Origin of the sequence: Gorillibacterium terrae (assembly GCF_051594785.1) — a bacterium.
Classification (GTDB): Bacteria; Bacillota; Bacilli; order Paenibacillales; family NBRC-103111; genus Gorillibacterium.
Genome location: NZ_JBPPGI010000002.1, coordinates 57,246 through 114,916, shown reverse-complemented (window position 1 = coordinate 114,916; position 57,671 = coordinate 57,246). Strand labels below are relative to the sequence as shown.

Annotated in this window: 45 protein-coding genes, 3 pseudogenes and 2 riboswitches (2 of these 50 cut by a window edge); of the genes and pseudogenes, 13 read left to right on the top strand and 35 right to left on the bottom strand. The window is 57.9% G+C overall.

Features of this window, described 5'->3' with window-relative positions:
* Window positions 1-494: the start of an extracellular solute-binding protein gene (locus ACSEXS_RS10690; protein WP_438433216.1), read on the bottom strand. The gene continues 1,066 nt to the left of window position 1, outside the view; 494 of the gene's 1,560 nt are visible here — the first part of the coding sequence; the start codon lies at window positions 492-494; its stop codon lies off the left edge, out of view.
* A gap of 326 nt (window positions 495-820) precedes the next feature.
* On the opposite strand from ACSEXS_RS10690, the gene ACSEXS_RS10685 reads away from it, so the two are divergent.
* Window positions 821-3,178 carry a helix-turn-helix domain-containing protein gene (locus tag ACSEXS_RS10685; RefSeq protein WP_438433215.1) on the top strand — a complete coding sequence of 786 codons (2,358 nt, stop codon included), beginning with the start codon at window positions 821-823 and terminating at the stop codon, window positions 3,176-3,178.
* A 35-nt stretch (window positions 3,179-3,213) separates the two neighbouring features.
* On the opposite strand, the gene ACSEXS_RS10680 is transcribed toward ACSEXS_RS10685, so the two are convergent.
* The 6 genes from ACSEXS_RS10680 to ACSEXS_RS10655 all read right to left on the bottom strand — a co-directional run bounded on the left by ACSEXS_RS10680 (window position 3,214) and on the right by ACSEXS_RS10655 (window position 11,337).
* Window positions 3,214-4,755 (bottom strand): response regulator transcription factor, encoded by a 1,542-nt coding sequence (locus ACSEXS_RS10680; protein ID WP_438433214.1) that lies wholly within the window; start codon window positions 4,753-4,755, stop codon window positions 3,214-3,216.
* The gene (locus ACSEXS_RS10675; RefSeq protein ID WP_438433213.1) at window positions 4,752-6,599 is read right to left on the bottom strand and encodes a cache domain-containing sensor histidine kinase; all 1,848 of its coding nucleotides are present in this window, start codon (window positions 6,597-6,599) and stop codon (window positions 4,752-4,754) included. Before ACSEXS_RS10675 ends, ACSEXS_RS10680 begins: the two co-directional genes overlap by 4 nt.
* 103 nt (window positions 6,600-6,702) lie before the next feature.
* The gene (locus ACSEXS_RS10670; RefSeq protein ID WP_438433212.1) at window positions 6,703-7,557 is read right to left on the bottom strand and encodes a carbohydrate ABC transporter permease; all 855 of its coding nucleotides are present in this window, start codon (window positions 7,555-7,557) and stop codon (window positions 6,703-6,705) included.
* A gap of 2 nt (window positions 7,558-7,559) precedes the next feature.
* On the bottom strand, window positions 7,560-8,447 hold the full coding sequence (locus ACSEXS_RS10665) for a carbohydrate ABC transporter permease (protein ID WP_438433211.1): 888 nt from the start codon (window positions 8,445-8,447) through the stop codon (window positions 7,560-7,562).
* A 108-nt stretch (window positions 8,448-8,555) separates the two neighbouring features.
* Entirely contained in the window at window positions 8,556-9,845 is a 1,290-nt protein-coding gene (locus ACSEXS_RS10660) for an ABC transporter substrate-binding protein (RefSeq protein WP_438433210.1), read from the bottom strand.
* Between the two features lie 226 nt (window positions 9,846-10,071).
* Window positions 10,072-11,337 (bottom strand): ABC transporter substrate-binding protein, encoded by a 1,266-nt coding sequence (locus tag ACSEXS_RS10655; RefSeq protein WP_438433209.1) that lies wholly within the window; start codon window positions 11,335-11,337, stop codon window positions 10,072-10,074.
* A 217-nt stretch (window positions 11,338-11,554) separates the two neighbouring features.
* Here ACSEXS_RS10655 and ACSEXS_RS10650 point away from each other — a divergent pair, with 217 nt between their 5' ends.
* Window positions 11,555-14,053, top strand: a complete 2,499-nt coding sequence (locus ACSEXS_RS10650) for an RICIN domain-containing protein (RefSeq protein WP_438433208.1) — start codon at window positions 11,555-11,557, stop codon at window positions 14,051-14,053.
* A gap of 142 nt (window positions 14,054-14,195) precedes the next feature.
* On the opposite strand, the gene sigK (ACSEXS_RS10645) is transcribed toward ACSEXS_RS10650, so the two are convergent.
* Entirely contained in the window at window positions 14,196-14,897 is a 702-nt protein-coding gene (sigK, locus tag ACSEXS_RS10645; RefSeq protein ID WP_438433207.1) for an RNA polymerase sporulation sigma factor SigK, read from the bottom strand.
* A gap of 277 nt (window positions 14,898-15,174) precedes the next feature.
* Here sigK (ACSEXS_RS10645) and ACSEXS_RS10640 point away from each other — a divergent pair.
* Window positions 15,175-16,407: pseudogene (locus tag ACSEXS_RS10640) on the top strand (IS256 family transposase).
* 26 nt (window positions 16,408-16,433) lie between these two features.
* On the opposite strand, the pseudogene ACSEXS_RS10635 reads toward ACSEXS_RS10640, so the two are convergent.
* Window positions 16,434-16,658, bottom strand: a pseudogene (locus tag ACSEXS_RS10635) (hypothetical protein); the annotation flags it as partial.
* Window positions 16,659-16,985: 327 nt separating this feature from the next.
* Window positions 16,986-17,519 (bottom strand): GNAT family N-acetyltransferase, encoded by a 534-nt coding sequence (locus ACSEXS_RS10630; protein ID WP_438433206.1) that lies wholly within the window; start codon window positions 17,517-17,519, stop codon window positions 16,986-16,988.
* 212 nt (window positions 17,520-17,731) lie between these two features.
* Between ACSEXS_RS10630 and ACSEXS_RS10625 the strand changes: the two are divergent.
* Window positions 17,732-18,429, top strand: a pseudogene (locus tag ACSEXS_RS10625) (IS256 family transposase); the annotation flags it as partial.
* A 451-nt stretch (window positions 18,430-18,880) separates the two neighbouring features.
* Here ACSEXS_RS10625 and sigK (ACSEXS_RS10620) read toward each other — a convergent pair.
* Window positions 18,881-19,582 (bottom strand): RNA polymerase sporulation sigma factor SigK, encoded by a 702-nt coding sequence (gene sigK, locus ACSEXS_RS10620; RefSeq protein ID WP_438433205.1) that lies wholly within the window; start codon window positions 19,580-19,582, stop codon window positions 18,881-18,883.
* 330 nt (window positions 19,583-19,912) lie between these two features.
* On the opposite strand from sigK (ACSEXS_RS10620), the gene ACSEXS_RS10615 reads away from it, so the two are divergent.
* From ACSEXS_RS10615 to ACSEXS_RS10605, 3 genes are all read left to right on the top strand, one after another.
* A complete protein-coding gene (locus ACSEXS_RS10615; RefSeq protein WP_438433204.1) occupies window positions 19,913-20,665 on the top strand; it encodes an ABC transporter ATP-binding protein in 753 nt (250 codons plus the stop codon).
* Window positions 20,649-21,593, top strand: coding sequence for a hypothetical protein (locus ACSEXS_RS10610; RefSeq protein ID WP_438433203.1), 945 nt, complete (start codon window positions 20,649-20,651; stop codon window positions 21,591-21,593). The genes ACSEXS_RS10615 and ACSEXS_RS10610 overlap by 17 nt, the downstream gene beginning before the upstream one ends.
* Before the next feature lie 76 nt (window positions 21,594-21,669).
* On the top strand, window positions 21,670-22,299 hold the full coding sequence (locus tag ACSEXS_RS10605) for a hypothetical protein (protein WP_438433202.1): 630 nt from the start codon (window positions 21,670-21,672) through the stop codon (window positions 22,297-22,299).
* Window positions 22,300-22,324: 25 nt separating this feature from the next.
* Here ACSEXS_RS10605 and ACSEXS_RS10600 read toward each other — a convergent pair whose 3' ends face one another.
* The gene (locus ACSEXS_RS10600; RefSeq protein WP_438433201.1) at window positions 22,325-23,080 is read right to left on the bottom strand and encodes a 4'-phosphopantetheinyl transferase family protein; all 756 of its coding nucleotides are present in this window, start codon (window positions 23,078-23,080) and stop codon (window positions 22,325-22,327) included.
* Window positions 23,081-23,225: 145 nt separating this feature from the next.
* Between ACSEXS_RS10600 and ACSEXS_RS10595 the strand changes: the two genes are divergently transcribed.
* Window positions 23,226-23,363, top strand: a complete 138-nt coding sequence (locus ACSEXS_RS10595) for a hypothetical protein (RefSeq protein WP_438433200.1) — start codon at window positions 23,226-23,228, stop codon at window positions 23,361-23,363.
* Window positions 23,364-23,519: 156 nt separating this feature from the next.
* Here the strand turns inward: ACSEXS_RS10595 and ACSEXS_RS10590 are convergent, their stop codons facing one another.
* Together ACSEXS_RS10590 and ACSEXS_RS10585 are read right to left on the bottom strand one after the other, a co-directional pair.
* A complete protein-coding gene (locus ACSEXS_RS10590) occupies window positions 23,520-23,954 on the bottom strand; it encodes a pyridoxamine 5'-phosphate oxidase family protein (RefSeq protein WP_438433199.1) in 435 nt (144 codons plus the stop codon).
* 19 nt (window positions 23,955-23,973) lie between these two features.
* Window positions 23,974-24,378, bottom strand: a complete 405-nt coding sequence (locus ACSEXS_RS10585; RefSeq protein ID WP_438433198.1) for a MarR family transcriptional regulator — start codon at window positions 24,376-24,378, stop codon at window positions 23,974-23,976.
* Between the two features lie 202 nt (window positions 24,379-24,580).
* Between ACSEXS_RS10585 and ACSEXS_RS10580 the strand changes: the two genes are divergently transcribed.
* Complete coding sequence (locus ACSEXS_RS10580) at window positions 24,581-26,680, top strand: glycoside hydrolase family 36 protein (protein ID WP_438433197.1); 2,100 nt, start codon at window positions 24,581-24,583, stop codon at window positions 26,678-26,680.
* Window positions 26,681-26,989: 309 nt separating this feature from the next.
* On the opposite strand, the gene ACSEXS_RS10575 is transcribed toward ACSEXS_RS10580, so the two are convergent.
* The 10 genes from ACSEXS_RS10575 to gcvH form a co-directional block, all read right to left on the bottom strand.
* Entirely contained in the window at window positions 26,990-28,348 is a 1,359-nt protein-coding gene (locus tag ACSEXS_RS10575) for an MATE family efflux transporter (RefSeq protein ID WP_438433196.1), read from the bottom strand.
* A gap of 235 nt (window positions 28,349-28,583) precedes the next feature.
* Window positions 28,584-31,205 (bottom strand): bifunctional acetaldehyde-CoA/alcohol dehydrogenase, encoded by a 2,622-nt coding sequence (adhE, locus tag ACSEXS_RS10570; RefSeq protein WP_438433195.1) that lies wholly within the window; start codon window positions 31,203-31,205, stop codon window positions 28,584-28,586.
* A gap of 488 nt (window positions 31,206-31,693) precedes the next feature.
* Window positions 31,694-33,295 (bottom strand): (2Fe-2S) ferredoxin domain-containing protein, encoded by a 1,602-nt coding sequence (locus ACSEXS_RS10565; RefSeq protein WP_438433194.1) that lies wholly within the window; start codon window positions 33,293-33,295, stop codon window positions 31,694-31,696.
* A complete protein-coding gene (locus ACSEXS_RS10560; protein WP_438433193.1) occupies window positions 33,292-34,692 on the bottom strand; it encodes a monomeric [FeFe] hydrogenase in 1,401 nt (466 codons plus the stop codon). Before ACSEXS_RS10560 ends, ACSEXS_RS10565 begins: the two co-directional genes overlap by 4 nt.
* Before the next feature lie 114 nt (window positions 34,693-34,806).
* Entirely contained in the window at window positions 34,807-35,979 is a 1,173-nt protein-coding gene (locus ACSEXS_RS10555; RefSeq protein ID WP_438433192.1) for a SpoIIE family protein phosphatase, read from the bottom strand.
* Window positions 35,980-36,014: 35 nt separating this feature from the next.
* A complete protein-coding gene (locus ACSEXS_RS10550) occupies window positions 36,015-37,769 on the bottom strand; it encodes a [Fe-Fe] hydrogenase large subunit C-terminal domain-containing protein (RefSeq protein WP_438433191.1) in 1,755 nt (584 codons plus the stop codon).
* On the bottom strand, window positions 37,766-38,014 hold the full coding sequence (locus tag ACSEXS_RS10545) for a (2Fe-2S) ferredoxin domain-containing protein (RefSeq protein ID WP_438433190.1): 249 nt from the start codon (window positions 38,012-38,014) through the stop codon (window positions 37,766-37,768). Before ACSEXS_RS10545 ends, ACSEXS_RS10550 begins: the two co-directional genes overlap by 4 nt.
* A 574-nt stretch (window positions 38,015-38,588) precedes the next feature.
* On the bottom strand, window positions 38,589-40,340 hold the full coding sequence (locus ACSEXS_RS10540) for a sensor histidine kinase (protein ID WP_438433189.1): 1,752 nt from the start codon (window positions 40,338-40,340) through the stop codon (window positions 38,589-38,591).
* Complete coding sequence (locus ACSEXS_RS10535) at window positions 40,337-41,023, bottom strand: response regulator transcription factor (RefSeq protein ID WP_438433188.1); 687 nt, start codon at window positions 41,021-41,023, stop codon at window positions 40,337-40,339. Before ACSEXS_RS10535 ends, ACSEXS_RS10540 begins: the two co-directional genes overlap by 4 nt.
* A gap of 190 nt (window positions 41,024-41,213) precedes the next feature.
* Window positions 41,214-41,612 (bottom strand): glycine cleavage system protein GcvH, encoded by a 399-nt coding sequence (gene gcvH, locus ACSEXS_RS10530; protein ID WP_438433187.1) that lies wholly within the window; start codon window positions 41,610-41,612, stop codon window positions 41,214-41,216.
* 235 nt (window positions 41,613-41,847) lie between these two features.
* Window positions 41,848-41,942, top strand: a riboswitch (glycine riboswitch).
* A 3-nt stretch (window positions 41,943-41,945) separates the two neighbouring features.
* Window positions 41,946-42,045: riboswitch (glycine riboswitch) on the top strand.
* A 152-nt stretch (window positions 42,046-42,197) separates the two neighbouring features.
* Here gcvH and gcvT point away from each other — a divergent pair.
* Genes gcvT through gcvPB form a run of 3 tightly spaced genes read left to right on the top strand, consistent with a single transcriptional unit; the run spans window position 42,198 to window position 46,287 of the window.
* Window positions 42,198-43,331 (top strand): glycine cleavage system aminomethyltransferase GcvT, encoded by a 1,134-nt coding sequence (gene gcvT / locus ACSEXS_RS10525; RefSeq protein WP_438433186.1) that lies wholly within the window; start codon window positions 42,198-42,200, stop codon window positions 43,329-43,331.
* Window positions 43,328-44,683: an aminomethyl-transferring glycine dehydrogenase subunit GcvPA gene (gene gcvPA / locus ACSEXS_RS10520; protein WP_438433185.1), complete on the top strand. Its 1,356-nt coding sequence runs from the start codon at window positions 43,328-43,330 to the stop codon at window positions 44,681-44,683. The genes gcvT and gcvPA overlap by 4 nt, the downstream gene beginning before the upstream one ends.
* A complete protein-coding gene (gene gcvPB / locus ACSEXS_RS10515) occupies window positions 44,680-46,287 on the top strand; it encodes an aminomethyl-transferring glycine dehydrogenase subunit GcvPB (protein WP_438433184.1) in 1,608 nt (535 codons plus the stop codon). Before gcvPA ends, gcvPB begins: the two co-directional genes overlap by 4 nt.
* Window positions 46,288-46,400: 113 nt before the next feature.
* On the opposite strand, the gene ACSEXS_RS10510 is transcribed toward gcvPB, so the two are convergent.
* The 7 genes from ACSEXS_RS10510 to ACSEXS_RS10480 all read right to left on the bottom strand — a co-directional run bounded on the left by ACSEXS_RS10510 (window position 46,401) and on the right by ACSEXS_RS10480 (window position 53,556).
* Window positions 46,401-46,886 carry a hypothetical protein gene (locus tag ACSEXS_RS10510; protein WP_438433183.1) on the bottom strand — a complete coding sequence of 162 codons (486 nt, stop codon included), beginning with the start codon at window positions 46,884-46,886 and terminating at the stop codon, window positions 46,401-46,403.
* 81 nt (window positions 46,887-46,967) lie between these two features.
* A complete protein-coding gene (locus ACSEXS_RS10505) occupies window positions 46,968-47,570 on the bottom strand; it encodes a hypothetical protein (RefSeq protein ID WP_438433182.1) in 603 nt (200 codons plus the stop codon).
* 217 nt (window positions 47,571-47,787) lie between these two features.
* Complete coding sequence (locus ACSEXS_RS10500) at window positions 47,788-48,438, bottom strand: hypothetical protein (RefSeq protein WP_438433181.1); 651 nt, start codon at window positions 48,436-48,438, stop codon at window positions 47,788-47,790.
* A gap of 91 nt (window positions 48,439-48,529) precedes the next feature.
* The gene (locus ACSEXS_RS10495; RefSeq protein WP_438433180.1) at window positions 48,530-49,867 is read right to left on the bottom strand and encodes a 5'-deoxyadenosine deaminase; all 1,338 of its coding nucleotides are present in this window, start codon (window positions 49,865-49,867) and stop codon (window positions 48,530-48,532) included.
* 502 nt (window positions 49,868-50,369) lie between these two features.
* The gene (locus ACSEXS_RS10490; protein WP_438433179.1) at window positions 50,370-51,233 is read right to left on the bottom strand and encodes a sugar phosphate isomerase/epimerase family protein; all 864 of its coding nucleotides are present in this window, start codon (window positions 51,231-51,233) and stop codon (window positions 50,370-50,372) included.
* Window positions 51,234-51,278: 45 nt separating this feature from the next.
* The gene (locus ACSEXS_RS10485) at window positions 51,279-52,355 is read right to left on the bottom strand and encodes a Gfo/Idh/MocA family protein (RefSeq protein WP_438433178.1); all 1,077 of its coding nucleotides are present in this window, start codon (window positions 52,353-52,355) and stop codon (window positions 51,279-51,281) included.
* 25 nt (window positions 52,356-52,380) lie between these two features.
* Window positions 52,381-53,556, bottom strand: coding sequence for a Gfo/Idh/MocA family protein (locus tag ACSEXS_RS10480; protein ID WP_438433177.1), 1,176 nt, complete (start codon window positions 53,554-53,556; stop codon window positions 52,381-52,383).
* Between the two features lie 185 nt (window positions 53,557-53,741).
* Between ACSEXS_RS10480 and ACSEXS_RS10475 the strand changes: the two genes are divergently transcribed.
* Window positions 53,742-54,617: an AraC family transcriptional regulator gene (locus ACSEXS_RS10475; RefSeq protein WP_438433176.1), complete on the top strand. Its 876-nt coding sequence runs from the start codon at window positions 53,742-53,744 to the stop codon at window positions 54,615-54,617.
* A gap of 174 nt (window positions 54,618-54,791) precedes the next feature.
* Here the strand turns inward: ACSEXS_RS10475 and clpP are convergent, their stop codons facing one another.
* The 4 genes from clpP to cydC all read right to left on the bottom strand — a co-directional run.
* Window positions 54,792-55,376, bottom strand: coding sequence for an ATP-dependent Clp endopeptidase proteolytic subunit ClpP (clpP, locus tag ACSEXS_RS10470; protein ID WP_438433175.1), 585 nt, complete (start codon window positions 55,374-55,376; stop codon window positions 54,792-54,794).
* A gap of 34 nt (window positions 55,377-55,410) precedes the next feature.
* The gene (locus ACSEXS_RS10465) at window positions 55,411-55,776 is read right to left on the bottom strand and encodes a hypothetical protein (protein ID WP_438433174.1); all 366 of its coding nucleotides are present in this window, start codon (window positions 55,774-55,776) and stop codon (window positions 55,411-55,413) included.
* Window positions 55,769-56,395, bottom strand: a complete 627-nt coding sequence (locus ACSEXS_RS10460; protein ID WP_438433173.1) for an ArsR/SmtB family transcription factor — start codon at window positions 56,393-56,395, stop codon at window positions 55,769-55,771. The genes ACSEXS_RS10465 and ACSEXS_RS10460 overlap by 8 nt, the downstream gene beginning before the upstream one ends.
* Window positions 56,396-56,604: 209 nt before the next feature.
* Window positions 56,605-57,671: the 3' portion of a thiol reductant ABC exporter subunit CydC gene (cydC, locus tag ACSEXS_RS10455; protein ID WP_438433172.1), read on the bottom strand. 754 nt of this gene lie beyond the right edge of the window; 1,067 of the gene's 1,821 nt are visible here — the last part of the coding sequence; the start codon falls outside the window, past its right edge — the gene reads right to left on this strand; its stop codon occupies window positions 56,605-56,607.

Genomic DNA, 57,671 nt, shown 5'->3' with positions numbered 1-57,671 from the left:
CCAAGATCGTACGGCTTCAGATCGATAAACATCGGGATGGCCCACAGCTTATCGTCGAAGGTAACCGTCTGGAACAGCTCGTTGTGCTTCTCGATGTCCTTCGAGTATTCGGGCATCTTCTCCTTGATCATGTTCGGATCAAGATCCATGAGCACGCCCTGATTTTGATAAGCCGATACATTGGACGGATCGCCCAGCATGAAGAGGTCCGGCACTTCGCCGGAGGCGATGCTGGCATCGGTCACCTTGACCGGTTTGATCTTAATATTGAACTTTTGCTCCAGCCATTTCTGGACTTGGGTATCGTTGACCACCCCGGAAGCCTGCATATGGACGCCCCAGGTCAGTTCGACCGGCTTGCTCGCCGCGGCGCCGCTGGCGCTCGGGCTGGATGCGTTCGAATCCTTGTCGCTCGATCCGCAGCCGGCCAACAGACCGGCCATCAGGCTGGCTGCCAATACGGCGCTGCCCATGGTCTTGAATCTTTTCTGCAAACGAATCTCCCCCTGCTTGATGGTTTGCCTTACGTATGTTGGTAGTGGATGATCCGCATCCTTCTGGACCCCGGCCGGGAGTTGGGAGCGGTTACATTCCTAACGATAACGGCCAACGGCCTGTCGCACAATCCCGACATCCGGTTCTTTTTTATGTTTTTGGCCAGGAGAGCCTTTGGAACCGCTTTATGTTATTCCGTTTTTCGTATGTTTTTCGGCTCTCCCCTGTTCGATCGCTACAACTATGTTATAATCCCCATGTCGCGGTTAAGGCCGACGACCGGATTTGTAAACGCTAACATCCAGAAAAAGATAGGGGGATTGCCATGCTGGGAACCCGGGCTATCCATAACAACACGATGTTCGTCAAGCTGCTTCTCTCCATGACCGCCATCGCCGTGATTACGGTCGTGCTGATCTCCGCCGTAACCTACACCATCTCGGCCAACAACAGCGTCGGCAACTCGATCGAGTACAATGAATCGATCCTGGCCCAGCAGCAGGAGCTGATTCAGAAGGAGCTTACCGCCATCCGCAATGCCACGAACGGCATGATCCTGACTCAATCGTACCTGTATCGGACCATCGGCGGCAAACTCAGCGTCGGCTCGCTGATCGATTTAACCGGTTTTGTGGAGGAACAAAAGAAGATCAGCCCTTATATCGATTCCGTCTATCTGTACTACGATCCGCTCCAGCTCGTCCTGACGTCCCGCCCCGAGGTAAAGACGTCTCCGATCTCAACCTTTGCCGACCGTTCCTGGCTGGAAACCTGGGCCCAAAATACCGGCAGCCGCACGGTCTGGATCACCGGCAGGCCCAACGGCTTCGATGCGGAGCGTCCCGCCGCCAGCCTGCTGCAGAAGATGCCGCTGATCGGCCAGGTGAGCGGCGCCATCGTCATTAACCTCAAGCTCGATCTGCTGTTCGGCGACTACCTGAGCCATTATCACAGCAAGAAGGGCACCACCGTAGTCCTCGGCCCGAGCGGCGATCTGCTCTATACGGACGCCGCCGACGGCGCCGCGGTCCTCGGTCAGTTAAACGCAGACCGGCTGACGTCGGGCAGCGGCTCCTATATCGACAAGTCCGATCGAATCGTGACCTATACCACCTCCGAGTGGACCGGCTGGCGGTTCGTCGACATCACCGAGCGCTCGGCCCTGCTGCAAGGGATGAACCATATCAAGTTCATCGTGCTGTTCGTTGCGGCGGCCTACCTGAGCGCCGCGTTCGCCATCTCCTTCTTCCTGTCCCGCCGGCTGTATCGGCCGCTGCAAAGCGTGATCACCTATATCGTCGGCTCCGAGGAAGGCGGAAGGAACGGAGCGACATCCGGAACGCAGCGGGGCGAGGACGAAGCCGGCTTCATCCGGCGTTCCTTCGAGCAGATGGCCCATAACCGGGAAACCCTGCTTCGGGAAAAACGGAAGGTGGAGGACCTCCTTGCCGAAAACCGGACGGCCATCAAGGAAAAGTATCTGACCGATTTGATCCAGGGCAGCGTTCCGGGCGGCAATGCCGAAGCAGGCGATCAAGCGGCGGAGCTCCTGAAGCTGAGCGTCGATTTCACCCGGTTCGCCGCGCTCACCCTGGAGCTGGAGGAGCCCTATCCCCTTAGGAGCCCGGATGGTCCCTTCCAGTTCCATCTGTTCCATTACGGCCTCATCGAAGAGCTCGGCGCGGGCATCGACGGCGAGGTCTTCGCCAAGGACGGCAAGCGCACCGTCATCCTGCTGTCCGTCCCCGCCGAGGCGGACGACGGCTTTCCGCTGGAGCAGGCGAAGCGGCTGAAGCAGCTGCTGCTGGACCGCTACGGCATGTCCGTCACGATAGCCGTTAGCCGCATCCATTCGGGCGAAGGCTCCGTTCATTCCGCATATGAGGATACGCTCGAAGCGCTGAATCTGAAGATCTACATCGGCAAGGGCGAAATTCTGCCCTACTCGATTCTGAGCTCGTGGAAAGCCGAGGAAGAAACGTATTATTATCCGTACGCCCTGGAAACCAAGCTGCTGCAGGCCCTGCTCCAGACCGACAAGCACGAGTGCTTCGCGGTCATTCGCCAGATCACCCAAGCCGTGATCGACCAGAAGCTGAGCAAGGCCAATATCCAGCAGCTGTTCTTCCAGCTGAGCGGGGAAGTCGTCAAGACGCTCGTCCAGACGGGCGGCGACATGGCCGCCGTCTTCGGCGGGAAGCCCTCTTACACCGACGCGCTCGCCCGCGCCGAGACCGTGCAGGACATGGAGGAATGCCTGCTGGATATGTGCGGGCGAATCACCGCGTACCACAAGGAGAAGCGCTCCAAGATGACGGACGTCACCCTCCAGCTCGCAACGGATTACATGGATGCCAACTTCAACAAGAACATATCCGTCGATACGGTGGCCGAGCACGTGCAGCGAAGCTCGTCCTACCTCAGCCGCATCTTCAAGGAAGCCACCGGCATGACCGTCAACGACTACCTGATTCAGCTTCGCATCAAGCGGGCGATGGAGCTGCTCCAGCAGCCGAGCGTCACGATGGAGGAAATTTGCCGGCAGATCGGTTATGCGAATGTCAGCTATTTCAACAAGGTCTTCAAGGCCCGAACCGGACTTACCCCCGGCCAATACCGGCAGCAGCAGGCGGCGGAGCAGCTCTTGTCCAAACCAAATAACCCCGAACAGGAACACTTGTGACGAGTGTCCTTCTTCGGGGGGGGGCAATCCGGATTTCACAAGTGCGCTTGCTGAAACTCCTTGGGGGTCAACCCCGTTGATTCCTTGAATATCTTGGCAAAATATTTAGGATCTTGGTACCCGACACGCTCAGCAATTTCATAGGATTTGAGGGTTGAATTTAACAGCAGATCCTTGGCCATATTCACTCTCATTTCCTTCATATACGCAGAAAAGGACTTCCCGGTCTCCTTTTGAAACAATGAACTCAAATACTCCGGGGTGATCCGGCAATATTCCGCAAGTTCATCCAATGTGACTCCCATCTGATACCGTTTATGAATTCGGTTTATCGCTTTGGTTACGAGAAGACCAAAACCTTCCTTCTTCTCCTCGAGCAATCCCAGAATATAGTCGGTTGCGTTCGTCAAGGCGTTCTTCAATTCTCTCTGAGTTCGTCCATGCATGAGACATCGAAAGATTTCATTCCTATCGTTGGTAACCGTTGTTTGTCCACTTAACGATTCCGCTAAATGCATCATACGGGAGATCAGCTTCACACACCCTTGAACCACTTGGTTTGGATGTCCTGCATGCTCGATTAGTTGGTGAAGAACGGAAAATACGAAGACCATCAACTTCTCCCGGTCGCGATTCGCCAAGTGCAGCTTGATAGGGGCATCCCAATCGAGAGAATCCAGCGTCCCATCCGACACTCGTCCATCATTGCATGCCGTCTCCTGGAACAAGGGATGTTCCGAACCACTTAGGATGGACCATTTATGAGTCTCGCTCAATGTCTGAAGGACTTCATTCCACAGGCGGAGATCATCCATAGCCGTCCAGGCTGCAACCCAAGATGCGGCGGCGTCGCTTCGCTGCATCGCTTTTTGGATGGATAACAAAAGCTTACCCGAATCTTCTTCATCCTGGGCTTGGAATACGATATAGGACTCCCGCTGTTCGACTTGATCCATAATCAAGAGAGGCTCGGGTGCATGTAAGGATCGAATAAATTCCTTCCAAGAAGTGCACGGAGTATCACAGCACTCACCGTAATAAATGGATACGACAATAAGCTCCCGTCCCGGCTGAAATCCGATAAGGCGATAGATCGAACTGCCTATTTGATCTTTCGTCTCTTTCGTCTGCTCCAGGTATTGTCTCAGGATTCTTTCCGGTTCGATCCGCTGCGTGTTCGTATATTGGCCGGTAAGCAGCTGAACCACATGCCGCTGTTCGGTCAATTGCAAGGCTCGCTTCAAGTCATCCGCTGTCACCGGCTTCAGCAGATACTCGCTGACATTCCCCAATGACAAGGCTCTCTGTGCCATATGAAAATCGGAGTAGCCGCTGAGAATGATGGATTGGAATAAGGGTCCCTTCTGTGGGATGGACTCCAGCATCTGTACTCCATCCATGCCCGGCATGCGAATATCCGTAATGACCACATCCGGCTTTATCTCCCCTATAAGGTCAATGGCGTCCATGCCATTGTCGCATTCCCCTACGACTTCATAGGGTTCGCCGAACTTCTCGATTAAATGGACAATTCCCTTTCGGGTTTTCGCTTCATCTTCGACTACCATGATTCTCATAGCATCCCTCGTTTCATCGAACTTTCCGGCTCTTCCTCAATCGGCAAGACTAGACGCACCTGCGTCCCCTGGTCAATGCCGCTTGTAATGATGACCTCTGCTTGGTCACCGTAATAATGCCCAATTCGTTCAACGGCATTGCGAACCCCTAGGCCGGAGCCTTTCGCGTTCGTTAAAGTGCCTTCCAATAGTCTCTGCCGCGTCGCTTCATCCATTCCACAACCATTATCCGCGATCGTGATCGCTAGACATTGATTTGCCGTTCGTTCTATCTCGATCACAATGAGCCCTCCGCTTCTTCGCGTGGTGAAGGCATGCAGGATGGAATTTTCAATGAACGGCTGCAATAACAATTTGTAAATTTTTACATGATGCAACCGTTCATCCGTTTGAATCGAATACTCAAATACTCCTTCAAAGCGATTATACTGCAACAGCAAGTACTGCTTAAGCCATTCCAACTCTTCATGAAGATCTACCTTCTCCTTGCTGCTGTTGATGCTGTATCGCAAGATATGGGCAAGTCCTTTCAACATCCGGCTGATATCGTGCTCGTCTTTCTCAATGGCCATCCAATTGATTGAATCCAACGTGTTATACAGAAAATGCGGATTTATTTGAGCCTCCAACGTGCGGATCTCCGACTCCTTCTGCTTTTGAATAGCCGTTTTGGTTTCTTCCATCAATTCGTTGACGGTGTTCATTAATTTATTGTATCCGGAAGCGATGACGAACAATTCGTCATTGGAAGGTTCGGTAATTTGAATATGCAGGTCACCGCGTTGGGCCTGCCTCATGGCTTGAACGATGGTTCGGATGGACTTGGTTAATAACCCCGAGAAATAGATGATTAACAACGACGTCAGAATAAGCATGGCGAACCCCGCCGCCACATTGACTCTCTGCATGCGGTGAAGCTCCGTGAACAGCCCACTTTCTTCCGTTACATTCACGATCGTCCAACCGGTTTGCGAATTTGGAATATAATTTAGTATGGAGGCCTTTCCGAACAAGGAGGCTTCGCGAGGAAACCCGGAAACGGGTTTTTGGGTCGGAGTAAGAAGATGGTTGAAATTCAATCCGATTTGGCTTTTATCATGAATCGATAGCACTCTTCGGTTGGAATCGATAAGGAAGTTGCTGCTCTGGATGTTGTGAACTCTTTCCGAGCCTTCCGTAAAATTCACCGAATCCTCTAATACGCTTTCATCTATACTCAGCACAATATAGCCCAAGTCGACTTGATTTCCGACTTTATAGCCTATCAATTTGCGGGCAATATGGAAGACATAATGAGGCGGTGAACTTCCCTCATCGATGATCTCGGTCGTTCCCGTTATCCACGTTCCCTGCTGGATATGCCTCAATTGGTTGATCATTTCGCTCTTGTCTTCAGGCTTAATATGTTCCCATAAGGTATCGATCGATGAACCATTGACCCGGTCAAATGCCAAGATGGTCCCGTCGTGGTTGAAATAAGACAGACTTCGAATTCCTTCCTTGGAATAGGTGTAACCGGATAACAGGCTTCGCAGTCTGCTGCCATATAGCAAGTCTGGACTGTCCGTCTGCTGCATTTGCTGAACGCAAGCAATAACGTCATCATCCGAATAGACCTGCAGTAAAGTGCCGGAGTAAGCGGACAGGGTAATTGCTAGATTTTTATTTGTTTGAATCAAATTATATTGAATCAGATCATTAATCTTCTTCGTCATCGCCTGCGTTGAATTGGAGTAGGTGATATATTGAAGGCTAATGGCCGGCAGGAAGGTCACCACGAGGAAGGTTATGATCAATTTGTACTTTAAGCTGATCCCGGAGACGAATCTTCGCAGAGAATTCATGGTGCCTCCTTCTGTACCATCCGATTCTTAGCCCGATTATAGCATAGACAAAGGGACAACAGATCTTAGAGCCGCTGTCCGCTGTCGTCTCCACTCCTTCTTTTTATCCCTTCACTGCCCCGTTCGTCAAACCGCTAACAACATATCGTTGAATGAAGATAAAGATGAGAACAACCGGCAGAACCGATACCACGCCGAAAGCCATAATATTGTTCCAAGACACCCCTTGATAGCCAAGGAAGTTGAAGATTCCGGACGTTACCGCTCGCATCTTCGGATTACTAATGAAGGTTAAGGAATAGATCAGATCTCCCCAAGCGTATAAAAAGGAGAATACGGCGGCCACGACTACCCCGGGTATGGCAATCGGAATCATGATTCGATAAAAGGTAGAGAAGGTGTTGCATCCGTCAATCTTGGCGGAGTCCTCCAGTTCTTTCGGCAGCGAAATGAAGTACGTTCTCAGAATCATAACCGAGAAGGGAATGCCGATCGTAGAATCTGCAAGAATCGGAGCCCAGAAGGTATTCAACAGATGCAGGTTTTTAAATTCAATGAAGAGAGGGGTTAAGATCAAGGAAGAAGGAAGCATCTGAGTAATTAAAAACAATAAAATGAACAGCTTCTTCCATGGGGTTTGAAACCGGGCCAATCCATAGGCCGCGGGAATAGCCAACATGGTGGACAGGATCATCGTTGCGACAGAGATGATGGAGCTGTTCAAAAAGGAACGCAGAATGTTATTATCGGCACTCGCGATTTGATCCGTATAGGATTTCCATTGAACATGAACGGGAATAAGCGTTGGATGTGAGAGGAAAATATCCGATTCCAATTTCAGTGAGGTGACGATCATCCAATAAAGCGGAAACAGGAAAGCGCAAGTGATACACAGCGCCACCACATTAAAAATCCGGTTAGTTCTTCGTTCCCTGGCCGTAAGAAAGGAGAGCCGCATCCTTACATCACCTCTTCCTTGCCGACCAGTTTCAAATATCCCAAACTTACGATGAACAAGATCACGAACAAGAAGTTGGCCGCTGTGGCTCCCTCACTAAACTTATATTGGACAAAAGAAAGCTTGTAGGCGTAAGTGGACATCATCTCCGTCGAATCCACCGGTCCGCCGTTCGTCATGATGACGACCAGATCAAATACTTTAAAGGTATATATAAATCCAAGAACAAGCAGGGACTTGATCGCCGGCTTCAGCAACGGGAGCGTGATCAGGAAAAAGCGTTTTACCACCGTGGCTCCATCCATCGCAGCGCTCTCATAGATATCCTTCGGTATAGTAGTCAATCCCGTCGTAATCAAGATCATATTGAACGGAACACCGATCCAAGTATTGGCGATAATGACAGACCAGAGCGCATTGGATGGGTTGACCAGCCATTCAATCGGATGTTGGATCAGATGCAGCTTCATGAGCAGTTCATTCATGATTCCCCCGTTCAAGGAGAAGATAAACTTAAACATTAAACCTGTCACGGTGATCGGCATCAACCAACTGATCATAACTAACCCCCGCAGCCGCTCTGCCAACTGAAATTTCTGGCTAAAGAGGAGAGCGAGTGCGAATCCAATAAGGAACTGAAACAGGATAGAGAAGACCGTGTAGATTAAAGTATTCGTCGTTGACTTCCGAAAAATATCGTCGTTAAGCAATGCCTGATAATTGTCAAGGCCAACGAATGATTGAACTCCTGCGATATTCATCACGTTCATATCGTAGAAGCTCAAACGGATATTTTCGTACATCGGATAACCAACCATTGCCAAAAGAAAAATCAGGGCGGGAAGAACAAAGAAATTGCTATAGGTGCGTTCGGTTAGCTTCAATCTCATCTCTTGGTCACCTCATCTATTCCTTTTGCCTTGGCCTTAGTGGGCATTCACCCAATGAATGGGCAGGAATACAAAGCATCCGCTTTGTATTCCTGTACACCCCACCGATTATTTCAAGGCATCCTCTATCTTCGCTTGCGCTTCCTTCACCGCCTGTTCCGGAGTCGTATTCAAGGTTAATACTTTTTGCAGCGCACCCGATATCGCGTTTGAGATATCCGGCCATTTCGGAGAAGGGCCGCGAGGCTGTGCATATTGCATTTCTTCGTTAAACACTTTTAGAATCGGGTCGTTCGTCCAATAAGCATCCGTCGCCACATCCTTGCGGGATGGAAAATACCCGAAGCTCTGCGCGAACGGCTTGATAACGTCCGGGCTGGCGACATATTTAATGAATTTAACGGCGTCATCCACGTTCTTCCCGTTAACGACGCCCAGATTCTCCCCGCCCAGGACCGACGTATATTTCCCATCCTTCGGCAAGAGCGTCACTCCGTATTGCAGATCAGGCGCATTGGTTTTAAGCTCCGGAATCTGCCAAGGGCCATTCACCATCATCGCGACTTTTCCCGCTGCGAACTGTTTCATCACATCGGCTTGTGTCCAGTTCACCACTTCTTTGCTGATGGAATTGTCTTTGACCAAATTTTCAAGGAAAGTATAGGCTTTAATCCCTTCCGGGCTATCGACATGATCAAAGCTTGCGCCTGCACTCAGGAGCCAAGGAAGGAATTGGAAGGTCCCTTCTTCATTGGCCAGTCCGCTGAAGCCCAGTCCCTTCACATCGCTGTTCGATAGCTTCTTGGCAGCCTCACGGAGTTCATCCCAAGTCGTCGGCGGCTTCAATCCGGCAGCATCCAGCATCTTCTTGTTGTAGAAAAGAGCCAGGTTATTGCTGCCGAGTGGAATACCATACAATTTGCCGTTGAGCGTTGCCGAATTTAAGGGGCCTTCATAGAATTGATCCTTATCCGGCCAATCCTTCAATTTATCCGTGATGTCCGCGAACAACCCCATCGCCGCATAAGCCGCGGTGTCCGGATTGTCAATCACCACGATATCGGGCAGCTCCTGGGCCGCCAGCCCGACAGATAGCCGCTTCTTAAACTCGGCGAAAGGAATGAACTCGGGAACGACCTCCACTTGGGGATCCACTTTCGAGTATCCGGCCGTCAGGCTGGCCATCTTGTCAAATCGGTCTTTCCCTTCGAAATAAAACCACAGCTTCAGTTTTTTCTTCTCTCCGTCACTTTCCGTCTTTGCAGACGCTTGTTGGGAGACTTGCGGAGACGAAGCATCATCGGGCTTCTTCGTGTCCTTGTTGCTTGACGACCCGCATCCGGCAGCAGCAGCAAGGAAGAGAGAAGCGAGTATGATGGTTGGAATTGCTTTCTTCATCTTGGTTAACCCTCCTTTTGGTTTGTGAGGATGAAGCTTATTGACTTGGTACGCTTTCATTTTAGATTCGTGAAAGCGCTTTGATAATTCTAAATTTCTAAGAAAGGTGGATAGAGTTAAAGTCACTTTTCAACAAATGATGAACCGCCAACAACAAAAAAGCATAGCGAAGGCCAAAATCGCCTCCTTATGCTTAAGAAAAAAACCTCTATTTTGACACTTCCGCTTATGGTTGCTTCCGTATGGCTTGAATCGCTTCCGAGGCTTCCTTGGCCGCTTCCTCGGGCGTTCGGTTCAGCGTGACCACCTTGACCGCTTCTTCGGAGATCACCTTCGATAGAGCAGGCCATGCCGGATCCGGCCCCCGTACTTGGGAGTAATCCAGTGTCTTGGCAAACACCTTCATCCGAGGATCTTCTGTCCACTCCCGTTCCCTCACCAGATCCTTACGGGCCGGGAAATAGCCGAACCCTTGAATGAACGACTTCAGCACTTCGGCAGAGCCGACATATTTCAGAAATTCCACCGCTTCCGGAACGTGATCCCCCTTTACGACAGCCAAGTCTTCCCCGCCCAGCACAGAAGCATAGGTTTTATTCCTTGGAATTTCCGCCACTCCATACCGCAGGTTAGGCGAGATCGCGGCAAGCTCCGGAAGCTGCCACGGGCCATTCACCATCATAGCGATGTTTCCTGCCGCGAACTGCTTCATCACATCAGCCTGAGTCCAATTTATGACATCCTTGCTCATGGAGCCGGATTGTACGAGCTGGCTAATGATTCCGAAGGCTTGGTTTCCCTCGATTGACCCCAGATGATCGACATCTCCGCCTGCCGAATAAAGCCAAGGCAGGAATTGATAGGTTCCTTCTTCCGTAGAGATTCCGCTGTACCCGAACCCTTTCACTTTCCCATGGGTTAATTTGCGAGCCGCGGTTAGAAACTCATCCCAGTTGGTCGGCACCGGAATGGCTGCAGAGGCGAACATGTCCTTGTTATAAAAGAGCGCCAAGCTGTTAACGCCCAAGGGAATCCCATATACTCCGTTCTGATCGCTCACCGTCCTCCATGGCTTCTCATAAAATTGGACCTGGTCCTTCCAATCCTTCAATAAATCCTGAATATTTGCCAAATTTCCTTCGCAGGCATAAAAGGCCATGTCCGGGTTGTCCATAAAGAGAAGATCGGGCAGATCCTCGGAAGCCATCCCGACGGAAATTCGTCTCTTGAAGTCCGTAAAGGGAACAAATACAGGCTGTATCTCAATGGTCGGATGCAGCTTATGGAAGCCGTCTGTTAACGCCTTGACCTTATTAAATCTCTCTCGCCCCTCGAAATAAAACCATAGAGTCAATTGCTTCGGGCGAATAGAGCCTAAATCCCGCGCAACAATCGGCTTCTCAATCGGCTTCCCAACCGATGCCGAAACGCATCCGGAACATAAAGATACCATAAGCAACACGGCGGTGCCCAACGTCCATCGTTGGCTCAAGGCACCATCAGCCCCTTTCTCGGAGTAACGAACAAGCAGATTGGCTTAACTTTATCTACTTTTCTTAAAATATTCGAGTAATATAAGCGCTTACATTCCATTATAATCACAATTGCAATCCTCTACCAAATGATCAAATTCATTTTTTGAAAGGGGGATGCTCCTACCGTAAGCTCTGCAGAACCGAGACCGTTCCAAAATCAAAGGAGGTTGGTGTATGAAAAAATCATTCGTAACCCTATTGGGATTTGCCTTACTGATCTCAGGTGCAACCCCTCTTCAACCTGCTTATGCGGCATCGTCCATAACCGTCGATTTGTCGGCTGTCATCGGTCCGGCAACCCATGCAGGGTCCGGTTCCTTGTACGGGGTGATTGAAAGCAAGCCGGATAATAGTCTGATCCTTCCATTGCGCATCAAAGCCTTGAACAATCCGGCAGTCGCAGGGCACCAACAGCCATGGGGGGCTGCTGTTCCGGTAGCGCAAAGGGTTGCCCCCATGGGCACGAAGGTCTCGATTCGCCTTGCAGACTGGTATGGAGGTTGGTACAGCTATACCAATTTGACGGACTGGTTTGGCAAAATGACACAGACGGTCAATGATGTTAAGGCGGCCAACCTTTCGAACGTGTACGGCTATGAATTATGGAATGAGCCAGACGGAACCTTCCATGGAAAATATGTGGCGAGTATGGATGCCAGTGACAGCTATGCCCAGATTACCGTCCAAGTACCGACCGCGGGAACGTATCCCATCACCATTCGTTATGCGAACGGAACTGGCAATAATGCGACGCAATCCATGAGTGTGAACGGAGAAGCTGCCAAGACCGTAACATTCCCGAAAACCGGAGGATGGTTTGTATACTATGGCGCCGGTGCCGCTTCTTTATCCATGAACCTGACTCTCAAAGCAGGCAGCAATACCGTTCGTCTAACGAAAGGCGGCACCGGTTCCGTTGAACTTGATTATCTGGAAGTGACGGCCGGGGGAGCGGTCAAACGCTATGAGTTTGAAGATGGCACGGTCAATAACAGCACGGTTAAAGTGGGAGGGCATGCCTCCTCGACGGAAGTCGGAAATATGACGTTTAATGAATTTTACAGTGTATCGCAAAAAAAACTGAAGCAGCTTGATCCAACGGCGAAAGCGATTGGCCCGTCCTTCATGAAGTACACGCACAATGGGCTCTACTCCTTCTTGAGTTATCAAAAATCCCAAGGAACCCTTCCCGATCTTATCGGTTGGCATGAATTAAGCGGCGATGACGTCACCCAAAACATTACCGATTATAGAACCATTGAGGCTTCATTGGGAATTTCACCTCTTCCCATTAGTCTTAATGAATACGGGCAAAACGGCTTGCTCGCCGACGAAGGCGTTCCGGGCTCCGCCGCTCCTATGATTGCTAAATTCGAAAGACTGCAAGTCGATTCTGCGATGATCAGTTATTGGGATGTCCCGCATCCAGGCAGGCTCGGAAGCCTTCTGGCAACGGACACAGACCGAAATGGAGGTTGGTGGTTCTATAAATGGTATGGGGACATGACCGGCAATATGGTAAAAACCGTCGCCCCCAATCCGGCTGTTACCAGAGCCGTCGATTCTTTCGCCAATGTCGATGCCGACCGAAAGTTTGCCAGCATTTTATTTGGCGGAGAAACGGATGGAAGCGTTAATGTGACGATCAACCATTTCCCCGCCTTCTTTGGCTCGCGGGTACATGTACGCCTGGAATCGACGCCTTATGCAAGCATAAATTCCATCGTCAACACCACCACTACTCTCTGGGAAGGCGATTATGCCTTATCCGGCGGACAGCTGATGATCCCCGTCAGCGGAATGAATTCGAAAGACGGCTATCGGATTACCCTAACGCCATCAGGTCAGCCCCTGAATAAGGTAGAGGCCGAGGATGCGGCGGTCAACCATGCAAATCGTATCAACGGAGCCAATGCATCAGCAGGCAAGTATGTTGGTCAGATCGATTATTCCGATAGTTATGTGGACTTTTATGTCAAAGTACCGGTGGCAGGCGACTATGTCATGTCAACCCGATATGCCAATGGCACAGGCAGCAATGCTACCCATCAGTTAACGGTCAATAGGGGAACTCCTTCTACGGTCACCTACGCCCCAACGGCAGGATGGGGACAGTTTGACAATGTAAACGTGAACGTGAACTTGGCAGCCGGTGACAATGTCATTCGACTGAGCAAGGGATCGACAGGTTACGCAGAGCTCGATTCCATTGAAATTATGCCGGCTGCTCAAAGTGTCATTCAGAGCGGCCACGTTTATAAGCTCACCAATGTGAACAGCAACAAGGTACTGGGCGTGTCCGATATGTCCTTAAACGATGGGGCAAACGCTGTGCAATGGGGAGACACCGGCACATCCGATCACGAATGGAAAATCGATCGGTTGAGCAGCGGATATTACAAACTGACGAATATGAACAGCGGTAAGGTATTAGGAATTGCGGGTATGACTGGTGACAGTAATGCCAATGCCGTGCAATGGGAAGATAACGGTTCTGCAGATCATGAATGGCAGATTATTCCTTCGACGGGTGGCAGCTTCAAACTCGTCAATCGCAACAGCGGCAAGTTGTTGGGTGTGACCGGCATGTCGACAAGTGACGGCGCACAGGTAATCCAATGGGGCGATACGGGGACACCCGATCATAATTGGACGTTGACTTTTGTAAGATAGATCCTTTTCATCGCCTTTACAAAAGAAATCCAAATCTCGTTATGAGATTTGGATTTCTTATTTACCCAATGGTTATGAATAACCCGCGTCGTTACCGCCTGCAAATGTCGTGTCCGCCGTGTAAACTTCGCAGGCTCCCCTCTTATCGCTTCGCCTTATAAAATTCATGATACAGCTTCATCAAGGCCCGTTTCTCGATCCGTGAGACATAGCTGCGGCTGATGCCGAGCTCTTTGGCGATCTCCCGCTGCGTTCGCTCCTCGCCCCCCGTATCCAGCCCGAACCTCCCCCGGATCACCTCCTGCTCGCGGGGGTCGAGAATATCGAGATGAGCGTAGATTTTCGATTTCTCGATCTTGAGTTGGACTTTCTCTGCGACGTCGTCCGCTTCGGTGCCGAGGATATCGATCAAGGTAATTTCATTGCCTTCCTTGTCCGTTCCGATGGGGTCGTGAAGGGACACGTCCTTGCGCGATTTTTTCAAAGAACGGAGGTGCATCAGGATTTCATTCTCGATGCACCGAGCCGCAAAGGTGGCCAGCTTCGTGCCTTTATCGGGCGAGAATGATTCGATGGCCTTGATCAGCCCGATGGTGCCGATGGAAATCAGGTCCTCCAGGTCCTCGCCGGTGTTGTCGAACTTCTTGACGATATGCGCCACGAGGCGCAGGTTGTGTTCAATGAGCAGGTTCCGCGATACCGGATCTCCCTGCTGCATCCGTTTGAGGTGCTTGACCTCTTCCTCCTCGGACAGAGGCTGGGGAAAGGCGTTGTTTTTGACGTAGGAAACGAGAAGCGACAGGTTCTTGATGAACAGGGCTATGGTTCCAAGCAGTCCCGGCATGGGGCGACACCTCCCGCGGATGTACAATGAAACCGATCCGGATGCCTCACGGGTTCATGGTCATTTCATTGTATGTGGGCGGGAGCCCGGAAGTGCCTGTTCGGAAGAGCCATCAAGGATGTTTCCTTATAGAGAGCCACATCCATAGGGACCATTCAGTACTGGACGCTTCAATTCCGGTTGAGTCTGTAAAATGGTTTGTGTTAACTCCCAAACCCAGTAAAATGGGAACTAACGAGAGGTGGGAGAATACATAGGAATGTAGAGCAAGGAACAACTGCGGACATTCATCAAGGAGAACAACGTGGTGACCGCGCAGGACGCGCAGAATGCCCTGAAGAACCTGTTTGCGGACACGCTGCAGGGACTGCTGGAAGCCGAGATGGACGAGCACCTGGGCTACGAGAAGCACGACGTCAGCAACAAGAAGACCACCAACAGCCGCAACGGCAAAAGCAAGAAGCGGATCTCAAGCGAGTATGGCGAGCAAGAGATCGCCGTTCCCCGCGACCGGCAAGGCGAGTTTGAGCCGGTGGTCGTGAAGAAGCACCAGACCAACGTGACCGGCATCGAAGACCAGATCATCGCCCTCTACGCCAAAGGCGTGAGCACACGAGAAATCCAGGATCACCTGTAGAATATGTACGGCTTGGACATGTCCCCGGGGTTCATCTCCAATGTGACGAACAAGGTTCTGCCTCTATTGAAGGAGTGGCGGAATCGGCCGTTGCAGAGCGTCTACGCCGTGGTTTTCCTGGATGCCATCCACTTCAAGGTCAAGCAAGACGGGGCGATTGTCAACAAGGCAGCCTACCTGGTCATCGGGATCGACCTCGACGGCAACAAGGATGTGCTCGGCATGTGGGTTGGGGAGAATGAGTCCGCCAAGTTCTGGCTGAGCGTCTTGAATGACTTGAAGAACCGGGGCGTCCAGGACATCCTCATCACTTGTGTGGACAACCTGACCGGCTTCTCCCAAGCGATTACCGCCTGCTACCCAAAGGCCGAGATCCAGAAGTGCATCATCCACCAGATCCGCAACTCTACCCGCTACGTCTCCTACAAGGACTTGAAGAAGGTCACCTCCGACCTCAAGCCGATCTACAAAGCGGCTACGGAAGACCTGGCCTTGCTGGAGCTGGACCGCTTCGAGGAGACCTGGGGCACCAAGTATCCGCTCATCATCCGCTTCTGGCGCACCAACTGGGACGAGCTCGCCACCTTTTTTAAGTATCCTCCGGAGCTTCGCAAGCTGATCTACACTACCAATATGATCGAAAGCTACAACCGGCAGCTTCGCAAGGTGACCAAGGGAAAGAGCATCTTTCCCAGCGATGAGGCGCTGATCAAGATGCTCTATCTCGTCACGATGGACGTCACCCGCAAGTGGACAGGCCGCGTCCAGAACTGGGGACAAATGCTCCTCCAGTTGTCCGTCTTCTTCCCGGATCGGATCGGTCAGCACTTACCGTTAGAGACGATTCTCCCTTTCGGGGAGAATTCTCTATAATGATTATATACAAAACTATTGACAGACCCGTTTTTCACCCGGGCAGCGACTCTCTCGATATTCAATCGATAATCACCTAATCCAACATAGAACATAACAACTTCAAAGCCTTTACTCTTCGCTTCACGCATTTGACGAATGACGTTACCGCCTGCCAAAGTCGTCTCGATTGAAAAATCCCGTTTGTTCCGAATACAATCTCTTACAATCTTAATTGCTTCTTTTCCGGCACTTACTTTGTAACGTTCGGGTTGATCTATCCAATTTCGCCCGATCCCCTGTTAGCTTGATGAACTTATTTAAGTCCTTCATCCGGCTCACATGCCTCACCGCCTGATTCGAATTATCTTTCCAATAACCACTTTCCCGAACAAATTCTATTTCATTATTTTTCAAATAATCGACAAAATCTAATGCTATTTTTTGGCCGTCCAAAGATAATTAATCGCTTATATAATTTTCAATTTTTCGTTTATCCATTTCATTCCTCCTACACAAAATATAAATAATATAATGTTAACAGTTGATAACTGTTGTGAATCAAAATTATTTCTACAGCTTGGTATTTATGTTAACATTTATGTTGCAAATGAATATTCAAGGTATCTATCGTTCTCTGTATCAATATACTCTGAGATCATTTCTTTTGCATCCTCACACCCCACATTGAAATAGAATTCAACCGTTTCAAAAGATGGAATTGCTGAAATATAAAGTTTATCCGCTTTCATTTTTACAGAACGTTCACAGATTTCTCCAAATAACTTCTTACCTACACCGTTTCTTTTCCATTTGTCATCTACAAAGAGCATTGTCAAATTTGCATACTTAGCTGTTTTACCAAGCAAATAACCATCCACGCAACAAAATCCAACAAGAACATCACCATCATACGCAACAACAGTTGAACCACCTCTTTCTATCTGCTGTCGAAGATATTCTGTTATCCATATTCTTTTTTCTTTGTCCCACTCACGCAAATCAGAAGCATCTACTAATTCCCATCTGTTGTTACTATGCACCCATTTTTTAGTTATCATCTGATGATGATTAAAATTTAGAAACATATTAGAAGTAATATTATTAACAGCTAAATCAATAAATTTTATCATATGTTCACCTCTATAACTTCAAAGTTTTCTATTTATCACTATATTACTTACGTCACGATCTACCACAAATTGTATACTAATTGCCATATAAATAATACATCAAATTACATAATTTTGGAGTTTGTAAACTGGATTGTGTAAACTCCCAAACCCAGTAAAATGGGAACTAACGAGAGGTGGGAGAATACATAGGAATGTAGAGCAAGGAACAACTGCGGACATTCATCAAGGAGAACAACGTAGTGACCGCACAGGACGCGCAGAATGCCCTGAAGAACCTGTTTGCGGACACACTGCAGGAACTGCTGGAAACCGAGATGGACGAACACCTGGGCTACGAGAAGCACGACGTCGGCAACAAGAAGACCACCAACAGCCGCAACGGCAAAAGTAAGAAGCGGATTTCCAGTGTGTATGGCCAGCAAGAGATCGCCGTTCCCCGCGACCGGCAAGGCGAGTTTGAGCCGGTGGCCGTGAAGAAGCATCAGACCAACGTAACGGGCATCGAGGACCAGATCATCGCTCTCTACGCCAAAGGCGTAAGCACCCGAGAAATCCAGGATCACCTGCAGAACGTGTACGGCTTGGACATGTCCCCGGGGTTCATCTCCAACGTGACGAACAAGGTTCTGCCTCTGGTGAGTAGTGGCAGAATCGGCCGCTACAGAGCGTCTATGCCGTCGTTTTCCTGGATGCCATCCACTTCAAGGTCAAGCAGGACGGAGTCATTGTCAACAAGGCAGCCTACTTGGTCATCGGGATCGACCTCGACAGCAACAAGGATGTGCTTGGCATGTGGATTGGGGAGAACGAGTCCGCCAAGTTCTGGCTGAGCGTCTTGAATGACCTAAAGAATCGTGGCGTTCAGGACATCCTCAATACCTGTGTGGACATCCAGAAGTGCATCATCAGCTCGTCATCTCCTAAGAGATAGCTTCTCCGAGAGTACTTTCTGTAGACACCGAAGCAAATGAAGGCGAGTCTATTAATGAAGAATAATGAAATCACAAGACAGGCAATCAGGGTTAACCACCCCAGGCAGGTAACCAAAATATCCTGATCATTAACGGGATGCACCCGATCAGAATCCATTTGAAAGTATGCAACCCGTATTTCATTTCCAATAGCGAATGACATTCGAGTGAAGTTTTTGCTCCAACATAATCAACTCCTACGGCAACTTTCATCATAATATATCAAAGAACATTGACCCTTCTCTGTCAGTAAACAGATGTTCGGAAACACAAAAAACGCCTAATAAAAGATCATCAGCTGATTGATAAGAGAAGTACTCATTCGGAATGTCGTGTCCGCAATAAAAAAAGGAGGGTATCCCCTCCTGGAATTCAAAGTCCCTTCACTCATCGCTTCGCCTTATAAAATTCATGATACAGCTTCATCAAGGCCCGTTTCTCGATCCGTGAGACATAGCTGCGGCTGATGCCGAGCTCTTTGGCGATCTCCCGCTGCGTTCGCTCCTCGCCCCCCGTATCCAGCCCGAACCGCCCACGGATCACCTCCTGCTCGCGGGGGTCGAGAATATCGAGATGAGCGTAGATTTTCGATTTCTCGATCTTAAGCTGAACCTTCTCCGCCACATCGTCCGCTTCGGTGCCGAGGATATCGATCAGGGTGATTTCATTGCCTTCCTTGTCCGTTCCGATGGGGTCGTGAAGGGACACGTCCTTGCGCGATTTTTTCAGAGAACGGAGGTGCATCAGGATTTCATTCTCGATGCACCGAGCCGCAAAGGTGGCCAGCTTCGTGCCTTTATCGGGCGAGAATGATTCGATGGCCTTGATCAGCCCGATGGTGCCGATGGAAATCAGGTCCTCCAGGTCCTCGCCGGTGTTGTCGAACTTCTTGACGATATGCGCCACGAGACGCAGGTTGTGTTCAATGAGCAGGTTCCGAGATACCGGATCTCCCTGCTGCATCCGTTTGAGGTGCTTGACCTCGTCTTCCTCGGACAGAGGCTGGGGAAAGGCGTTGTTCTTGACGTAGGAAACGAGAAGCGACAGGTTCTTGATGAACAGGGCTATGGTTCCAAGCAGTCCCGGCATGGGGCGATACCTCCCGCGGATGTACAATGAAACCGATCCGGATGCCTCACGGGTTCATGGTCATTTCATTGTATGTGGGCGGGAGCCCGGAAGTGCCTGTTCGGGGACTGGCCGAACGAGAAGAATGCCTGAAGCTGACTCCTCCTGCTCCAACCGCCCCGCAGACTTCGATTCCTAATCGGTTCCTTCATGCCGCGCATAAATTCCCTCACCTAAAGCTATCGCGTGCTATAATAAGGAAGCAAAGGAACGAACCGGATTTTTGATCAGCATATAGATCGGCATACATAAGCGGGAAAGCAATTCTGAATGGTGAGGAGCCGCATTTTTATGAATGTGCTTACAACTCGAAGTCTTACAAAACGATTTCGCTCGCACACGGCCTTAGATGACGTGAATGTGGACCTGGAACGGGGAAAAATCTACGGGTTTGTCGGGAATAACGGGGCAGGAAAGACGACGTTCATGCGGATGATTTGCGGGCTGGGTTATCCCACCTCCGGCAGGATAAGTTTGTTCGGAGCCGAGGACGAAAAGGGTCTGCAAAAGGCCCGGCAGCGTATCGGAGCCCTGATTGAAGCCCCCGTCTTCTATCCGGATATGACCGCCCGCCAGAATCTCCTTGCCCAGAGCATGCTCCGCGACGGCTCCGACAAGCGGCAGGTCGACGAACTTCTTCGTCTGGTCGGGCTGGCCGGGGTTCGCTTCCGCCGCATGCGCAACTTTTCCACCGGTATGAAGCAAAGATACGGTCTCGCGGCAGCGCTGCTGGGGAAGCCGGAGCTCCTTATCCTGGATGAGCCGCTCAATGGCTTGGATGTGGAAGGGATGGACGAGATCAGCGAACGGCTTGCCGCCCTCTGCCGCGAGCACGGGATGACGATCCTGCTCTCCAGCCACTTGCTTGCCCGGTTGGAAGGGCTGGCCACCGATTATATTTTCATAGACTATGGAAAGATTGTCGAGTGCATCACGGCGGAAGAACTAAGAGCAAAAGCGAACGGAGACCTTGAAACCTATTTTCGCCGTCTCGTTCAGCACGATGTATTTGGGATGGGGGATTACCGTGTTTCGCGTCTTTAAATCCGAGCTGTACAAGGCCGTCCATAACCTTCCGTTCTGCGCCATGTTTCTGATTTTCGCCGTCTTGTCCCTCGGGATGACCGGCATGGGAGTCGGTTCACGCGATGCACACCAGGTGCTTGTCTACCATTCTCCCGTTAACGAATCCTACACCAGCGCCATTCAAGCCGTTATCGCATCAGGCTATTTTGCCAAATACGATACGTTAGAAGAAACCTTTTTGATTGCCACCGAGGCGGAGCCATTGCTTCAGCCGGGAGGTACGCTGCACAGCGAATACGGTTGGCTGCTTACGAAGAGCCATGAGTCCAAACAATATATCGAAGATACCTACTATCCCGCGGATGCGGAACATGTGCAGGAATCCTGGAGGTTTGACCGACTCCTTAACGACGATGCCGCCATTGCGCTTCTCGGCATCCTCTTTTCCGTCTATTTTTTTGGTCAGGATTTTACGCGCCGCGGCTTCAGTGCATATATACTCGCGGGCATCGGTCGCCCCCGTATCCTTGCCGGCAAATTCTGCGCCTATCTCCTCGCGGCAACTCTATTCTCGCTTGTCTTGGCAACGGCCGCAATCGCTACCTTCGTCCCAAACGTGTTGGTGCTTGGTTCGGGTTACGTGATGCGCTGCATAGCGACCCGCCTCATGGTTGATCTCGGATTTCTTTGCTTGACGGTGATTTTCCCCTTTATCTTCCGGGATGTGATCAAATCCGTAGGGGCCGGCATCCTATTTTCAACGCAGTTTCTTAGCAATAAAGCGATCGTTGATTTGCATGTTTTAGATGCCTATCTCACCCCCTCTCTCTGGACAACGGAATTTTCGGCAAAGGCGTTTTTCCCTGCACTGCTTACCACCGTTGCCATCTTCATCGCGGCGTTTACGGGGGCTAACCTGCTCTTCCGCCGAATTTCGTTGAAGTGAGGGTGCGATGAGACTATTCAAATTTGAACTGTATCGTCTTAGCCGAGATCGTGCCATTTGGGGGACTTTGGCTGTTATGGTTGCCATCGCGATGCTATTCGCTTATTTGGACCGTCGTCATTTCCTTGGGCTTCCCCTCGAGGTCGTTGCCAATCATACGCTATCCGATCCTCGCTTGTCGATGTGGGCCGGCATCCTGCTTGCTCCCGCATTCGTCAGCCTGGATAATCATAACCGGACATTCTCAATCCCTGTATGCCTAGGCTACAGCCGAGCGGGAATCCTTATGCCAAAAGCGCTGGGGTATTATCTTCTTGGGGTGGCGGCATTGGCGATTTCGGTCACAGGCGCCGTGTGGGTTAGCTATGGCGGGGTCGCTTTTCAGGAAGGAATGGTGGAAAAACTCGCACTCCTTTCCTTGCTGAACGGAGCCACGATTACCGTTCCACTGGTGGTTGCTTTCGTTATTCGCGATCTGTTTGCGAGCGTGGCGACAACGGCTGTTTTTACCTATGCGATGCAAAAGCTGATGGAGCATGGGACGCCGACCGCTTTGCTTCGCTTTTACCCGCCCTATCTGCAAATGGACCCTGCCCTTTGGAGTGAATGGGCAGGAGCCCTGTCCGCTGCATGCATCAGTGTAGGGTATATCGCGGCGGGTCTGATCGTTTGTTTCCTTCTCGTGAAGAAACGGGAGTTAAAGTAGGCACTTCCGTCAGCTTCGGGTCGGCTCAGGCCAGAAGGCAGGCCTCGCGGCACAATTCCTCCAATGTCCAGACGCGAGCCTCCGAACAAAAGGCAGCTTCCCTTCCGCAGACGGACAATTTATAGTTCCCGTCGATCCGGTATTGCTTAAAATGCCAGCCGTCGGTGTTCGTTCCGGCCCGCGCCCGCCCCTCCTCGTCCAAGCCGCAGGAGAACGAGTTCAAAGGCAGGGATAATCCCCTGCCAACCGCCTTGATATAGCTTTCCTTCAAGGTCCAGAGATCGTAAAAGTAGGACAGTTGGTCGCGGCTATCCCGGCTCAGCAAGTCCCTGTACTCGTCGGCCGAGAAAAATCGCCGGGCAATGTCGAGCTCGATCGACCGGATTTGTTCGATGTCGATGCCGACCGGCTGCCCTGCCGTTGCCCACACGACCCACTCGCCCGAATGGGAGGCGTTGAAGTGAAGTTCCCCGTTATCTCGCAGGGCGGGCTTTCCATAGGGGTTGACTTCAAACTCAATCCGGCCAAGCGGGATATTCAGTTGCCTGCTCAGCGACGTTCGGATGCCGATATCCGCCAGCAGACTCCGCCATGCGTCCTCTCTCCTTCGAAAGCAGCGTATTCTGCTCTGCTTGGCTGGACTCGTCCAATGCAGCAGACGTTCAAACCACGGTTCGCAGCCGGAATAATCATTGAGGTTGACCGCATCCACCCGGATGGGCAGCCGCTCTTCTTCATCGATTCGGGTTTTACCCGCTATTTCCTCATTTTCCCCTTCCATATAACCCTCGCTTTTTCCCCATATTGGAATTCTGCATGTCTATTATACCGGCGTTTCCCGAAAAAAGGCAGCCCTTCTGCGAATCGCAAAAGAACAGGTAACCATACTATTACCGCAAGGCTATCTCGACGAGGAGGAACGCTCAATGGGCAAAAAGAAATCGCTCAAAGCCGACATGCAATCCATGGCCGACAAAGCGGAGCAGGCGGAGACCACGAAAGAACATCCGACCACCAACACGAACATCGGCAAGTTCCACCAGCCCAACCGGCCGTCCGTATAGGCGGAAGCAAAACGCGCCCGGCCGGTCTTATCTCCCGGCAGGGCGCGTTTTCGGTTGACGCGTATCGAAAGGAACTCATGGACAATCCGGCAGCCATGCCCCGCTTTGCGCCTCCCGCCTCTCGGACGGCTCAGCGCCAAGACGGCGCAGCATCGCTTATCCCTCCGGCATGTCCTCCGTACGGAACAAATGCTTGCTCAGCCCGTGATAATAATTGCCCCGCTCCGCGGTAAACCGCAGGATGCAGTAATCGGGGTCCTCCGGCCCTTGCGGATAATACTGTTCGTCCCCCTCCTTCCAAAAAGCCAGCTTGGTTTCATTGTCGGTGCATACCTGCATGTCTCCGGTCAGCATCAAGCCGTGAAAGCCCTCCGAATCGACGAAATAGACGCTCGCTTGCGGGCGCTTCTGCCAGTGACCGGTCCGGATCGCCGACACGTTCGTGGAAAACCAGAACGTCCGAAGCCCTTCGTTCTTCACCCGAAACATGGCTTTTGTATTCGGATACCCTTCATCGTCGATCGAGCTTACCATCGCGTCTCGGCTTCCTTCCACGAGCGCCGTCACATCGTTGAGAATCGTCTGTTCCATTCCGAGCTCCTCCTCGAGTTTATTCCTCCAAATTGGCAATGATCCGGTTCAGCATCCGCTCCAGCTCCGCAATCTCCGGCTCGGACAAGCCCTGGTAAAACAACTCGTTCATCCGTTCCGAAACCCGGTCGTACCGCTCGCGGTAGTCCCTCGCCTTGTCCGTGATGGAGACCAGGATCTGCCTGCGGTTGCGCTTGTCCGGCGTCCGTTCGACCAGCCCGCTCTCCTCCATCCGGTCGAGCATGCTGGTCAGCGTGGTTTTTGCCAGCGAAGTCAGCCGTCCAATCTCGGTGATGGTGAGCGTTCCGTTCTCCCACAGGACATAGAGAATCCGGCCCTGCGCCCCGTTGAAGGCGTCGACGCCGCTCTCCTTCAGCATCCGCTCGAACGCCCGCGCCTGAAGCTGCTTAACCCGCGAAATCAAAAACCCGCCGTTCGACTTCGTAGTATCGCCTCCATTCTATATCGTATAATACTATATAGTACTGTTCACCTAACCAAGTGTACTCCCTTTCATTGACCCGCGCAAGAGGTTGGTATACATTTAGTATGATTCGCTAACCATTCACTAACGAAGGCTAACACAACGCGTCTGCCCATTTGGAAGGACAAGAAGGAGTTCAAGCATGAGCCAAACGATCGCCATACACGAAAACGGAATCCATCTCGTCTTCGCCGTCGAGCCGGACGGAGACTTGCTGCTGCTCCATGCGGGGGCAGCCCCCTTGGAGGAAAAGCTTATTTTGCCCGAACAGCGGCAGGGCTTCCGCGCCTTGGAGCTGCAAGCGTCGGGCGAGGACCGCGGAGAATATCACGGCCAGCTTCACCGCGCCTCCTACCCCGGCCTGCGGATGAAGTTCGCCGGCCATAGCGACAGCCGCAACGCCATCGGCCGCAAGCTGGAGCTTACGCTCCGCGACCCGGAGACCGGACTTGCCGCTACTTTGCATTATCAGTTCTACGATGGCATTTCCGTCATGCGGAGCTGGACGGAGCTCGTCAACCAGGGAACGGAAGCCCTCGATATCGAATATGTTTCCTCCTTCTCCCTGACCGGCCTTGCCAAGGAAGGGTCTTCGCGCCGCGATGACAAAATGGCGGTGTCGTATATGTACAACGGCTGGCAGTCGGAGATGCAGTGGCGGACCTATTCGCTGCCCGAGCTTGGGCTGTCGCAGCTCACCAGCCGCAGCTCCCGCCGGATTGCCCTCTCCACCTCCGGCTCCTGGGCGGCGGCGGAATTCATTCCGATGGCTCTGCTTGAGAACCGGGAGACCGGTTCCTGCCTGTTCTGGCAGATCGACCACAACGGCTCGTGGGAGTGGGAGCTGTTCGACCAGTTTGACCATCTCTCACTGCTCATTAGCGGTCCCAACGAGCATGACCATCACTGGTTGAAGCAGCTTGCGCCAGGCGCCCGCTTCGAGTCGGTTCCGGTCGCTGTCGGCGCAGCGCTGGGCGGAGCGGAGGCCGCCGCAGCCGCCCTCACCCTCTACCGCAGACGGATCCGCCGTCCGAACGACGACAACCGCCGGCTGCAGATCATCTTCAACGACTACATGAACTGCCTCTGGGGCAATCCGACCACGGAGAAGCTGCTGCCTCTCATCGACGCCGCCGCCGAAGCCGGCTGCGAGTACTTCTGCATCGACGCCGGATGGTACTCCGCCGGCGAATGGTGGGACGGGGTCGGCGAATGGCTGCCCTCCTCCGAGCGCTTCCCGGAAGGGATCAAGTTCCTGATGGACCGCATTCGCAGCCGGGGCATGGTGCCCGGCCTGTGGCTGGAAATCGAGGTCATGGGCATTAACAGCCCGAAGGTCGCCGAGACCGACGACAGTTGGTTCTTCATGCGCCACGGCAAGCGGGTCAAGGACCGCAGCCGCTATCAGCTTGACTTCCGCAACCCCGCCGTGGTCGCGCATGCCGACGAGGTCATTCGCCGGCTGGTCGAGGATTACGGCGTCGGCTATATCAAGATGGACTATAACATCAATGCCGGCATCGGCACCGAGACGGATGCCGACAGCTTCGGCGACGGGCTCCTGCAGCACAACCGGGCCTATCTCGCCTGGCTGGACCGGCAATTCGCCCGCTACCCCGAGCTGGTGATCGAGAACTGCTCCAGCGGCGGCATGCGCATCGACTACGCCATGCTGAGCCGCTACAGTATCCAATCGACCAGCGATCAGGACGACTACGTGAAGTATGCCCAGATCGCGGCGACGGCCCCGGCCGCCCTTACGCCGGAGCAGGCGGCCGTCTGGTCTTACCCGCTGCGCGAAGGCGACGACGAAGAAGTGATCTTCAATATGGTGAACGCCCTGCTCCTGCGCGTTCACCAAAGCGGCCACCTGGCCGAGCTGAGCCCGCGCCGCAAGGAATTGGTGAAGGAAGCGCTCGACTATTACAAGCAGATTCGCGGTTTCATTCCCGAAGCGCTGCCCTTCTGGCCGCTCGGCCTGCCGACCGCCGAGGACGACTGGATGAGCCTCGGTCTGCGGCACGGCGACCGGAGGTTCCTGGCCGTCTGGCATATCGGCGGCCGCAGCCGCACCGTGCAACTGCCGCTGCCCGCCTTAACCGGGCAGGAGATCGAGGTCACGACCGGCTACCCGAGCGGCTCCCCCGTCCGTTGGAGCTGGAACCTCTCCGACGGTCTGCTCACCGTCGAGCTGCCCGAGCCGAAGACCGCTCGCCTGCTTGAAATCCGCGTCGTGGGTTAATCGGTAAGCCGCCCGGTTCCCTGCCGCTGTAAGCGGATCGGCGCCCGCCAATAAGCGGCGGCTCATGCTGCAAAAACCGCCTCTTTCGACTAAAGAGGCGGTTTCTCGTATAAGCGAACATAGCCCTCCCGGCCGGGAGGGCTTGTTGCGCGGATGCTTCCGCTCTTTTTTCCATTTCGGCTTCCGTTCCGCTTGCCGATTCCGACTTACCCGCCGACGATTTCCATTCCGTTTCCATTCGGGCTATTTCCATCCCGTTTTCGCTTCGGCTATTTCAAACCCCGTTTCCTTCCGCCGAACCTCAAGGAATTAAGCCTCCGCGCTCGCAGGCTCATGCGACACGAGCGCATACCGTTCCCACTTCCGGCTGCGCCAGCGGAAGAACATGATGACGGCCCGGGTCCATTCGTCGGCGGCGATGGCCAGCCAGACGCCGGCGAGCCCCATATCCAGCCGGAAGACGAGCAGGTACCCGAGCGGCAGACTCATCCCGACCATCGAGAGCATGCCGATCCACACGGGGTATTGGGCATCTCCGGTAGCGCGCAGGCAGTTGATGATCACGATGTTGATCGAGCGGCCGGTCTCGAGCACGAGGCTCAGCAAAAGGACGTTCATCCCCATCCGGATCACGTCGGCATCGCTGGTGAACAGCCGCATGAGCGGCTCCCGCAAAACGATGATCACCGCTACCATGAAGGAGGTCCCGGCGAAGCCGATCCGGGTGCTCTTCCACACGCGGCGGTAGGCATCGTCCTGACGCGCCGCCCCGACCTGACGGCCGACGATGATCGAGGTACCCATCGCCACTGCCGTGGCGAACATGTAGATGAATTGCGAGAGGTTCGAGGCGTATTGGCGAGCTGCCATCGCCTGATCGCCGAGGAAGGTCACATAGTAGAAGAACATCATCTGGCAGGACTGGTAGACGATCTGTTCCAGGGCGCAGGGCAGGCCGATCTTAACGATCTTGCCGACGCGCTGCCGGGACAGCTCCAGGTAATTCCTGAACCGGGGCTTCCATTCCATCACCCGGTAGAACAGCCAGAGGAAGACGGCCAGCGCCGCAACCCGGCTCGTCACCGTCGAGATCGCCGCTCCCTCTACGCCAAGCGCAGGCAGGCCCGCGTGGCCGAAGATCAGGACATAATTCAAGGCGAGGTGCAGGACATTCATCCCGACGGAAACGTACATCGATTCCTTGGTAAAGCCGTGGACGCGGATAACCGCGGACAAAGCGTTCATCACGGCCTGGAGGAAGATTCCGCCACCGACGATCAGCAAATAGCGGTCGGCCGCAACAAGGATGTCGCCCTCCAGGTTGAGCGCCCGCAGCAAGGGTCCGTGCAGCGCCAGGAACAGGACGCTCAGCACGACGCCGACGAGCAGATTGAGCGTCACCGCCAGCGCCGAGATGCGGCCGGCCTCCTCCTTGTCCCGGTAGCCCAAGTATTGGGCGACGACAACGGATGCTCCGTTGCCGACCACCTCCAACAGCAGGACGGAAATAAACAAGAATTGGTTGGCTCCGCCGACGCCGGAAACGGCTTTATCGGAGATCGCGCTCAGCATGAACGTATCCACCAAGCCGAGCAGCGTAAACAGGAACAACTCCAAAAAAATCGGCCAAGTCAGCCGAAACAGCTTGAAATCTTCGGTCTTCTCCATCGTGTACCCCCTGCTGCCTTCTGTATCTTAATCTGGTTTAAGGAAAACCAGAAGCATCGTATCATGGAAAGCGCTTAACAAGCTATCGCCATTCTGTGCACTCTTCTTATGAGATCTTGGTATCGCCGCGCCTGCCTTCGCCGGACAAAAAAGCAGCAGGCCCCGTCTTGCGGAGGCCTGCTGCTTGGTTGGCGATGCGAGTTAGGGAAAGCGTATCTTGCTTATCTCGGGCTGCTTACTTGGCTGCCGGCACCATTTTGCCGTAGAAGGCGTCGCGGTAGATCTGGGCCAGCTCGGTGACCAGCGGCATCTTCGGGTTGGCCGTGGTGCATTGGTCTTCGAAGGCGCGGTCGGCGAGATAATCGGCCTTGGCTTCGAAGTCCTTGGCGTTGATGCCGACCTGTTGGAACGATTCCTCGATGCCGAGCTTCTTGTTCAGGTTGCGGATGGCTTCGATCAGGCTGTTCACGCCTTCTTCCGTCGTGCTGGCCGGCAGGCCCAGGAAGCGGGCGATCTCGGCATAGCGCTGGTCGGCGATGAAGTGCGTGTATTTCGGGAAGGAAGCGAACTTGGTCGGCTTCTGGGCGTTGTACTTGATAACATACGGCATCAGGATGGCGTTGGTGCGGCCGTGGGAGGTGTGGAACTCGGCTCCCCACTTGTGCGCCAAGCTGTGGTTGATGCCCAAGAACGAGTTGGCGAAGGCCATGCCGGCGATGCAGGACGCGTTGTGCATGTGCTCACGGGCATCGGGGTCGGCCGTCAGGTACGACTTCTCGATGTTGTCGAATACCAGCTTGATGGCCTTGAGCGCCAGGCCGTCGGTGAAGTCGTTGGCCATGACCGAGACATACGCTTCGATGGCGTGGGTCAGGACGTCCATGCCGGTATCGGCGACGGCGACCTTCGGCAGCGAGTAGACGAACTCGGGATCGACGATCGCGACGTCCGGCGTCAGCTCGTAGTCGGCCAGCGGGTACTTCGTGTTGCCTTGGTTCTTGTCGGTGATGACCGCGAACGAGGTCACTTCCGAACCGGTGCCCGAGGTGGTCGGGATGGCCACGAACTGGGCCTTCTTGCCGAGGCGCGGGTATTTGTAGATCCGCTTGCGGATATCCATGAACTTCTGCTTCAGGGCGTGGAAGTCGGTGTCCGGGTATTCATAGAACAGCCACATGGCCTTCGCTGCGTCCATCGGCGAACCGCCGCCGAGGGCGATGATGCAGTCCGGCTGGAACCGGTTCATCATGTCGACGCCGCGGTCAACGGTCGTGGTCGACGGGTCCGGCTCCACATCGGAGAACACTTCGATGAAGACCGGGGTCTGCCGCTTGCGCAGGTAGTGCTCGACTTTTTCGACGTAGCCCAGCTTCACCATGATCGGGTCGGTGACGATCATGACGCGGGAGATGTCGGGCATTTTCGCCAGGTATTGGGTCGCGCCCTTCTCGAAGTAGACCTTCGAAGGAACCTTGAACCACTGCATGTTGACCGTGCGGAAGGCGACGCGTTTGACGTTGATCAGGTTGACGGCGGTGACGTTCGACGAGGTAGCGTTGCGGCCGTAGGAACCGCAGCCCAGCGTCAGCGACGGCAGGTTGGTGTTGTAGATGTCGCCGATGGCGCCCTGCGTCGACGGCGAGTTGACGATGATGCGGCCGGTCTGCAGGCGGTCGGAGAAGGCTTGGATGACGGCGTCGTCATGCGAGTGGATGACCGACGAGTGGCCCATGCCGCCGAAGGCGACGACTTCCGCCGCACGCTCGATGCCTTCCTGGGCGTTCTTCACGCGATAGGCGGCGAGGATCGGGCTCAGCTTCTCGGCAGAGAGCGGGAATTTCGGGCCGACGCCTGAGATTTCGGCGACCAGGATCTTCGTTCCGGCGGGGACGTTCAGTCCAGCCATTTCGGCGATCTTCGTGGCGGGCTGACCGACGATGACCGGGTTGACGGCGCAAGTTTCGACGTTCAGGGCCATGGCCGTCAGCTTCGGAATTTCGTCCTTGCTCAGGAAGTAGCAACCCTGGGCGATCATCATCCGCTTCACTTGCTCGTAGACCGGCTCTTCGATGATGACCGATTGCTCCGAGGCGCAGATCATGCCGTTGTCGAAGGTCTTCGAGAGGATCAGGTCGTTGACGGCCTGTTCCAGATAGGCGGTCTTGTCAATGAAGCAGGGCACGTTGCCGGGGCCGACGCCGAGTGCCGGTTTGCCGCAGCTGTAAGCGGCTTTGACCATGCCTGCGCCGCCCGTTGCGAGGATCAGCGCAATGCCGGGGTGGTTCATCAGCGTGTTCGTGGCTTCCATCGACGGCTTCTCGATCCACTGGATGCAGTGTTCGGGAGCGCCGTGCTTGACGGCGGCTTCGTAGAGGATTCGGGCGGCTTCCGAGGAGCACTTCTGCGCCGACGGGTGGAAGCCGAAGATGATCGGGTTGCGCGTCTTGATCGAGATCAGAGCCTTGAACATCGTCGTCGAGGTCGGGTTCGTTACCGGGGTAATTCCCATGACCACGCCGACCGGCTCGGCGATTTTCTGATAATTTTCATAGGGGTTCTCTTCGATGACGCCGACCGTCTTATCGTACTTGATGCTGTGGTAGACATATTCGGTCGAGAAGATGTTCTTCGTGATCTTGTCTTCGTAAACGCCGCGGCCGGTTTCTTCCACTGCCAGCTTCGCGAGGTACATATGCTGATCGAGGCCGGCGAGCGCCATTTCCTGAACGATCTTGTCGATTTGGTCCTGCGTCATGCTCATGAACGCTTCTTGGGCTTTCTTGGCATTCTCGACGAGCTTGTTGATCGTCTCCTGTACGGTTGCCGAATCCTTCAATTTCTTTTCTTCCACTGCCATGGAAATCCCTCCATTTAATGTAGTGAATAAATTCACATGATAGCCTAAATAAAAAACTTTGATCTTCCTTTAGGGCCGGTGCGGCGGGCTTGGCGGCTTGCGTGAAGCGCGTAGGCAAGTGCCCCAGGTTGGCGTTGCTGCTTTTTAAGCTTGCTTTTCTGAAAGGATGTGCAACTTCAGTCCCAGTAGGACTTTTTCCGTCCCATAAGCTTGCGTGAACTTAATGTCTTTCATGTGTTCAATATACTCCATTTCCAGCCGGATGACAAGGGGGTTTTGCGAAAAAAAGTGAAAAATCTCTCTTGAATACGCTTTCCTTCCCTTTCTCTTCCCCCTCGCACCATCGCCGGGACAATGAATACGGCTAGAATTCCCCGTACTGACGGGCTTTTTTTCATCGAAACGCGTTTCGGTGATCCGTTCTGGCAAAAGGAGTCCCGCGGATTCGTTGTGACCTATATCTCAGTGAAAGCCCCCTTGGAAGCCGCTCACTCCACCTCAACTCGGCAAAAATGAGCGAGATAGGTGAGGAGCGGCCTGGCCGCTGCCCGGCCGAAGCCGCAGCGCGAGGCTTCCCGCAGCTGTTTTCCGAGCGCGGCCAACTGCCGCACAGCCTCCGCATCCGGTTCTTCTCCCGCCGCGCCAAGCCGCTCTTCTACGCGGGCAAGCCCGATCCGGCAGACGCTGCACTGGCCGCAGGAATGCCTTCCCAGGTAGCGGTAGACCGAACGGAGCGCATCCAGCAGATTCTCATCGCTGCCGATCGCGGTCAGCACGGGCGCACCCATGCCTTCTCTCCAAGCTCGCAGCCCGGCCGCATTCAGCGGAACCTCCAATTGGTCGGGCCGCAGCAGACCGCCCGTGGGCCCGCCGAACTGGACCGCTTGAAGCTCGTCTCCTTCGGGCAGGCCGCCTCCCATCTGCTCGATCAGCTCCCGCAGGGTCATCGCCGCGGAAGCCTCGCAAAGGCGTGGCCGCAATAGACGACCGCTTAAAGCGAGCAGCACCGTCTCCTCTTCGGCGGACGGCTCCTCTGCCGCCGCCAGCCGGGACGATGCGGCGAAGGCCAGCCGAACGAGCGACTCGGGAGAGGCGATGCGGACGCGCAGTCCGCCTAAGACGCCGCAGCCGGAAGCGGCCGGATCGATCGGATCGATCGGATCGGCCGGGGCAGGCGCCGCCCGTCTTCCGCCGAGCGCTTCCAAGAGAGCGGAGTCGTCCTTCTGGAGGAAATCCTCCTCGCCGACGCAGAGCTCGACGCGCAGAGAGATTTCGCCGCCGAACAGGCCGTCGCCGAGGAAGCCCGCTTCAACGGCCGCGCGCAGCGCGAGCCGCAGCCGCTCGGCGGCGAGCGTGTACTCCGCCGGAACGTGAAGCACCGCGAGCGGCGCGTTCACGGCTATGGCCGCAAGAGCCAAGCCCTCCAGCAAGGAATGCGGATCGCTCTCCGCCAGTGTGCTGCGCAGATAGACGCCGGGAGCCGGCTCGTTCAAGGTGGCAACTACGCCGTCCGCCGGGCCGAAGCCGGGGAGGAATTCGTCCGCCAACCGGACGAGTTCGACCGATTCTTTCCTTAACACCGCCGCGGCCAGAGCTCGGTAAGACCCCGCGGCAACCGCCTCCTCCAGCCGTTCCGGGTTGATGATTCCCCAGCGGGCGGTAATCCGGCGGGTTTCTGCGGAGTACAGCCCTTCCTCCGGGGCGATGTACCCGGCAAGAAGGCGCTCGACCGGCTTTCCGGCCAGCAAATGATCCTCGACGATCTCCCAGACATCGGCCACGCCGACGCGGCTGTAGACGACTCCTTCCGGAGCGACCGCCAGCACTGGCCCTTCCGCGCACAAGCCCAGGCAGCCCGTCGGAACGAGCTCGACCTGCCCGGCAAGACCCCGGCGCAGCAGCTCGTCGCGCAGGGCGGCATAGAGCTGCCGTCCGCCGCCCGAAGCGCAGCCGCCTGCTCCGCATACCAGCACCGACCGCGGCCGCGGTTCCTCGCCGGCGGCAACTGCCTTATTCCCGCCGGGCTTCCGCCGGCGGAGCCTATCGGCCAACTGCATCCGCAGGGCCGCCATGTCTGTCTCGTTGATCATCCCCTGCCGCCTCCTTCTGCGGCCGCGAGCACCGGCTTCTCCGCCGCATCGCGGAATGCCTTCATTTCCTTCACGGTCTTGCGGATATCGCGGATGCAGCCCGGCCCTCCCGCACAGCCGCCGATGCAGGCCATGCCTTCGAGGAAATCGCCCTCCATCTTGTTGAACTTCAGCTTGCGCAGATGCTGGATGCATTCCTCCGCCCCATTCGCCGCGAGCGTCTGCACCTGTCCCTCCGGCTGGAGATAATCCAGGATGGCTTCGGTCACGCCGCCCGACCAGGGAAAGCTCCGGCCAAGGCGAGTGGCGTCGTTGATCGATTCCGCCTCGCATGCGCGCGGATCGACGCCGAACGCGTCGAACAAGGCGTCCAGCTCCGCGATGGTCATGGCATAATGCTTGCCCGGCCCGAAGGTGGCAAGCATCTCCGCCTTCTTCGACACGCAGGGACCGAAGAAGACGGTATGCGCGCCTGCGTCGAGCTCTTCCAGCATCGCGACGATCTCCGCCATCGGCGAAGGCGTCGTCGACATGTATTTCAGCGCCGCAGGGTAATGCTTGCGGATCAACTGGACGAAGGACGGACAGCACGAGCTGGTCATCGGCTCGCCCCGCTCCAGATGCTCCTCGAGCTCCTGCGCTTCCTTGCGCACCGTCTCGTCCGCGCCCATCGCCACCTCGAACACATGGCCGAAGCCGAGCTTCTTGAGCGCCGACTTGATCTGCCCGAGCGCCACGCCCGGATATTGGCCGGTGATGGCGGGGGCGACGACCGCGTTCACGCGTTTTTTCTCCAGGATGAGCTCCAGCACGTCGAGGATGAAGGTTTTATCGCCGATGGCGCCGAAGGGGCAGCCGGAGATGCAGCGTCCGCAGTTGATGCACTTCTCCACGTCGATGACGGCCGCTTCCCCGTTGTCGACCGTGATGGCACCCACCGGGCAGGCCGCCTTGCACGGCCGCTGGTGGTCGGTGATCGCCGTGTACGGGCAGACCTTGCTGCAGCGGCCGCATTCCAGACATTTGTCGTAATCGATATGCGCCCGCTTGTTGACGATCGAGATTGCGCCCACCGGGCAGGTCTCCTTGCAGCGCTTGGAGATGCAGCCTTGGCATGAATCGGTGACCGAGACCCGGTGCACCGGACACTGCTCGCAGGCCGGCTTGATGACGTGGACGATCTGCTCGCCCATCTGCGGCAGCGCCAGCTTCACCCGCTCCTGCACGATCGCCCGCTCGCGGTAGACGCAGCAGCGGAATTGCGGTTTTGAACCCGGGATGACGGCCTTCGGCACCTCGTCGAAGAGAAAATCCCGCCTGCGCGCGATAGCGAGCCGGCTGATCTCCGTCAGTACGGTATGCTGGATGCGCTCGACATCCGTTTCAAACTCCCACATGACGTTTTAACACTCCTTGTTGTGCGTTTTGCCGCCGGACGGCGAGCGGACTTCCCCACGAGCCCGCATTCGCGCCCGCACCGGCAGCGGCATTTCCCTCTATCCAATACGGCGCTAGTACAGCGTCCGCTCCGTCGGCATACCGAGCCGGCGCAGCGTCATGGCGATCTCGTCGATGATGCGCAGCTTGATGTTGAGATCGGCCGGAAAATGCGGGTTCTGATGCGCCGGGTTGATCGCGGTACCGACGTGAAAATGGACTTCGGTGGCTTCCTTGATCAGCCGCAGCAGCCGCGCCGCGCCGTCGCTGCCCCGAATGTCCCGCGGAAAGCCCTCCGCCTCGGCGTATTCCTTGAGCGCCATCAGCGCTTTGCGCAGCGTCAGCACGCCTTCGGTGACCAGATCGACGCCTTCCATGCGAGCGGTCGGCGGCACCTCCGCGTTCGGCTCGGCAGGCAACTCCACCTGAAGCGGGCTGCCCAGCAGCCGGGAGACGATGTTGGCCGAGGTGCCGCCGCAGACGACCTTTTTGCCCGGAGGCGCGTACCACGCCCGCACCACTTCCTCGTCCCGCGCCGAGTCCTCGGGCGGACCGATGAGCACGGACAGGGGAGCCGGACGGCGGAACTTGACGCAGACGGCGGTCGTGTCGTCGCCGGGCTCCATGCAGTACAGATGCTCGCACGTCTCCGTCAGATAATGCGCCGCCGCTTCCGCCGTCGGGTCGCGCTGCATGAACCGCTCCATCGCCTCCGCCACGTTGTCCCACTGCCAGCCCAGGTTCAGAATTCCGCCCACGCCCGCGTGGATGACGCCGTCGCTCACGAAGAGGAACGCATCCTGCCGGTCGGCGAGAAACCGGCTTTCCTTGATCTTCCGCCCGTTGATCAGCCGCTCGCTGTGGGCGATGGGCGTCAGCTTGCCGCCCTTGAAGTGAAAGGTCGGCGGGTTGTCGTATTCGACCAGGTACACCGTTCCGTCGTGATAAGCCTGGAGGATGGTGAAGGTGGAATAGGCAAGCCCCCGGACCTTGCACACCGGCAGCGTCTCTGCCACCGTCTGCACGACATCCTCGATCAGTGCGCCGTGCTTCAGCATTTCGCCGGCGATCTTCGAGGTGAGCGTCGCCAGAATATTGGCCTTCACCCCGCTGCCGAGGCCGTCGGCAAGCACGACGATGGTCGAGTCCTCGCAAGGAACGACATTTACCTTGTCGCCGCACAGCTCCTCCCCCTTTTTGATCAGGCTGGCGAAGCCCACCTCGGCCAGCAGCCGGTCCTTTTGCATCGGATAAGCCTCCTCGCTTGCGGATCTCCCGCGGGTTAATCCCGCGCGATCAGCCGTTTCATCTTGGTGAGCGTGACCTTGGTGACGGCGGTCGTCTCCCCGAGCAGGCTGGCGATCTCCTGGGAGACCCGCATCTGGTTGTCGATGACGTTCTGGGCCATCTCGATCGTTTCTTCCTTCAGCCGCTGCAGCTTTTCCTGCTCCAGCTCGCGCTCGGTGAGATCGGTCAGCACGAGCAGGTAGAAGCGAAAGTCCGGCAGGTAGGTCATGGTCACCATCGCCGTCTTTTTCCGATCGGGAAAATAGACCTTGTTCATGATCTTCTCCGTCTTGGTAAACGGAACGGCCTCGAGATCGACGAACAGCTCCACCGGAACGTCCACCATCTCCCGCGCATTGCTGTCGAAAAACCGGCAAGCCGCCTCGTTCGCCTCCTGCACGATCAGGTCCTCGCTGACGGCAAGAATGGCGTTCGGGGTCTTGTCGATGATGACGTTGGACAGCGACTCCGCCTTGGCCTGCATGAACGGCATGCACATGTTCAGCTCGGCCTTGCCTTCCAGCACGGCCTCCGCCTTATCCCGGCAGGAGGAATAGCCGCACGCGCCGCAGTTCAGCTCGTCCGCCGGATCATGCTTGCCGAACTTCTCCAGCACCTCGCGGATCGCTTCCTCGGAATGGACAGCGCGGCGGACGCGCCGGTCGGTGAAGCGGCGGACGAACGCCTCCGCCGGGAGCCGGGGCAGCCGCGAAGCCGGGGCGGGAGCAAGCCGGTGGCGGCGGACGCGCGCCTCCTTCTCCAGAAGGCCGCAAGCTTCGCCCGAGACCGGTCCGTTCACGCAGCCGCCGCTGCAGGCGTTCAGCTCGAGAAAGAACGAGCCCTCGTCGGGATTCAACCGGCTTAGGACCGCCTTGCATAAGTCGATCCCCGAATAGGCCCGGTGGAATTCGGGCGGCTCCTGCCCAGCGAAGGTGGCCGCGATCACGCCGTTCTCCACCGGATAGGAGCGGGCGGGCTGCTCGCGTTCCTCCGCGTCCCTCGCGGGCGGCGGCTCCGCGGGCGAAGCGCTCCGAGCCTTCAAAACGCCTGAAAAGTTCAAACCGGCAGCGCCGGACAGCGTTTCGTCCGCTTCAAGATCCGCGAGCTCATCGAAGGTGAGCACGGCGTCGAGCAGGCCGGGATGGGCCATCGCTTCCTTTTTCTTGGCATAGCAAGGCCCGACGAAGACCACCCGGAGGGAGGGGTCCATCGCCTTCAGCAGCTTGGCATGGGCAACCATCGGCGAGTCGTACCCCGCGAGCAGCGGAAGCAGCTGCGGATAGTCGCGCTCGATCAGCTCGACCACGACCGGGCAGGCGGTCGTAATCAAACGGCGGTTGCGTTGAAATTGCTGCAAGTAAAGCTCGGAGACGACCTCGGCCGCCTCGGCCGTTTCCCGAATCTCGGAGAAGCCGAGCTCCCGGAGCCGGGCTCTCAGCATGCCGGGCTTGTGCTCGTAGGCGACATGCGACGGCGCGAGGCTTACGGCGACCCGCTCGCCCGAGCGGAGAAGCACGCTTGCCCGGGCGGCGTCGCCGGGGACGTGCATCGCCCGCTGCGGGCACTCGCGGATACACTGGCCGCAGGCAATGCAGGTGTCCATCACATCGGCCTGGTTGCCCTTAAACCGGATGGCCTTGACCGGACAGTTGCGGATGCAGCGGTAACAGTTTTTGCAATTGGCTTCCGAGGACCGGACCAGTCCGGAAGGAGAAGCGTGGGCGGCGGAGCGGTTGGGGTCGGGGGTCATGGGTTCAGCGCCCCCAGCACATAATCGGCAAAAAAGCCGTCCACGTCCGTCGAATCCAGTTCAAAGCAGGAATCCCCGTCTACCTTGACGGCGACCGCCTTCTGGCAGCGTCCGGCGCAGAAATTGGCTTGCAGCGTGACCCGGTCCTCCAGGCCGTGCTCGCGGATCAGCTGCTGAAATTCATGGATGATCGAGTAAGAGCCGCGCAGGTGGCATGAGCTTCCCACGCATACGGATAAGACCATTCGGCATACCTCCAGCCTCCCGGTTTCGGAGGTTTCGTTCGCTAGTCGTGACAAGTATAGCACCGGAGGCCGGAAGGGGATGTGGACTTAAAGTGAAAGTTTTCACTTACTTTTTCGAAAAAGAGAACCCTTTCACTATGAAAAACCTCACTGACCGATTCGAAATGAACCGGTTCGTGAGGGAATGGGAGCTATTCGTTTGCCGTCATGTTCGGCGGGACGGACTCTGTTCATCGGGATGCCCGAACAAGGCATTCCGCAGGCGGGAGCGAGGACGGTCAGTTACAAGCGGGGCCCAAGCCGCGGAGCGGACCTTATGCGGCGGGAAGGCGTTCCGCGCCGTGCGTCAGCGGTCGGAAGACGTTTCCGCAGGAGGCGTTTTGCGGCGGGAAGGCGTTATGCAGCCTCGCGTTATGCAGCCGGAAGGCGTTCCGCAGCAGGCGTTTTGCGGCGGGAAGGCGTTCTTCAGCCTCGCGTTATGCAGCCGGAAGGCGTTCCGCAGCAGGCGTTTTGCGGCGGGAAGGCGTTCTTCAGCCTCGCGTTATGCAGCCGGAAGGCGTTCCGCAGCCGTGCGTCAATCGGCTTGCGGAAAGACGAGCACCGCCGTCGTTCCCCGGCCCGGCCCGCTCTTCAACCGGACGGAGCCGCCGTAGGTATCGGCGATGCGCTTGACGATGGCGAGGCCGAGGCCGGTCCCTCCCCGCTCGCGGCTGCGCGACGGGTCCGAGCGGTAGAACCGCTCGAAGAGATGCGGCAGCTCGTCGGCGGGGATGCCGGGGCCGGTGTCCGTCACCGCCAGGATCGCATGGCCGGCTTCGCGGCAAGCGGAGACCTGAACGGAGCCGCCCTCCGGCGTGTACTCAAGCGCGTTGACCAGCACGTTCCGGACGGCTTGCTCCAGCTCGAACGCCGGTACCCGGACCGGCAGCGGCTCGTCGGCGCCGACGCAGGCGACCCGCAGGGCGGGGTACAGCAACGCTCCTTCGCGGACCAGACCGCGCACCAGCGCGGCCGCGTCCGTTGCTGGGCTCGCGCCGCCCGGATTGGCGGCGGCCCGAACGGCTCCGGCGGCTCCAGTGGCTTCGGCCGTTCCAGCGGCTCCAAAGGTTCCGGTGGCTCCGGTAGCTCCAGTCGTTCCGGCGGCTTCGGCCGCTTCTATAGCTCCGGCGGACCCGGCAGCTCCGGCGGCTCCAGCCACTCCGGCCACTTCGGAGCGGGAAGATCCCGCTCCGGCCGTCCATTCTGCCGCCGGGCTCCCTTCGTCCGACGCTGCCTTCATATCCACCGCAGCGCTTCCGGTACCTGCGGCAGCTGCCTCCACACCCGCTCCGGCCGCACCAGCGTCGCTTCCCCCGAGCGGCCGGCTGTCCGCTTCACCTCGGCCGCCCTCCGACCGCGCCCGTTCCTCCAGCTCGGCCAGCAGGAGGAGCTGGCGCGACAGCTTCTTCATCCGCTCGGTCTCGCCGACGATATAGCCGAGCGACTCGTCCAGCACCTCCGGCTTCTCCTTGCCCCAGCGGCGGAGGAGCTGCGCATGGCCTTCGATCGCGGCGAGCGGCGTCTTCAGCTCGTGGGAGGCGTCGGCCACGAACCGGCGCTCCCGCTCCATCGCCTCGTCGATGCGGTCGAGCAGCCGATTGAAGGTGACGGCCAGCTCGCGGATCTCGTCGCGGGCGGGCGGCAGCTCCAGCCGATCGGCGCCGGACAGCCGACCGCCGTCGATGCGGCGCACGCGGTCCGTCATCCGTTTCACCGGCGCAATCGTCCGCCGGGCGGCGAACAGCGCTCCGGCCGCCGCGGCCAGAATGCCGAGGACGGTGGCCACGCGCAGCAGCTTGCCGATCTGCGCGAGCGACGCATCGTCGCGGCCCGCAGGTTGAAGCAGTTGCAGGCGTACCTTGCCCGCCGACAGCAGGGTGATCGTCTTCTGGACGTAGGCAATCTCGACGCCGTCCAGCCGGATGCGGCCGGCCCCCCCGGCCGAGTCGGGCAGGCGGCCGAGCCGCTCCGCCCCGTCGCCGGTCTCCGCGAGCAGCCGCCCGGATTCGGTCGCGAGCCGGAGCGCTTGACCGGAGCCGAGCGCCGCCTCCAGGCTGGAGAGATCGGGCTTGATCGGCTGCTCCAGACTGCCGAAGCGAAGCAAATTCGGCAGGAAGCGGATATCCTGAATCCGCTGCTCCATCTCATTTAACTCCGCGCTCAGCACCTTCATTTGATTGGTCTGAGTCCAGCGGCTGTAGGTGACGTAGACGAACAGGTTCGAGGCGAGCAGCACGGCGGCCGTGACCGCGGTCAGCAGCAGAACGGTTTTGCGGGTGAAGGTCATGCGCCCTCCTCCTCCGGTTCCCGAAGGCTGTAGCCGACGCCTCGAACCGTATGGATCAGCTTCGGCCTGCCGCCGTCCTCCAGCTTGGCGCGCAGGTAGCGGATGTAGACGTCGACCACGTTCGTGCCGCCGTCAAACTCCGTTCCCCACACCTGATTCAACAACAGATCGCGGGTGAGCACGCGGTTCTGATTTCTCATCAGGCAATGCAGCAGATCGAACTCGCGCACCGACAGCTCGACCGTCCGTCCCGCTTGCTTGACCAGCCGGCTCTCGGCATGGAGCGTCAGTTCGCCCGCCCGCAAGAGCGTCTGCGCCGCTTGCCCGTTTCGCCGGCCGACCGCCCTGAGCCGAGCCAGCAGCTCCTCCATATCGAACGGCTTTGCCACATAATCGTCCGCGCCGCAATCGAGCCCGTTCACCTTGTCGAACACGCTGCTGCGGGCCGTCAGCATGACGATCGGCGTTCCTTTGACCTGCCGGATGCGGCGGCATACTTCCATCCCGCTCAGGCCGGGCAGCATCAGGTCGAGCAGAATGCAGGCATACTCGTTCGCGAGCGCCAGCTCCAGACCCGTTCGCCCGTCGAACGCCGTCTCGGTGCCGTAACCGGCATGGCCGAGCTCCAGCTCCAGGAGCCGGGAGAGCGGCTTTTCATCTTCAATGATCAGAATATGGTCCATCCGCGGTGCCCCTTTCCCCATCAGACTACCGCAGACGCATGAGAACGGCGTTAACGCCGGATTAGAATTCGCTGAGATGCCGCCGCTGTCCGCATGTCCGTCCGCCATGCCAAATAGCGCCCGCCCACCCCCCGGACAGTCCGGGACGGGCATGGGCCGGGCGCTTGATGGAATCGTTCCTGCGCTCTTCTTACGCCTGATCGGCGATGAGGGCTTCGTACTGCTCGGCGTTCAGCAGCTTGGACAAGGCGTCGTCCGGTTCGCCGTCGACTTCCAGCTCGACGATCCAGCCAGCTCCGTACGGGTCCGAATTGACCAGCTCGGGTTGGTCGATCAGCGCCTCGTTCAGCTTGACGACCGTTCCGCCGACCGGAGAATACAGATCGGATACGGTCTTGACCGATTCAATCGTGCCGAGGCTGTCTCCCTCCGACGTCTTCGCGCCCAGCTCGGGAAGCTCGACGAACACGATGTCTCCGAGACGGCTCTGGGCAAAATCGGTAATGCCGATCCGCACCGTGCGCGCTGCGCCTTTTGCCGCCCATTCATGCTCTTCGCTGTACAGCAAATCCGCTTTCACTTCGCTCATGGAAAGACCCTCGCTTTGATCATGCTCTTTTCGCCCCTCCGGGGAAAAGGCTGGGTAGGTAACCCGCGCCGCACATGCGGCATACGTATTAAAAGTACCGGATCGGTGCCGGGCCTGTCAATGGGGCAGTCCGGGGCAGCGGATTTAGTGGAAGTTATCTTGACACGGCCGGTTTTTTCGCTTATTAATGGAGTGAGGAGTTCACAAATGCGACAAACATCATACAGCACAGCGGATGAACGCAATGGGAGAGATTACCTAGACTTACGGTAACGCCGAAGGAGTAAGCCGCCAGGTGAATCTCTCAGGCAAAAGGACCATTGCCGGACGCGTCTCTGGAGAGCGCCCGCCCGCGCGGGACACCCAAGGGGAAACTTGCCGCAGAAGCGCACCGCTTCCGGGCCAAGGTAACTCTCAGGTACAAAGGACAGAGGAAAAGCACGGTTTCCCAAGGGGAAGCTGTCCGCTTTTCGCTTCTGTCCTTTTTTGGTTCCGGGCCGCTCCACCGGGAGGCCTGCGAAAAAGCGGCGAGGCGGAGAAGCCGGATATTCCCCATTCGACCAGTTCAGCGAGAGGTGAGAAGGAATGACCGTACTCAAGCAAACCCCGTTATACCCGCTCTACGCGGAGACGGAAGGCGCCCGCACGATCGACTTCGGCGGCTGGGAGCTGCCCGTGCAGTTCTCCGGCATTCAGGCGGAGCATGACGCCGTCCGGGAGCGAGCCGGCCTGTTCGACGTCTCCCACATGGGCGAGGTCGAGGTCCGCGGCGATGCGGCCGAGGCCTGGCTGCAAAAGCTTACCGTCAACGACGTGGCGAAGCTCGCCGACGGCTCCGCCCAGTACAGCCTGATGTGCTACGAGGACGGCGGCACGGTGGACGATCTGCTGGTCTACCGCATCGAGGCCGGGCGCTACCTGCTCGTGCTGAACGCGGCGAATTTGCAAAAAGACCTGGAATGGCTGAACCGGCATCTGGCGGACGGCGTGACGCTGACGGACCGAAGCGCCGAGACGGCGCTCCTGGCGCTGCAAGGACCGCTTGCCGCCCGGATCATCGCCAAGGTTGCAGCCGATCCGACGGAATTGTCCGCGCTGAGACCCTTCACCTTCCTCGCGGAAACGGAAGTCTGCGGCGTGAAGGCGCTCGTCTCGCGCACGGGCTACACCGGCGAGGACGGCTTCGAGCTGTACGCGGATGCCGCGGACGCCCCGGCGCTGTGGCGGGGGCTGCTCGAAGCCGGAAAACCGGAAGGCCTTATCCCCATCGGCCTCGGGGCGCGCGATACGCTGCGCTTCGAGGCGGGGCTCTCGCTGTACGGGCAGGAGCTATCCGCGGCTATCTCGCCGCTTGAGGCGGGGCTCGCCCGCTTCGTCAAGCTGGACAAGGGCGACTTCATCGGCCGCGAAGCGCTGGCGCGGCAGAAGGAAGCGGGCGTTCCGCGCCGGATGGTCGGCATCGAGATGGTCGACCGCGGCATTCCCCGGCCGCATTACCCGCTGTACGCGGGACCGGAGGAGTCGGCCGAACGGATCGGCGAAGTGACGACCGGCACCCGCTCTCCGAGCCTCAAGCGGGACTTGGGGCTGGCTCTGGTGAAGGCGGACTCCGCCGAGCCGGGAACGGAGCTCTGGATCGAGATCCGCGGCAAACGGTTGAAGGCCGTTGTGATCGGCCTTCCCTTCTACAAACGAACCCGAAAGGAGGCGGCGAAATGAAGCACCGCTATCTGCCCATGACCGAGCAGGACCAGGCGGCCATGCTGAACGAAATCGGCGTGGCCGCCGTGGAGGACCTGTTCGCCGATATCCCCGCCGACGTCCGGTTTCAGGGACGTCTCGCCGTATCCGAAGCGCTGGACGAATACGAGCTGCTGAGGCATATGCGGGAGCTGGCCGGCCGGAACGCCGACACGGACCGCTACGCCAGCTTTCTTGGAGCGGGCCTCTACGACCACCATGTGCCGGTGGTCATCAACCATATCATCTCCCGCTCCGAATTCTATACGGCGTACACGCCGTATCAGCCGGAGATCAGCCAGGGCGAGCTGCAGGCGATCTTCGAATTTCAGTCGTACATCTGCGAGCTGACCGGCATGGCCGCGGCCAACGCCAGCATGTACGATGGCGCGACGGCGCTCGCCGAAGCGGGCTCGCTTGCGGCGGCCCATACCCGCCGCCGCAAGCTGGTCGTCTCCCGCGCCGTCCACCCCGAGGCGCGGCAGATTCTGAAGACCACCGCCCACGGGCTGAACCTGGAGGTGGTCGAGATCGGCTTGGCCGGCGGCGTGACCGATCCGGCGGCGCTTGCTGCCGCCGTCGACGGCGACACCGCCGCGGTGCTGGTCCAGTCGCCGAACTTCCTCGGCGCCGTGGAGGACCTCTCCGCCATGGAGCCGGTCGTACACGGCGCAGGCGGGCTGTTCATCGTCAGCGCCAACCCGCTGGCGCTGGGGCTGCTCGAAGCGCCGGGCCGCCTCGGCGCGGACATCTGCGTCGGGGACGCCCAGCCGCTCGGCATCAACGCCTCCTTGGGCGGCCCGACCTGCGGCTTCTTCGCCGTCACGGATGCGCTGAAGCGGAAGATGCCCGGCCGGATCGTCGGCCAGACCGTCGACCGCGAGGGCCGTCGCGGCTTCGTGCTGACGCTGCAGACCCGCGAGCAGCACATCCGCCGCGAGAAGGCGACGTCCAACATCTGCTCCAACCAGGCGCTGCTGGCCCTGTGCGCCTCCGTCTACCTGTCCGTAATGGGCAAGGAAGGCTTGCGCGAGGCGGCAACGCTAAATCTGCAAAAAGCTCACTATGCCGCCCGAACGCTCGCGGCGGTCAAAGGGCTTACGCTCGCGCTGCCCGCTCCCTTCTTCAATGAATTCGCCGTCAAGCTGCCGGAAGGCGCCAAGCCGTCCGAGGTGAACGAGAGGCTGCTCGCCGCCGGCTTCATCGGCGGCTACGACCTGGGGAAGGATTATCCGGAATTTGCCGGGCACTTGCTCTTCGCCGTCACCGAACGGCGCACCAAGGCGGAGATCGATCGGTTTGCCGCCGCACTGGAGGGGATAGTCGGATGAAGCCAACCGAGATGATGAACCCGGCGCGCCTTTGTTATACGGCGGACACCGGAGCAACCGGCGGAACGGAGAACGCCGTCTCGACCGCCGGGACCCACGAACCGGAGCCCTCCGGTTCCGCCGCCGCCGAAGCCCGCAATCCGCTCGCCGAGCGCGATCAGCCGCTCGTCTTCGAGCTCAGCCGCCCCGGCCGCATCGCGTACTCGCTGCCCGCCTGCGACGTGCCGGAGGATGATCCGGCATCGCTGATTCCGGCGCATCTCTTGCGGTCGAAGCCCGCCGAGCTGCCCGAGCTGTTCGAGGTGGATGTCATCCGCCATTATACCGCCCTGTCGCGCCGCAACTTCGGCATCGACAACGGCTTTTATCCGCTCGGCTCCTGCACGATGAAATACAACCCGAAGATTAACGAAGACACCGCCCGCTTCCCCGGCTTCGCCAAAATCCATCCGTATCAGCCCGAATCGTCGATCCAAGGAGCGCTTGAGCTGATGTACACGCTCCAGCAGGACCTGGCGGCTCTGACCGGGATGGATCAGGTCACGCTGCAGCCGGCGGCCGGGGCGCACGGCGAATGGACCGGACTGATGATGATCCGCGCCTACCATGAGAAGAACGGCGAGAAGCGCACCAAGGTGATCGTCCCCGATTCCTCGCACGGCACCAATCCGGCCAGCGCCACCGCCGCGGGCTTCGAAACCGTGACGATCCGCTCCACCGCCGACGGGCTTGTGGACCTGGATGCGCTCCGGGCTGCGGTCGGTTCCGATACGGCCGCGCTGATGCTGACCAACCCGAACACGCTCGGCCTGTTCGAACGCGACATCCGCGCCATCGCCGACATCGTGCATGAGGCCGGCGGGCTCGTCTACTACGACGGCGCCAACTCCAATGCCATTATGGGCATCACCCGCCCCGGCGACATGGGCTTCGACGTCGTGCACCTCAACCTGCACAAGACGATGAGCACGCCGCACGGCGGAGGCGGCCCCGGAGCCGGTCCGGTCGGCGTGAAGGCGAAGCTGATCCCGTTCCTGCCGAGCCCGCTCGTCGTCCGGACGGCGGACGGGACCTATACGCTCGATGCGGACCGTCTCGATTCCATCGGCCGGGTCAAGGCCTATTACGGCAACTTCGGTATCCTCGTCCGCGCCTATACCTACATTCGCACCTATGGGCCGGAGGGGCTGCGGCGCGTCTCCGAATGCGCCGTGCTGAACGCCAACTACATGCGCAAGCGCCTGTCCGCCTATTATGAGGCGCCGTACGACCGGATCTGCAAGCACGAGTTCGTCCTCTCCGGCAAAAAACTCGCCGCGCACGGCGTCCGGACGCTCGACGTCGCCAAGCGGCTGCTCGACTTCGGCTATCATCCGCCGACGATCTATTTCCCGCTCAACGTCGAGGAATGCATCATGATCGAGCCGACCGAGACGGAGAGCAAGGAGACGCTCGACGGCTTCATCGACACGATGATCCGGATCGCCCAAGAGGCCGAGTCGAATCCCGAGCTGCTGCTGGGCGCACCGTACTCCACATCGGTCCGCCGCCTCGACGAGGCGCTGGCCGCCCGCAAGCCGGTGCTCAACTGCTCCTGCGGCTGAGACCGAGGGGTGTTCTTTCGAACATAACTAAAGAAAACCAGGGAAACCGGCTGAACTCTCTTCCGGGCTCCCTGGTTTTTTCTTTGACCGCAACCTGACCGCAACTCATCGATTCACCAGTTATCCGCCTGATTCTTACCGTCCGAGGCCTCTTTGCCCTCTGATAAAACATCAAAGACTTCCCGAAAGAGATAGGTCGCGTCGGCAGGCTCGGCTTGATATCTTTTGTGGTTGATATACAGATAGCCTTTATCATTAATATCCATGTCAAAGTTCTGATTTGGGCCATTTTTATTGGTATAAAATACGACGAAGTTGATGACTTCCCCGTCATTTCGAATATAGCGATTGCTCCAGCTTCTCTTATAGTTACAAGAATACAATAGCTGTAAAATCTTAGATATCGTTTCTTGATCGTGAATTGGATGATTGAAGATATCAACTTTTCCTTGATGGATATAATATCCAAAATCAAGATGGCTGATTGTCTGGGCAGGGGGCAAGAATTCGCTCGCCGTTACCGGGGTTTTAAAATAATAAATAGCACCACCTATCACTACTGCCAGAAGGATACTCAAGAAAATGAATAATCTTTTCACAATATCCCCCTCTATAACGATAATCCTTCCGGTGGCACGAAGCAGTATAGCTCGACGGTTCAGCCAAGCAACCCTCGATCCCTAGAAAAGATCCGCAACCTCTTTCGTAAAGCTGGCCAGCTCGGTCACTAGCGTATTGCTCTCCCTAGCATGGGACAGAGCAATCAGTTCGACGGACACGCCTTCGGCCTCAAACGAGTAGGAGGCCATGTCGGTCGCCGGGAAACCCGGGTCGTACGAATCGGCGTACTTGCCTTCCTTCGCATTGTAATAGCCCGAAACGTAATCGCTGCTGTGCTTCCATTCCTTGCCGCTCCTGCGGGAGGAAGTGGCGCTCAGGCTCATGATGATGACGATGCCGCTTTCCTTATTCTTATAGACGAACATTTGCTGTCTGGCATACAACCCGTCCAACCCCAGGTCCTGCCTGCCGGCCACGCCCTCGGGGACGACCAACGTGTGATTGCTCTCTCCGATCAATTCGGTGTAAGGGGCAGGCTGGAACTTGCTCCGGATCTTCTCGACCTTCCGGCGAAAATCATCCAGGCGATAGTCGGGCTCCCCCGCCGAAGCCGGAGCCGTCTCCCTCATCCTGCCGAATTCATAACCGGTCAAGCACAGGACCGCGCAGGCGAGGAGGGCAAGCCCTCCACGGACAATCGGATTCGCTCGAATCTGCTTCATCTCCCTTGCGACGGAATGGGTCTGCCCTTTACTTCAAAAATGCAAGTGCGGGGCAAACGGTTGCAGCCCAAAGACATGATTATGTGACGATCCGGTGTACATAAAAAAGCCAAGCCGTCCGGAATCCTCCAGTCGGGCTTGGCTTACGCTTCCCAGCCATGCTAATGGTCGGTGCATCGCTTCCCTGCGGCTGCTCCCGCAGGGTGGAGCCGCAGGGTTAGTCCGGTCGGTCTCCCTTGTGCTCCGGCTCGGCAGGGATCGCCGGAGTCGACGGAGCTACCTCGCTGTGGCCCAGCGATTGCCCATCCTCAAGAACCGACTTGTCGGCGGCAGGGACGACCGCGGTCTCCGTGCGAACCGCGGGAGGTGCCGGGATCGTGGGGGCCGCACTAGACGCCGGTGTCAGCGGAACCGCCGCATCGGGATCGGCCGTCGGAGAAGCAGGAAAGGCTGCGTCTTCCCCGGTCTGCTCATTCGCCTGCGGCGCTTGTCCCGGGGTGGCCCTATCCTCCTGCACGGAAGCCGGATACGACACCACCGGCTCGTCGGCAAACCGGTCGCCTTGTGGAGCCTGTTCGGACTTGCTCTCCTTGCCGCCCTTCACATCTTGAATCTGCTGTTCAATTCGGGAAAGCTCCGTCTTCTCCCGCCGGATTTCGGCGGCTGCGGCCTGAATAGCATCGGCCGCTTCCGGAAGCTGATCCCGGTCGTAGGCGTCGAACACCGATCGGCCCAGCTTGGCATACAGCTTTTCGATATCCCGCTTCTTGCCGACCGCGAGCGCGTGCAGACGGGTCGTCTCCAGCGTTTCCTTCGCGATCTCCGAGGCCTTCTCTGCGCCCTCCCGCAGCTTATCCATCCATCCCATATCGGTCACCATCCTCTGTGAATTCGTTCGGTCTTGGTTCGATTATAGCCGAATCGGACGGAAAGCGCTCCCTACTCGCCCAAATTTCTCCTCAAGCCAGCGAGGTCCGGTCGAGTAGCCGCTTGATCGAGCGGTCCGCCTCCCTCAGCACGAGGTCCTTATCGACGGTTCTCACGATTCCCCGCTCCATGACGATCTTGCCGCCGATGATCGTTGTCTCCACATCCGCACGGGTCGCGGAATAGACAAGCCGGGAAATCGGATCGACGTCGTAGGCCGGGAAGGTATGAAAATCGTTCAGGTTCAGGATCGCCAGGTCCGCCTGCTTCCCCGCCTCGATGCTGCCGATCTCCCGCTCCATGCCCACCGCCCGCGCACCGCCGATGGTGGCCATGCGAAACACCGTCTTGGCATCCATCGCCGTCGGGCCGTGCAGCGGCTTCTGGATCAGCGCAGCATGGCGCATCTCCTGAAACATATCAAGGTTGTTGTTGCAGGGAGCACCGTCCGCTCCCAGGCTGACCGAGACATGCCCGGCCAGCAGGCCCGGCGTATCGGCGATACCGGAGGCGAGCTTCAGGTTGGAGGACGGGCAGTGGCTGACGTGGACGCCGCGCTCGCGCAGGATGCGTTTTTCCTCGTCGTCCAGCCAGATGCAGTGAGCCAAGATCAACCGCTCGTTGGCGAGCCCGATGCGATCGAGGTAGACGACATTGCGATATCCGGTGCGCGCCTCGACGATCTGAATCTCGCCGGGATTCTCCGCAGCGTGGGTATGCACCCGCACTCCGTACCGCGCCGACAGATCGCGGACCTCCGTAAGCAAAGGCTCCGTACAGGAGACCACGAAGCGCGGGCAAAAGGCATACCGCAGCCGGCCGCCGTCGTGGCCGTTCCATTTTTCCAGCAGATCGACGCTTTCCTGCAGGGAGCGGGCGGTATCCTCCTGAAGCACAGGCGGAATGTCCTCGCCCTTTTCATCCATCATGACCTTGCCGGATAGAGCCCGGATGCCGCTCTCGGCCATCGCCCGGAACGCCGCGTCGGTATGCCGCACCGTCTCCATGTCGACGATGGTCGTGGTGCCGCTGCGGATCAGTTCGCCGAGGCCGAGCATCGCGGAGTAGTAGAGGGACTCCTCGTCGTGAGCCGCTTCCAGCGGCCAGATGCGCCTGCGCAGCCAATCGAGCAGCTCCAGGTCGTCCCCCTTGCCGCGGAACAGAGTCTGGCAGAGGTGAATGTGGGTCTGGACGAAGCCCGGGATAACCGTTCGGCCGGAGGCGTCGATCACCCGATCCGACGGCTCCGGCGCAAGCCCGGGGGCGACCTCGCGGATCACGCCGTCCTCGATGCGGATATCCGCATGCAGAATCTCTTCCCGCTCGTTCATTGTCACGAGCTGCGCTCCTTGGATAAGCAGGTTGGCCACGGGCGGTCCTCCTTTCGCGGTTGCGGTGACTTGTCGGTTCTGGCGACTTCTTCTTATTGTACAACGAGCGGAGTCGTTTCACTAATGGCGCCCGTAAAGGACGGAGAACGAACAAGCCCGCCGCCTGATTAGGGCGACGGACTTGGGGATGATGGCGGGCACCGAACGGCCGGTATAGCCTGCGGCAGCCAAGATTCTGGGTTTGCGGGTTTGCGGGTTTGCGGATTTGCGAGTTTTCAGTTTTGCGGTTTTGCGGGTTTGCGGGTTTGCGGGTTTGCGGGTTTGCGGGTTTGCGAGTTTTCAGTTTTGCGGTTTTGCGGTTTTGCGGGTTTGCGGGTTTGCGGGTTTGCGGGTTTGCGGGTTTGCGGGTTTGCGGGTTTGCGGGTTTGCGGGTTTGCGGTTTTGCGGAGAGTATTTGTGCAAGGTCACTTGTCGGCCGCTCAATGTGCATCGCCGCTTGCTTCATCGATTTAAACCGTCCGGCAGGGAACTGCAAGCCTGCTTAAACCCTCTCCAGCAGCGAGCGCAGGTATTCCGCTTGATGGCGGAGCGACGCTTCGCTCGGGTGCGGATGGCTGAAGTCCTCGATGCTGAGCCAGCCGTCGTAACCGATATGCTTAAGGTCCGCGAACAGCTGGCCGAGATCGGCCGAGCCTTCGTGCAGCGGAGCCCAGTTGGCCCGCCAAGAGGAGCTGCAGGGCGGTTGCGGCGATTCGCCGGTACGCTCCCAGACGGCGTTCTTGACATGCACGTGGCCGAGGTAGTCGCCCAACAGCTCCAGGCCCATGCGGTAATTCTCGAAGCCCTCGTGCACCATGTTGCCGGCGTCGTGAATGACGCCGATCCGGGCGGGATCGAAGCCCTCGACCAGCCTTCTTGCCAGCGAGGCGCTGGCGGCGATATTGCCCATGTGAATCTCGACGAGTCCTTTTATTCCGTACTGCTGGGCGAGGTCCTGCACGCCGTCCAGGTACTTCCGACCCTTGGCCAGCAGATCGCCGTACGGCTCGCTGCGGTCATAGTTCGGAACGCCGACGCGGATCGAAGGCGCGCCGAGCGCCGATGCGATTTGCATCCCCCGCTCCGTCGCGGCGAGATCGCCGCAGGCCAGGTAGCAGCCAAGGTTGGGCACCGCAAGACCCGCCGCATCCTGCTTCTCCTTGAGCTGACGCAGCTCCGCTTCCGGCAGGTCGGGGTTCACGGTCGAGCGGTTATTGCCCCAGAAGGACGGCTCCTCCGCCGACCGCTTGGGATCGTTTCGGGTCACGCGCCATTCCACACCGTCATACCCGGTCCGGGCTAGGATGTCCACAGTTTCTGCCAGGGTAAAGTCCGGCAGCATCACGGTAAATACGGCCAATTTCATCGTGGCATTCCTCTTTTCCTAAGTTGGGCATTCCGCCCGTCTTCGCTATTCCACCCGAACAGCCTGCTCCTGCGCCTTAAGGCAGAGCTCCGCCGCCTTGAATGCGTGGGCTTGGGTCATGGCGTTCTCCGTCCGGTTCAGGCAATCGAGAATCAGCTCGCCGAAGAACGGGCAGCCCACCTTGCCGTTCAGCTCCAAGAGGTGCTCCCCCTCGCCGTCCACCAGGTAGAGATGGTCGGAGGCGGTGCTGCGGGCGATGTCGATGTATTTGCGCAGCTCGATGTATCCCTTGGTACCGAGGATGATCGTCCGGCCGTCGCCCCAGGTGCCGAGACCCTCCGGCGTAAACCAATCGACGCGAAAATACTGCGTCGCTCCGTTGTCGCCGACAAGCGTGGCGTCGCCGAAATCCTCCAGCTCGGGATACGTTTCCTTGTGTGCGTAATTCGCCACCTTGCTGTGCAGCACACGGGCGTCGCGGCAGTCGGCGAAATGCAGGAACTGCTCGATTTGATGGCTGCCGATGTCGCAGAGAATTCCGCCGTACTGCGCCTTGCGGAAAAACCAGTCCGGCCGTCCGGCGGCGCCGAGCCGGTGCGGACCGAAGCCGGTGACCTGCAGCACCCGGCCGATCGCGCCGTCCCGGATCAGCGATCCGGCATGCACCGCGCTCTCGACATGCAGCCGTTCGCTGAAATAGACCATGTATTTGCGTCCGGTCGCTTCCGTCGCTCGCCGCGCCGTCTCCAGTTGGCCGAGCGTCGTGAACGGGGTCTTGTCGGTAAAATAGTCCTTGCCGTGCTCCATCGCACGCAGGCCGAGGGCGCAGCGTTCGGATGGGATGGCCGCTCCCGCGATCAGCCGCACCTCGGGATCGTTCAGGACCTCTTCCTCCGAGTCGGCAACCTTCACGCCGGGATACGTCTTCGCGAAGGCGGACGCTTTAACCGGGTCCGGATCGTAGACCCACTTGAGGAGGGCGCCCGCCTCCAATAGTCCGTTGCACATGCCGTAGATGTGTCCATGGTCCAGGGCGACGGCGGCAAAGACAAATTCGCCTTTCTCCACCACGGGCTGCGGCTTTCCTGAGGGAGCGTAGTTCATACCATCTTTTCGGTTCATGGGAGTCCTTCTCCTTGTCCGTCGCTTAATGGGTGCCTTCCACGCTGAGCGTGCGGTCCGGCCCTTCGGGCTTCACATAGCTGGAGTGCTTGATCCGTTCCTGCAGCAGCTCGTAATAGCGGTCCTCGTCCACCGGAAGCTCGGCCCAATCGTCCGTCCAGGCTGACAGATGAATGGCGTTTGAGATCGACAGGCCGCGGATGCCCTCTTCGCCGGGGGCGATCAGCGCATCGCCGTGCAGGATGGCGTCGGCGAAGTTCTGCAGGATGCCGAGGTGGCCGGATTCCGTTCCGGTCACGGGAATCTCGCAGCGCCAGCACTCCGGCTCGCCGAATCCGCCGGTATACGTCCGGTTGAATTCCGGCTCCGGCACCCTCAGCCGCCAGAAGGTGAGCGTGCCGTTCTCGATGACGATCTTGCCCCGGTCTCCGGCGATCTCGAAGCGGTTCGTGCCCGGAGCTTCGCCCGTGGTCGTCACGAACAGGCCGGTTGCCCCGTTCTCGTATTCCACATAGGCGGTAACCTCGTCTTCTACCTCGATGTCCCGCCGCTTGCCGAAGCCGCAGAAGGCGCGAACCCGTTTCGGCAGAAGCCCGGTCGTCCACTGCCACAGATCGAGCTGATGCGGGTCCTGGTTGATCAGCACGCCGCCGCCCTCGCCGGCCCAGGTCGCCCGCCAGCCGCCGGAATTGTAGTAGCTTTGGGAGCGGTACCAATTGGTGATAATCCAATTGGTGCGGCGGACTTCCCCCAGCTCGCCCGAATCGATCAAGTCCTTTAGCTTGCGGTACAGCGGATTCGTCCGCTGGTTGTACATGATGGCAAATTTCTTGCCGGACCGGACGGCCGCTTCGTTCATCAGGCGGACTTGCTTGGTGTAAACGCCGGCCGGCTTCTCGATAAGGACGTGCAGGCCTTGTTCAAAGGCTTGAACGGCCAAATCCGGATGAGAATAATGGGGTGTGGCGATCACGACCGCATCGACGGCTTCAGCTGCAAACAGGCTGTCCGCGTCGGCGAAGCGCCCTATCTTGTTCCCGAACCGCTTCTCGGCCCAGGCAAGCCGCTCCGGATTGATGTCGCACACGGCCGCCAGACAGGCGCCGCGCACCTCTTCGTTAAAAAGTCTCACCGCATGAACCGAGCCCATGTTGCCGATCCCGATAATTCCGATCCGTACGGGTGATTGCTCCTGCGTCATCGTCGTTCCTCCTCGAACTGTTGCTTCAGCTCCCTTTCCTCCTTATCCTAGCACAAGCCGGTTTCCGCCGATTATTTCCCGTGCAGGCCCTTTCCGTGTTTCTTATACGTGGTTGGTGCGATGAGCTGGCAGAGGTAAGGGGTCTGTGCTACACTGAGGGCGTAATCCGCCAAGGAGGCTTCACCATGACCCCGAGCCTGCAATTCCGCCAGCCGATCACGGTCGGCTGCTCGGAAAATCCGATGCCCGTCAGCTTTCATTCCCATCATGAATACGAAATCTACTACTTCCAGGCCGGGCGCTGCCGCTATGTGATCGGCGATCAAATTTTCGACATGGCCCCCGGCGACTTGATCCTCATGAACGGAATGGTGCTGCATACGCCGAAGGCAGACCCCTCAACGTTGTATAAACGGACGACCGTGCATTTTCACCCCCAATACGCCGCCAGATTAATCGCCGGGGGATTCAGCCTGCCGCTGCTCGCTCCTTTCGAGAATCTGAACAACACCCGCTTGTCGCTCTCTTCCGAAGAGCAGGCGGTAATTGAACCGCTGCTGGCCAAGCTGTGCGAGCTATCCGACCGCCTCGGCGATCCGCTCGCCCACGACCGGTTTCTCGCCGCATTCGTGACGCTGTTGACGGAGATCTATGGCTTCACCTGCCGCCTGGACCGAAAAAACGGCGGAGAGTCGAATGTGAAGGAACAGAACGTGCGGCGGGTTATCTCCTTCCTGGAAGAGAACATCACGCGGGAGCTGACTCTGGACGAGATCGGCGCGCACCTGCGTCTCAACAAATATTACCTGTCCAAGACCTTCAAGGAGGTCACCGGCTCGACCATCTTCGAATACCTCTATCACCGCCGGATCAACCAGGCTAAGGTCTTGTTCACCCTCGATCCGGAGCGGGCGGTGACCGAAGTCGCCTACGAGACCGGCTTCAAATACCCCTCCCATTTCACCCGCCACTTCAAGGCGTTCACGGGGCAGAGCCCGGACGCCTACCGCAAATCGCTGCAATCGGCAACCGAACGCGCGGCCTTCGGACCGCCGCAGTAATCGCACCAAAGCCCGGAGCCTGTTGGGAGGCTCCGGGCTTTTCAGTTCGGCTGCTTTCGATGGGCCGTCGCTTGGGGGTGAGCAGCCTTCCATGGAAAGATTCTTCATGGGCTGTTCTGCGGTTGCGCATGCTCGCATGCCCTCAAGCTGCCATGCGGCAGAAATCGCCACTCCTCAGACCCGCTCGATCACCTGATCGATCAGGCCGTAGTCCTTGGCTTGCTCAGGCGTCATGTAATAGTCGCGGTCGGTATCCCGGTTGATCTTCTCGATCGGCTGCCCGGAATGCTTGGCGATCAAGCCGTTCAGCGTCGCCCGCGTGCGCAAGATGCTGTCGGCGTGAATCTTGATGTCCGAAGCCTGGCCGCGAATGCCGCCGGTCCACGGCTGATGGATGAGGATCTCCGAATGGGGCAACGCATAGCGTTTGCCGGCGGCCCCGCCGAGCAGCAGGATGGCTCCCATCGAGGCGGCGAAGCCGACGCAGGTGGTCGAGACGTCCGGCTTTACCACCTGCATCGTATCGTAGATGGCAAGACCGGCTGTCGTCGACCCGCCCGGCGAATTGACATACAGGTGGATGTCCTTCTCCGCATCCTCCGCCGCCAGGAACAGCAACTGGGCGACGATCAGGTCGGCCATCTGGTCGTTGACTTCGCCGCTAGCGAAGATGATGCGATCCTTCAACAGCCGGGAATAGATGTCGTACGAGCGCTCGCCCCGGCCCGTCTGTTCGATGACATAAGGGATAGTGGTCATAATAGAACCTCCTCGCGTTAGGGGATGCGGCCCATCAGGCCGCCAGATACAGGACAGACGGAGAACCGGTTCTCCGGGCGGAAGGGGAAGCGGCGGAAACGCCGCCGAACCCGGACGAGACGATGACCGTGCGGAACACTTCACGGCCGTCGCCGGTGTGGACGGTTCTCACGGAAATGAGCGGCTGTCCGTCTTCCGTCTGGACGAGCGGCCGCTCCCGGATTTCCTCCGGCTGCGGGCGCAGCGGGCTCGCTTCCGGTTCCGGCGCGGGGTTCCCCGCAAGCGCGGCGGGAAGCAGAGTCGGCCGGGCCGGCGTTGTTGCGGCTGCCGCCGGCCGGGCTCTGCCCGTTCGGGTGTGCGCCATGGCGCCGCTGCTGCGGCTAACGGTTTGCCTATTCATCGGCACCCTCATCCTTTCCTTGGGCCTCCGTCCGTTCGGGACGGGGATACACAGCGAGGGCGGCCGTATACGCTTCCCCGGATTCGTCCGGCGAGGCATAGCGGCGCACCACCTCCTCCACGGCGGCCAGATAATCGCGGACAAAGGCTTGCCGGTCGGCCTCGGAGGCCAAACGGACCGTCGAGGTGAGAACGGCGCTGGGGACGTCCGCTTCCCCCGGGCTCTCCGCCCGTTCGAGCAGCAGGAGCGCATCCCGGCGCATCGCTTCCGCCGTTCGCGCCAGTCCGGCGAGCGCCCCCTGCTCGGGAAGCTTGCCGCGGACGCCCGCCGAGGCCGCCAGGGCATCGGAGATCACAAATGTGCGGGCCACCGCCTGGTACAGCACCTCCACCAGATTCTTCACTTGGCGGCTGCCGGTCCGGCGGACCAAACCGGCCTTCTCCAGGGCCTTGATGTGGTAGTTGATCCGCTGCGGCGTCTCTCCGAGCGATCGGGCGACCTCGCTGGCGGACGCCGGTTGCTCCAGCCGCGAGAGCAGCTCCGCTCGCAGAGGGTTTAACAGCGCCAGCGCCTGTTCAGGCGACTCGACCAGCAATTGGTCGGGCAAGGGGGTCGGCATGGCGTTCACCTCAATTTCGGGTTGGAATCGGGTCGGGTTGGAATGGGGTCAGTCAGGTTAAATCCAAATCGAAATCGTTTTTCATAAAAATTATTTTTTACGTAAACACATCATAGTACGAAGAAACGGCATTGTCAAATGACATCCGCCTCCTAAAAGCATAAAAAACCGCCGGCGACCTGCCGGCGGTTTGGCTCCTTCTCCCTTATTCAATTCGCAGCGGCTGTCGGCGGCACCGGGCGGTCCAGCCGGTACAGGTTGCGGTAACGCTCCGACGTCCGCATCAGTTCGTCGTGGCTCCCCCGCATCGCCACACGGCCCTCCTCCAGGAAGAGGATTTCGTCCATGTCTTCGACGCCGACAAGGTGATGCGTGACCCAGATCAGCGACTTGCCGGACAGCTCGGTGAAGACCGTTGCCAGCAGCTCCCGTTCGGTGCGGGGATCGAGACCCACCGTCGGCTCGTCCAGGATGACGACAGGGTTGTTCTGCAGCAGCACGCGGGTCAACGCCACGCGCTGCCGTTCGCCTCCGGAGAAGCGCTGGCCGGTCTCCCGCATCGGTGTGTCCAGACCTTCCGGCAGCGCAGCAAGGAGCGGTTCCAGCCGGGCGTGGCGGGCCGCCTCGGCGATTTCCTCGTCGGAGGCGTTCTCCCGGCCGAGCCGGATGTTGTTGCGCACCGTCGTGTCGAACAGGTGTGGGCTCTGGTTCAGCACGGAGACGAGCCTCGCGATTCCGTCGCCGAAGGAAGCCGCCGGCGCGCCGGCAATCGTCACCGTGCCGGAGGACGGCACCAGCGCCCCCTGCATCAGCTTGAGCAGCGTTGACTTGCCGGCGCCGCTCCGGCCGATGAGGGCGACCCGCTTGCCCGGGGGCAGTTCCAGCGTGATGCCGGACAAAGCCTCTTCCTCTCCCGGGCCGGTTAGTTGGCGGTCCTCGGCATGGGTTTCATAAGCGAACGAGACGTTCTCGAAGCGAATCTCCACGCCGCGGCCCGAAGCGTGCAGCTCGTCCGCGAGCCGGACGGCTGCGGCCTCCGCTTCGACGGCGATACCGGATGCGCTGACCGGAGCGAGCCCGCCCGCTTCGATCTCGGCCAGCCGATCCGCCGAGCGGAGGTATTGGGGCAGCTTCTCCACCGCTTCGGAGACCGGCAGGAAGCCGTCCATCAGCGGGAACACGACCAGCGTGAACGCGGCGATCAGCGTCGCGGGCATGAGCCCGTCCGCGGCTCGGCCGCCCGCCCAGATCATGAGCGTGACGGCGCTCAGGCCGA

Coding starts and splice junctions, on each gene's coding strand:
- ACSEXS_RS10685 (WP_438433215.1), top strand. CDS start 821: ATGCTGGGAACCCGGGCTATCCATAACAACACGATGTTCGTCAAGCTG.
- ACSEXS_RS10680 (WP_438433214.1), bottom strand. CDS start 4,755: ATGAGAATCATGGTAGTCGAAGATGAAGCGAAAACCCGAAAGGGAATT.
- ACSEXS_RS10675 (WP_438433213.1), bottom strand. CDS start 6,599: ATGAATTCTCTGCGAAGATTCGTCTCCGGGATCAGCTTAAAGTACAAA.
- ACSEXS_RS10670 (WP_438433212.1), bottom strand. CDS start 7,557: ATGCGGCTCTCCTTTCTTACGGCCAGGGAACGAAGAACTAACCGGATT.
- ACSEXS_RS10665 (WP_438433211.1), bottom strand. CDS start 8,447: ATGAGATTGAAGCTAACCGAACGCACCTATAGCAATTTCTTTGTTCTT.
- ACSEXS_RS10660 (WP_438433210.1), bottom strand. CDS start 9,845: ATGAAGAAAGCAATTCCAACCATCATACTCGCTTCTCTCTTCCTTGCT.
- ACSEXS_RS10650 (WP_438433208.1), top strand. CDS start 11,555: ATGAAAAAATCATTCGTAACCCTATTGGGATTTGCCTTACTGATCTCA.
- sigK (WP_438433207.1), bottom strand. CDS start 14,897: ATGCCGGGACTGCTTGGAACCATAGCCCTGTTCATCAAGAACCTGTCG.
- ACSEXS_RS10630 (WP_438433206.1), bottom strand. CDS start 17,519: ATGATAAAATTTATTGATTTAGCTGTTAATAATATTACTTCTAATATG.
- sigK (WP_438433205.1), bottom strand. CDS start 19,582: ATGCCGGGACTGCTTGGAACCATAGCCCTGTTCATCAAGAACCTGTCG.
- ACSEXS_RS10615 (WP_438433204.1), top strand. CDS start 19,913: ATGAATGTGCTTACAACTCGAAGTCTTACAAAACGATTTCGCTCGCAC.
- ACSEXS_RS10605 (WP_438433202.1), top strand. CDS start 21,670: ATGGTTGCCATCGCGATGCTATTCGCTTATTTGGACCGTCGTCATTTC.
- ACSEXS_RS10600 (WP_438433201.1), bottom strand. CDS start 23,080: ATGGAAGGGGAAAATGAGGAAATAGCGGGTAAAACCCGAATCGATGAA.
- ACSEXS_RS10595 (WP_438433200.1), top strand. CDS start 23,226: ATGGGCAAAAAGAAATCGCTCAAAGCCGACATGCAATCCATGGCCGAC.
- ACSEXS_RS10590 (WP_438433199.1), bottom strand. CDS start 23,954: ATGGAACAGACGATTCTCAACGATGTGACGGCGCTCGTGGAAGGAAGC.
- ACSEXS_RS10580 (WP_438433197.1), top strand. CDS start 24,581: ATGAGCCAAACGATCGCCATACACGAAAACGGAATCCATCTCGTCTTC.
- ACSEXS_RS10575 (WP_438433196.1), bottom strand. CDS start 28,348: ATGGAGAAGACCGAAGATTTCAAGCTGTTTCGGCTGACTTGGCCGATT.
- adhE (WP_438433195.1), bottom strand. CDS start 31,205: ATGGCAGTGGAAGAAAAGAAATTGAAGGATTCGGCAACCGTACAGGAG.
- ACSEXS_RS10565 (WP_438433194.1), bottom strand. CDS start 33,295: ATGATCAACGAGACAGACATGGCGGCCCTGCGGATGCAGTTGGCCGAT.
- ACSEXS_RS10560 (WP_438433193.1), bottom strand. CDS start 34,692: ATGTGGGAGTTTGAAACGGATGTCGAGCGCATCCAGCATACCGTACTG.
- ACSEXS_RS10555 (WP_438433192.1), bottom strand. CDS start 35,979: ATGCAAAAGGACCGGCTGCTGGCCGAGGTGGGCTTCGCCAGCCTGATC.
- ACSEXS_RS10550 (WP_438433191.1), bottom strand. CDS start 37,769: ATGACCCCCGACCCCAACCGCTCCGCCGCCCACGCTTCTCCTTCCGGA.
- ACSEXS_RS10545 (WP_438433190.1), bottom strand. CDS start 38,014: ATGGTCTTATCCGTATGCGTGGGAAGCTCATGCCACCTGCGCGGCTCT.
- ACSEXS_RS10540 (WP_438433189.1), bottom strand. CDS start 40,340: ATGACCTTCACCCGCAAAACCGTTCTGCTGCTGACCGCGGTCACGGCC.
- ACSEXS_RS10535 (WP_438433188.1), bottom strand. CDS start 41,023: ATGGACCATATTCTGATCATTGAAGATGAAAAGCCGCTCTCCCGGCTC.
- gcvH (WP_438433187.1), bottom strand. CDS start 41,612: ATGAGCGAAGTGAAAGCGGATTTGCTGTACAGCGAAGAGCATGAATGG.
- gcvT (WP_438433186.1), top strand. CDS start 42,198: ATGACCGTACTCAAGCAAACCCCGTTATACCCGCTCTACGCGGAGACG.
- gcvPA (WP_438433185.1), top strand. CDS start 43,328: ATGAAGCACCGCTATCTGCCCATGACCGAGCAGGACCAGGCGGCCATG.
- gcvPB (WP_438433184.1), top strand. CDS start 44,680: ATGAAGCCAACCGAGATGATGAACCCGGCGCGCCTTTGTTATACGGCG.
- ACSEXS_RS10505 (WP_438433182.1), bottom strand. CDS start 47,570: ATGAAGCAGATTCGAGCGAATCCGATTGTCCGTGGAGGGCTTGCCCTC.
- ACSEXS_RS10500 (WP_438433181.1), bottom strand. CDS start 48,438: ATGGGATGGATGGATAAGCTGCGGGAGGGCGCAGAGAAGGCCTCGGAG.
- ACSEXS_RS10490 (WP_438433179.1), bottom strand. CDS start 51,233: ATGAAATTGGCCGTATTTACCGTGATGCTGCCGGACTTTACCCTGGCA.
- ACSEXS_RS10485 (WP_438433178.1), bottom strand. CDS start 52,355: ATGAACCGAAAAGATGGTATGAACTACGCTCCCTCAGGAAAGCCGCAG.
- ACSEXS_RS10480 (WP_438433177.1), bottom strand. CDS start 53,556: ATGACGCAGGAGCAATCACCCGTACGGATCGGAATTATCGGGATCGGC.
- ACSEXS_RS10475 (WP_438433176.1), top strand. CDS start 53,742: ATGACCCCGAGCCTGCAATTCCGCCAGCCGATCACGGTCGGCTGCTCG.
- clpP (WP_438433175.1), bottom strand. CDS start 55,376: ATGACCACTATCCCTTATGTCATCGAACAGACGGGCCGGGGCGAGCGC.
- ACSEXS_RS10465 (WP_438433174.1), bottom strand. CDS start 55,776: ATGAATAGGCAAACCGTTAGCCGCAGCAGCGGCGCCATGGCGCACACC.
- ACSEXS_RS10460 (WP_438433173.1), bottom strand. CDS start 56,395: ATGCCGACCCCCTTGCCCGACCAATTGCTGGTCGAGTCGCCTGAACAG.